Annotated in this window: 39 protein-coding genes, 3 tRNA genes and 2 riboswitches; of the genes, 18 read left to right on the top strand and 24 right to left on the bottom strand. The window is 72.1% G+C overall.

What is annotated here, in order from left to right; translation table 11 throughout:
- The first annotated feature begins 204 nt into the window (after positions 1 to 204).
- The 4 genes from IEX22_RS13645 to IEX22_RS13630 all read left to right on the top strand — a co-directional run bounded on the left by IEX22_RS13645 (position 205) and on the right by IEX22_RS13630 (position 3592).
- Positions 205 to 1740: an ATP-dependent DNA ligase gene (locus tag IEX22_RS13645; RefSeq protein WP_188668951.1), complete on the top strand. Its 1536-nt coding sequence runs from the start codon at positions 205 to 207 to the stop codon at positions 1738 to 1740.
- A gap of 111 nt (positions 1741 to 1851) precedes the next feature.
- Positions 1852 to 2835 (top strand): non-homologous end-joining DNA ligase, encoded by a 984-nt coding sequence (ligD, locus tag IEX22_RS13640; RefSeq protein ID WP_188668950.1) that lies wholly within the window; start codon positions 1852 to 1854, stop codon positions 2833 to 2835.
- Between the two features lie 41 nt (positions 2836 to 2876).
- Positions 2877 to 3374, top strand: coding sequence for a DUF2975 domain-containing protein (locus tag IEX22_RS13635; protein WP_188668949.1), 498 nt, complete (start codon positions 2877 to 2879; stop codon positions 3372 to 3374).
- Positions 3374 to 3592, top strand: a complete 219-nt coding sequence (locus IEX22_RS13630) for a helix-turn-helix domain-containing protein (protein WP_188668948.1) — start codon at positions 3374 to 3376, stop codon at positions 3590 to 3592. The genes IEX22_RS13635 and IEX22_RS13630 overlap by 1 nt, the downstream gene beginning before the upstream one ends.
- A gap of 97 nt (positions 3593 to 3689) precedes the next feature.
- On the opposite strand, the gene gcvH is transcribed toward IEX22_RS13630, so the two are convergent.
- The 8 genes from gcvH to IEX22_RS13590 all read right to left on the bottom strand — a co-directional run bounded on the left by gcvH (position 3690) and on the right by IEX22_RS13590 (position 16725).
- Positions 3690 to 4067 carry a glycine cleavage system protein GcvH gene (gcvH, locus tag IEX22_RS13625; RefSeq protein WP_188668947.1) on the bottom strand — a complete coding sequence of 126 codons (378 nt, stop codon included), beginning with the start codon at positions 4065 to 4067 and terminating at the stop codon, positions 3690 to 3692.
- Positions 4068 to 4107: 40 nt separating this feature from the next.
- The gene (gene gcvT / locus IEX22_RS13620; RefSeq protein ID WP_188668946.1) at positions 4108 to 5289 is read right to left on the bottom strand and encodes a glycine cleavage system aminomethyltransferase GcvT; all 1182 of its coding nucleotides are present in this window, start codon (positions 5287 to 5289) and stop codon (positions 4108 to 4110) included.
- Positions 5290 to 5343: 54 nt separating this feature from the next.
- Positions 5344 to 8208: an aminomethyl-transferring glycine dehydrogenase gene (gene gcvP, locus IEX22_RS13615; RefSeq protein WP_188668945.1), complete on the bottom strand. Its 2865-nt coding sequence runs from the start codon at positions 8206 to 8208 to the stop codon at positions 5344 to 5346.
- Positions 8209 to 8259: 51 nt separating this feature from the next.
- A riboswitch (glycine riboswitch) is annotated at positions 8260 to 8367 on the bottom strand.
- Positions 8368 to 8459: riboswitch (glycine riboswitch) on the bottom strand.
- A 187-nt stretch (positions 8460 to 8646) separates the two neighbouring features.
- A complete protein-coding gene (locus tag IEX22_RS13610) occupies positions 8647 to 10749 on the bottom strand; it encodes a glycosyltransferase family 39 protein (RefSeq protein WP_188668944.1) in 2103 nt (700 codons plus the stop codon).
- Between the two features lie 120 nt (positions 10750 to 10869).
- The gene (locus IEX22_RS13605; protein ID WP_188668943.1) at positions 10870 to 13047 is read right to left on the bottom strand and encodes a glycosyltransferase family 39 protein; all 2178 of its coding nucleotides are present in this window, start codon (positions 13045 to 13047) and stop codon (positions 10870 to 10872) included.
- Positions 13044 to 14378 (bottom strand): bifunctional glycosyltransferase family 2/GtrA family protein, encoded by a 1335-nt coding sequence (locus IEX22_RS13600; RefSeq protein WP_188668942.1) that lies wholly within the window; start codon positions 14376 to 14378, stop codon positions 13044 to 13046. The genes IEX22_RS13605 and IEX22_RS13600 overlap by 4 nt, the downstream gene beginning before the upstream one ends.
- A gap of 77 nt (positions 14379 to 14455) precedes the next feature.
- Positions 14456 to 15946 carry a sensor histidine kinase gene (locus IEX22_RS13595; protein ID WP_188668941.1) on the bottom strand — a complete coding sequence of 497 codons (1491 nt, stop codon included), beginning with the start codon at positions 15944 to 15946 and terminating at the stop codon, positions 14456 to 14458.
- Between the two features lie 32 nt (positions 15947 to 15978).
- Positions 15979 to 16725 carry a response regulator transcription factor gene (locus IEX22_RS13590; RefSeq protein ID WP_188668940.1) on the bottom strand — a complete coding sequence of 249 codons (747 nt, stop codon included), beginning with the start codon at positions 16723 to 16725 and terminating at the stop codon, positions 15979 to 15981.
- 300 nt (positions 16726 to 17025) lie between these two features.
- Here IEX22_RS13590 and IEX22_RS13585 point away from each other — a divergent pair, with 300 nt between their 5' ends.
- From IEX22_RS13585 to IEX22_RS13575, 3 genes are all read left to right on the top strand, one after another.
- Entirely contained in the window at positions 17026 to 18126 is a 1101-nt protein-coding gene (locus IEX22_RS13585; RefSeq protein ID WP_188668939.1) for a hypothetical protein, read from the top strand.
- A 383-nt stretch (positions 18127 to 18509) separates the two neighbouring features.
- Complete coding sequence (locus tag IEX22_RS13580; protein ID WP_188668938.1) at positions 18510 to 19313, top strand: winged helix-turn-helix domain-containing protein; 804 nt, start codon at positions 18510 to 18512, stop codon at positions 19311 to 19313.
- Positions 19314 to 19363: 50 nt separating this feature from the next.
- Positions 19364 to 19882, top strand: coding sequence for a SixA phosphatase family protein (locus IEX22_RS13575; RefSeq protein ID WP_188668937.1), 519 nt, complete (start codon positions 19364 to 19366; stop codon positions 19880 to 19882).
- Positions 19883 to 19906: 24 nt separating this feature from the next.
- On the opposite strand, the gene IEX22_RS13570 is transcribed toward IEX22_RS13575, so the two are convergent.
- The 6 genes from IEX22_RS13570 to IEX22_RS13545 all read right to left on the bottom strand — a co-directional run bounded on the left by IEX22_RS13570 (position 19907) and on the right by IEX22_RS13545 (position 26028).
- Positions 19907 to 20533, bottom strand: a complete 627-nt coding sequence (locus IEX22_RS13570) for a TetR/AcrR family transcriptional regulator (RefSeq protein WP_188668936.1) — start codon at positions 20531 to 20533, stop codon at positions 19907 to 19909.
- Positions 20530 to 23076 carry a YhgE/Pip domain-containing protein gene (locus IEX22_RS16045; protein WP_188668935.1) on the bottom strand — a complete coding sequence of 849 codons (2547 nt, stop codon included), beginning with the start codon at positions 23074 to 23076 and terminating at the stop codon, positions 20530 to 20532. The genes IEX22_RS13570 and IEX22_RS16045 overlap by 4 nt, the downstream gene beginning before the upstream one ends.
- Positions 23073 to 23807: an ABC transporter ATP-binding protein gene (locus tag IEX22_RS13560; RefSeq protein WP_188668934.1), complete on the bottom strand. Its 735-nt coding sequence runs from the start codon at positions 23805 to 23807 to the stop codon at positions 23073 to 23075. Before IEX22_RS13560 ends, IEX22_RS16045 begins: the two co-directional genes overlap by 4 nt.
- A gap of 128 nt (positions 23808 to 23935) precedes the next feature.
- On the bottom strand, positions 23936 to 25381 hold the full coding sequence (locus IEX22_RS13555) for a dihydrolipoyl dehydrogenase family protein (RefSeq protein ID WP_188668933.1): 1446 nt from the start codon (positions 25379 to 25381) through the stop codon (positions 23936 to 23938).
- A 2-nt stretch (positions 25382 to 25383) separates the two neighbouring features.
- Entirely contained in the window at positions 25384 to 25809 is a 426-nt protein-coding gene (locus IEX22_RS13550; protein WP_188668932.1) for an organic hydroperoxide resistance protein, read from the bottom strand.
- 143 nt (positions 25810 to 25952) lie between these two features.
- A tRNA-Arg gene (locus IEX22_RS13545) sits at positions 25953 to 26028 on the bottom strand.
- 312 nt (positions 26029 to 26340) lie between these two features.
- Between IEX22_RS13545 and IEX22_RS13540 the strand changes: the two genes are divergently transcribed.
- Both IEX22_RS13540 and IEX22_RS13535 read left to right on the top strand, forming a co-directional pair.
- The gene (locus tag IEX22_RS13540) at positions 26341 to 28209 is read left to right on the top strand and encodes a phosphoenolpyruvate carboxykinase (GTP) (RefSeq protein ID WP_188668931.1); all 1869 of its coding nucleotides are present in this window, start codon (positions 26341 to 26343) and stop codon (positions 28207 to 28209) included.
- Positions 28210 to 28554: 345 nt separating this feature from the next.
- Positions 28555 to 29382 carry a putative endonuclease domain-containing protein gene (locus IEX22_RS13535; RefSeq protein ID WP_188668930.1) on the top strand — a complete coding sequence of 276 codons (828 nt, stop codon included), beginning with the start codon at positions 28555 to 28557 and terminating at the stop codon, positions 29380 to 29382.
- A 156-nt stretch (positions 29383 to 29538) separates the two neighbouring features.
- Here IEX22_RS13535 and IEX22_RS13530 read toward each other — a convergent pair whose 3' ends face one another.
- Positions 29539 to 30975, bottom strand: coding sequence for a phosphomannomutase/phosphoglucomutase (locus IEX22_RS13530; RefSeq protein ID WP_438816629.1), 1437 nt, complete (start codon positions 30973 to 30975; stop codon positions 29539 to 29541).
- Positions 30976 to 31073: 98 nt separating this feature from the next.
- On the opposite strand from IEX22_RS13530, the gene IEX22_RS13525 reads away from it, so the two are divergent.
- On the top strand, positions 31074 to 32291 hold the full coding sequence (locus IEX22_RS13525; protein ID WP_188668929.1) for an MFS transporter: 1218 nt from the start codon (positions 31074 to 31076) through the stop codon (positions 32289 to 32291).
- Positions 32292 to 32352: 61 nt separating this feature from the next.
- Positions 32353 to 33807 carry an MFS transporter gene (locus tag IEX22_RS13520; RefSeq protein ID WP_188668928.1) on the top strand — a complete coding sequence of 485 codons (1455 nt, stop codon included), beginning with the start codon at positions 32353 to 32355 and terminating at the stop codon, positions 33805 to 33807.
- Positions 33808 to 33888: 81 nt separating this feature from the next.
- Here IEX22_RS13520 and IEX22_RS13515 read toward each other — a convergent pair whose 3' ends face one another.
- Positions 33889 to 34101 (bottom strand): hypothetical protein, encoded by a 213-nt coding sequence (locus IEX22_RS13515; RefSeq protein WP_188668927.1) that lies wholly within the window; start codon positions 34099 to 34101, stop codon positions 33889 to 33891.
- Positions 34098 to 34772 (bottom strand): helix-turn-helix domain-containing protein, encoded by a 675-nt coding sequence (locus IEX22_RS13510; RefSeq protein WP_188668926.1) that lies wholly within the window; start codon positions 34770 to 34772, stop codon positions 34098 to 34100. The genes IEX22_RS13515 and IEX22_RS13510 overlap by 4 nt, the downstream gene beginning before the upstream one ends.
- 128 nt (positions 34773 to 34900) lie before the next feature.
- Between IEX22_RS13510 and IEX22_RS13505 the strand changes: the two genes are divergently transcribed.
- Positions 34901 to 34989 (top strand) — tRNA-Ser (locus tag IEX22_RS13505).
- A gap of 217 nt (positions 34990 to 35206) precedes the next feature.
- Here the strand turns inward: IEX22_RS13505 and IEX22_RS13500 are convergent.
- Positions 35207 to 37366 (bottom strand): prolyl oligopeptidase family serine peptidase, encoded by a 2160-nt coding sequence (locus IEX22_RS13500; RefSeq protein ID WP_188668925.1) that lies wholly within the window; start codon positions 37364 to 37366, stop codon positions 35207 to 35209.
- 108 nt (positions 37367 to 37474) lie between these two features.
- Between IEX22_RS13500 and IEX22_RS13495 the strand changes: the two genes are divergently transcribed.
- A complete protein-coding gene (locus IEX22_RS13495) occupies positions 37475 to 39472 on the top strand; it encodes an FAD/NAD(P)-binding protein (RefSeq protein WP_188668924.1) in 1998 nt (665 codons plus the stop codon).
- A 144-nt stretch (positions 39473 to 39616) separates the two neighbouring features.
- Here the strand turns inward: IEX22_RS13495 and IEX22_RS13490 are convergent, their stop codons facing one another.
- Positions 39617 to 44233, bottom strand: a complete 4617-nt coding sequence (locus IEX22_RS13490) for an ExeM/NucH family extracellular endonuclease (RefSeq protein ID WP_188668923.1) — start codon at positions 44231 to 44233, stop codon at positions 39617 to 39619.
- Positions 44234 to 44428: 195 nt separating this feature from the next.
- On the bottom strand, positions 44429 to 45592 hold the full coding sequence (locus IEX22_RS13485; RefSeq protein ID WP_229660041.1) for an ATP-binding protein: 1164 nt from the start codon (positions 45590 to 45592) through the stop codon (positions 44429 to 44431).
- Between the two features lie 99 nt (positions 45593 to 45691).
- On the opposite strand from IEX22_RS13485, the gene IEX22_RS13480 reads away from it, so the two are divergent.
- Positions 45692 to 46144 carry a hypothetical protein gene (locus IEX22_RS13480; protein WP_188668921.1) on the top strand — a complete coding sequence of 151 codons (453 nt, stop codon included), beginning with the start codon at positions 45692 to 45694 and terminating at the stop codon, positions 46142 to 46144.
- A gap of 42 nt (positions 46145 to 46186) precedes the next feature.
- Here the strand turns inward: IEX22_RS13480 and IEX22_RS13475 are convergent.
- Positions 46187 to 46274, bottom strand: a tRNA-Ser gene (locus IEX22_RS13475).
- A gap of 73 nt (positions 46275 to 46347) precedes the next feature.
- Here IEX22_RS13475 and IEX22_RS13470 point away from each other — a divergent pair.
- From IEX22_RS13470 to IEX22_RS13455, 4 genes are all read left to right on the top strand, one after another.
- Positions 46348 to 47325, top strand: a complete 978-nt coding sequence (locus tag IEX22_RS13470; protein ID WP_188668920.1) for an NAD(P)H-quinone oxidoreductase — start codon at positions 46348 to 46350, stop codon at positions 47323 to 47325.
- A 151-nt stretch (positions 47326 to 47476) separates the two neighbouring features.
- Positions 47477 to 49873: a carbon starvation CstA family protein gene (locus IEX22_RS13465; RefSeq protein WP_188668919.1), complete on the top strand. Its 2397-nt coding sequence runs from the start codon at positions 47477 to 47479 to the stop codon at positions 49871 to 49873.
- Positions 49873 to 50127 carry a YbdD/YjiX family protein gene (locus IEX22_RS16040; RefSeq protein WP_188668918.1) on the top strand — a complete coding sequence of 85 codons (255 nt, stop codon included), beginning with the start codon at positions 49873 to 49875 and terminating at the stop codon, positions 50125 to 50127. The genes IEX22_RS13465 and IEX22_RS16040 overlap by 1 nt, the downstream gene beginning before the upstream one ends.
- Before the next feature lie 2 nt (positions 50128 to 50129).
- On the top strand, positions 50130 to 50591 hold the full coding sequence (locus tag IEX22_RS13455; protein WP_188668917.1) for a hypothetical protein: 462 nt from the start codon (positions 50130 to 50132) through the stop codon (positions 50589 to 50591).
- A 6-nt stretch (positions 50592 to 50597) separates the two neighbouring features.
- On the opposite strand, the gene IEX22_RS13450 is transcribed toward IEX22_RS13455, so the two are convergent.
- From IEX22_RS13450 to IEX22_RS13440, 3 genes are all read right to left on the bottom strand, one after another.
- Positions 50598 to 50966, bottom strand: a complete 369-nt coding sequence (locus IEX22_RS13450) for a flagellar assembly protein FliW (RefSeq protein ID WP_188668916.1) — start codon at positions 50964 to 50966, stop codon at positions 50598 to 50600.
- Positions 50963 to 51847: a flagellin N-terminal helical domain-containing protein gene (locus IEX22_RS13445; protein WP_188668915.1), complete on the bottom strand. Its 885-nt coding sequence runs from the start codon at positions 51845 to 51847 to the stop codon at positions 50963 to 50965. Before IEX22_RS13445 ends, IEX22_RS13450 begins: the two co-directional genes overlap by 4 nt.
- Positions 51844 to 52111 (bottom strand): flagellar basal body rod C-terminal domain-containing protein (locus IEX22_RS13440; protein WP_306464461.1); only part of this gene is annotated, 268 nt, incomplete at its 5' end. The genes IEX22_RS13445 and IEX22_RS13440, both read right to left, overlap by 4 nt.

Below are 52111 nucleotides of genomic sequence, written 5' to 3'. Positions count from 1 at the left end.
GCCAGGACAACGCGCCCAACACCTCGTCCACGAATTGACCGCACTGGGATACCTCGTCACCACCCCCGCCACCACCTAAGTTTCACCTCAGATGTCGACGCAAGCGCTTCCGCAGCCCCGGATCGAGCATCTACTGGCGACCTGGCGACCTGGCGACCTGGCGACCTGAGCCGGGCTGTCGGGGGCCGGTGACAGACTGAGCCCGTGCTGCTCGATGACCTCGTCGCGACGACCACCGCCGTCACCGCCACCCGCTCGCGGCTGGCCAAGGTGGACGCGCTCGCCGATCTGCTGCGCCGCCTCGAGCCCGACGACGTCGCGCACGCCGTCGGGTTCCTGATCGGCCGGCCGCGGCAGGGCCGGGTGGGCGTCGGCTACCGGAGCATCGGCGCCATCACCGGCGACCCGGCCGCCGAACCGACTCTCACCGTCGCCGACCTGGATGCCTTCCTCGATCGGCTGGCGACGACGACGGGCGCCGGGTCGGACGCCGTTCGCTCCCGCGACCTGACCGGGCTGATGGCGCAGGCCACCGCGGGGGAGCAGGACTTCATCGCCCGCGTCCTGCTCGGCGAGGTCCGCACCGGCGCGCTGGAGGGCGTGCTCACCGACGCGATCGCCGCCGCGTCCGGCCACCCGGTCGCGCTCGTCCGGCGGGCCGCGATGCTCTCCGGCGACCTCGGCGGCACCGCCCGGCTCGCGCTGACCGCGGACGAGGACGCGCTCGCCGCCGTCGGCCTCGTCGTCGGGCGGCCCGTGCTGCCGATGCTCGCCGCCACCGCCGCGACCCCCACCGATGCACTGTCCACGACCGGGACGGCGTCCGTCGAGTACAAGCTCGACGGCGCCCGCATTCAGGTGCATCGCTCCGGCGACGATGTCCGTGTCTTCACCCGCAGCCTGGCCGAGGTCACCGACCGGTTGCCCGACGTGGTCGCCGCCGTCCGCGCCCTGCCCGTGCACGACGTCATCCTCGACGGCGAGACCCTGGCCCTCGACGAGGCCGGCGCGCCCCGCCCGTTCCAGCAGACGATGTCCCGGTTCGGCACCATGACCGACTCCGCGACCGCGCGCGAGACGGTGCTGACGCCCTGGTTCTTCGACGCGCTGCACGTGGACGGCCGGGATCTGTTGGACGAGCCGCTGGCGGTGCGGCTGGCCGAACTGGAGCGCATCGCGCCCGCCCTGCGCGTCCCCGGCACGGTCACCGACGACGCCGCCACTGCGGAACGGGTCTCCGCCGAGGCGCTGGCCGCGGGGCAGGAGGGCGTCGTCGTCAAGGGCATCGACTCGCTCTATGCCGCCGGCCGACGCGGGTCGAGCTGGATCAAGGTCAAACCCGTGCACACCTACGATCTGGTCGTCCTCGCCTGCGAGTGGGGCTCCGGCCGGCGGCAGGGCTGGCTGTCCAACCTGCACCTGGGCGCCCTGGACCCGGACGGCGAGTTCGGCGAGCCGGGCGGGTACGTCATGGTCGGCAAGACGTTCAAGGGGCTCACGGACGAGTTGCTGCGCTGGCAGACCGAGCGCTTCCCGCAGATCGAGACCCGGCGCACCGCGCACACCGTGTACGTCGAGCCGGTCACCGTCGTCGAGATCGCCATCGACGGCGTCCAGTCCTCGACCCGGTATCCGGGCGGCGTCGCGTTGCGGTTCGCCCGGGTGAAGCGCTACCGCGAGGACAAGCGCCCGGAGGACGCCGACACCATCGGCACCCTGCGGTCGCTGCTGCGCGCCTGAGGCCGGCGCCCGACGCGCCAGCTCGTCAATAGATGCACCATCTCCCTCGCCGGAAGCGGTTGCGTCGACATCTATTGACGACCTGGCGGGCGGTGCCGGAGCGTAAGGGGCATGTCAACCAAGGGTGAGTTCGGGGATCCGGTCGTGCTCGACGTCGACGGGTTCGACGTGCGCCTCTCCAGCCCGAACCGCGTCTACTTCGCCGCCCGCGGCGAGACCAAGCTCGACCTGGCGGAGTACTACCGCAGCGTCGGGCCCGGCATCGTGCGCGCCTTGCGGGAGCGCCCGTGCATGCTGCACCGCTTCCCCGAGGGGGCGGCGGGCAAGAAGGTGCACCAGAAGCGGCTGCCGCACGGCGCCCCGCCGTGGGTGGAGACCGTCCGCCTGCACTTCCCGCGCTGGAACCTGCACGCCGACGAGCTGTGCGTGACGAAGCTGGCCGACGTCGTCTGGGCCGTGCAGATGAGCACCGTGGAGTTCCACCCCTGGAACAGCCGCCGCGCCGACACCGAGAAGCCCGACGAATGGCGCATCGACATCGACCCGATGCCCGCCGCCACCTGGGCCGACGTCCGAAGGACCGCGCACGTCGCCCACGAGATCCTCGACGAACTCGGCGCCACCGGCTGGCCCAAGACCAGCGGGGGCGACGGCCTGCACGTCTACGTCCGGATCGCGCCCGACCACGGATTCACCGACGTCCGCCGCGGCGCTCTCGCGTTCGCCCGCGAGGTGGAGCGGCGACTGCCGGACGACGTGACGACGACCTGGTGGCGGAAGGACCGGGACCCGGCCGCCGTCTTCGTCGACTTCAACCAGAACGCCCGCGACCACACCATCGCGTGTGCCTACTCGGTGCGCGGTAACGACGTCGGCACCGTCTCGGCGCCGCTGCGGTGGGACGAGATCGACGACGCCGAGCCGGGCGACTTCACCATCGCCACCATGCCGGCCCGATTCGCCGAGCTGGGCGACCTGCACGCGGGCATCGACGACGCCGTCTTCGACATTGCGCCGCTGCTGGAGTGGGCCGCCCGCGACGAGGCGGCCGGCAGGGAGACGCCGCCCGAGCCGGAGGAGGGCGTCAAGCCATGAAGTCGATTGACTTTCGATAGGTATACACCGACAATCGAGTCATGTTCACCCTTCGTCGCGTGGTCGTCCCGCTCCGAGCGCTCCTCGCCCTGCTCTTCCTCGGTCTGCTCGTCGGGCAGACGCTGAGCTTTCCGGGCATGTTCGCCCACCAGGCGCGCGAGAACCCTCTCGCCGCCGGCTGGCAGTGGCCCCTCACCCTCGCCGCGGTGTTCGGCTTCCTGTGCGCGGAGGTGGTCGTGGTCTGCACGTGGCGGCTCCTCGGCCTGGTGCGCGACGGCCGCATCTTCAGCGCCCGGGCGTTCGTCTGGGTGGACGTCATCGTCGGCGCGATGGTGACGGCGTGGCTGGTGCTGGCGGCGATCGGCGGTTCGCTGTCCTGGTTCATCTACGTCACCCCGCAGCTGCGTGATCCGGGCGTGCCGATGATGCTGTTCGGCATGACCGTCGTCGGGGCCGTCCTCGTCCTCACCATGGTCGTGATGCGGGCGCTGCTGCGGCAGGCCACGGTGTTGCGTACCGAACTGGACGCGGTGATCTGATGCCGATCATCGTGCGCATCGACGTCGAGCTCGCCCGCCGAAAACTGAGCGTGGGCGAGTTCGCGGACCGCGTCGGCCTGACGCCGGCGAACGTCGCCGTGCTGAAGAACGGACGTGCCAAGGCCGTCCGCTTCAGCACGCTGGAGGCGATGTGCCGCGTGCTGGACTGTCAGCCGGGCGACTTGCTCGAGTGGGTCGAGGAGGACGACCGGGCTTGACCAGTCGCTGCGCCGGGGATTCACCACCTGCTCGAACCGGCAAGCTCCAGAAGCGTACGGTGAGCCCGGTCAGCGGAGTGGGCCTGCCCGAGGAGACCTAGAGCGTGACGTTGTTCTTCTCTGCGTACTCCTCCGCGGACAGCAGCGGGCCCTCCTCGTCGACCTCCACGGTGAAGAGCCAGCCGGCGCCGTACGGGTCCTCGTTGACCAGCGCGGGGTTGTCCGCGACGTCGTCGTTGACCGCGGCGACCGTGCCGGTGACGGGCGAGTACAGGTCGGAGACGCTCTTGGTGGACTCGATCTCGCCGCAGGTCTCGCCCGCGGTGACCGCGTCGCCCACCTCCGGCAGATCGACGTAGACGACGTCGCCGAGCGCGTCGGCGGCGACCTTCGAGACGCCGATCTTCGCGGGCGACGACGTGTCGACCCACTCGTGCTCCTCGGAGTACCGGAGGCCGGTCTGGACTGAACTCATGGCGTGTTTCCTCTGTTCGTGCTGACGGGGGAGGGTGGGACTACTGCTCGCGCCGGTAGAACGGCAGGGCAACGACCTCGAACGGCTCGGCCTTGCCGCGCAGGTCCACGTCCAGGCGGGTGCCCGGCTCGGACCGGGCGACGTCGACGTAGGCCATGGCGACCGGGAAACCGAGCGTGGGGCTGGGCTGGCCGGAGGTGACCTCGCCGACCTGCGCGCCGTCGGCCAGCACCGCGTAGTGCGAGCGCGCCGAGCGCCGCCCGAGGCCCTTCAGCCCCACCAGCCGCTGCCCGCCCGTGCTGCCCTCGCCCGCGTCCTTCGCCGCCTGCAGCGCTTCGCGCCCGACGAAGTCGTTCTCCTTGCTCTTCAGCGCCACGACGCCGCCGAGGCCGGCCGCGAAGGGGGTTCGGTCGCGGGAGAGCTCGTTGCCGTAGAGCGGCATGCCCGCCTCCAGGCGCAGCGAGTCACGCGCAGCGAGCCCGCAGGGGACCAGCCCGTGCTCCTCGCCCGCGGTCCGCAGCGCGCCCCAGAGGCCTGCGGCGTCATCGTTCGCGACGAACAGCTCGAAGCCGTCCTCACCGGTGTACCCGGTGCGGGCCAGCAGCACCGGCACCCCGGCAGCGGTGACCCGGACCGCGGCGTAGTACCGCAGGCCCGTGACGGAGTCCCCCTGCTCGGCCGGGACGACGGCGCGAACGATCGCCTCGGCGTTCGGGCCCTGCACGGCGATCAGCGAGGTCTGGGCGGACACGTCGGTCAGCGTGACGCCGTCGGCGTCGGTGCCCGTGAAGCCGGCCAGCCGCGTGGCCAGCTCGGACGACACGGTCGCCGCGTTGCCCGCATTCGGCACGACCAGGTACTCCTCCTCGGCCAGCCGGTACACGATCAGGTCGTCGATGATGCCGCCGTCCTCGGCGCAGATCAGCGAGTACTTGGCCTTGCCGACGGCGATCGCCGACAGCTTGCCGACCAGGGCGTGGTCGAGGAACGCGCCGGCCTGCGGGCCGGTGACCTCGATCTCGCCCATGTGGGAGAGGTCGAACAGACCCGCGGTGGCGCGGACGGCGCGGTGCTCAGCGAGCTCGGACCCGTACTTCAGCGGCATCTGCCAGCCGCCGAAGTCGGTGAACGAGGCGCCGAGCTCGGCGTGGGTGTCGTACAGCGCGGTGAACCGCTGGGTGCTGTCGGAATCGGCGGTGTCGGGGGCGGTGGTCTCGGTCATGGTGTCTCCGTCTTCCGGAATCAGAGGTCGATGAGTCGGTGGCGGCTGGGCGCGTCAGTTCTCGAACGCGCTCAGCGGCGGGCAGGCGCAGACCAGGTTGCGGTCCCCGCCGGCGCCGTCGATGCGGCCGACCGGAGCGAAGTACTTGTCCTGCGTGGGCGTCCCGCCGGGGAAGGCGGCCTGCTCCCGGGTGTAGGGCCGCTCCCAGTTGCTGGTCACGACGGCCGCCGCGGTGTGCGGGGCGCGGCGCAGCGGGGACTCGGCGACGGACACCGAGCCCTCGGCCACCTCCTCGATCTCGGCGCGGATGGCGATCATCGCATCGATGAACCGGTCCATCTCCGCCAGGTCCTCGGACTCGGTGGGCTCCACCATCAGGGTGCCGGCCACCGGGAACGACAGGGTCGGCGCGTGGAAGCCGAAGTCGATCAGCCGCTTGGCGACGTCCTCGGCGGTGACGCCCGTGCGGGCCGTCAATTCCCGCAGGTCGAGGATGCACTCGTGCGCCACCAGGCCGGCCTCGCCCGTGTAGAGCACGGGGAAGTGCTCGTTCAGGCGGCGGGCCACGTAGTTGGCCGCGAGCAGGGCCGACGTCGTCGCCTGGGTCAGCCCCTCGCCGCCCATGAGCTTGACGTACGCCCAGGAGATCGGGAGCACGCCCGCCGACCCGAAGCGGGACGCGGACACGGGGATGCCGGTGCGGTCCGGCCCGTCGAGGCTCCACGTCGCCGCGTCGCCGGGCAGGAACGGGGCGAGGTGCTCCCGGACGGCCACCGGACCGACACCCGGACCGCCCCCGCCGTGGGGGATGCAGAAGGTCTTGTGCAGGTTCAGGTGCGAGACGTCTCCGCCGAACTGGCCCGGCTGAGCCAGCCCGACCAGGGCGTTCATGTTCGCGCCGTCGATGTACACCTGGCCGCCGGCCTCGTGCACGGAGTCGCACACCATCGTCACGTCGCCGTCGTACACGCCGTGCGTCGACGGGTAGGTGATCATGATCGCGGCCAGGGTGTCCCGGTTGGCCTCGATCTTCGCCGCCAGGTCCGCGTGGTCGATCTCGCCGTTGTCGGCGGTGGCGACGACGACGACCTTCAGGCCGGCCAGGACCGCGGAGGCGGCGTTGGTGCCGTGCGCCGACGCCGGGATGAGGCACACGGTGCGCTGGGCGTCGCCGCGGCTGACGTGGTAGTTGCGGATCGCGAGCAGGCCCGCGAGCTCGCCCTGGGACCCGGCGTTCGGCTGGATGGACACCGTGTGGTAGCCGGTGATGGCCGCCAGATCGGCCTCGAGGTCGGCGATCAGCTCGCGCCAGCCCTCGGTCTGGGAATCCGGGGCGAACGGGTGGATGCCGGCGAACTCGGGCCAGGTGATGGCCTCCATCTCGACCGTGGCGTTCAGCTTCATGGTGCAGGAGCCGAGCGGGATCATGGTGCGGTCCAGGGCCAGGTCCCGGTCGGCGAGCCGGCGCAGGTACCGCATCATCTGGGTCTCGGAGCGGTAGGTGTGGAACACCGGGTGCGTGAGGTACTCGCTGGACCGGCGGACGGCCGCCGCCAGCGCGAACGAGTCCACCGGCGCCGGCGCCTCGTCGAGGTCTGCCCCGAAGGCGCGGGCGACGACGACGACGTGCTTGGCGATGGTCAGCTCGTCGCACGAGACCCCGACGGTGTCGGCGTCGACGAGCCGCAGGTTCACGCCCTCACGCTCGGCGGCGGCGACGACCTCGGCGGCCCGGCCGGGCACCGTGGCGGTGACCGTGTCGAAGAAGCTCGTGTGCGCCACGGTCACACCGGCGGCGTCGAGCGCGGTGGCCAGCTCGCGGGCGTGGCCGTGCACGCGCTCGGCGATCGCCTTCAAACCCTCCGGGCCGTGATAGACCGCGTACATGCCGGCGGCGATGGCCAGCAGGGCCTGCGCGGTGCAGATGTTGGACGTGGCCTTCTCCCGGCGGATGTGCTGCTCGCGGGTCTGCAGCGCGAGCCGGTAGGCGGGCACCCCGGCGTCGTCCTTGGAGACCCCGACCAGCCGGCCGGGCAGCTGCCGTTCGAGGCCGGCGTGGACGGCCATGAAAGCGGCGTGCGGGCCGCCGTAGAAGAGGGGGACGCCGAAGCGCTGGGCGGAGCCGACGGCGATGTCGGCGCCCTGCTCACCGGGGGAGGTGATCAGGGTCAGCGCGAGCAGGTCGGCGGCGACGGTGACCATCGCGCCCCGCTCCTTCGCTGCGGCGATCAGCTCGGTGGCGTTCTCGACCCGGCCGGAGGCGCCGGGCTGCTGCAGCACGATGCCGTTGATCGGCCCTTCGGGCAGGCCCCGGCTGAGGTCGGTGACGACCGCCTCGAAGCCGAGCGCCTTGGCGCGGCCGGCGACGACGGCGATGGTCTGCGGGAACAGGTCGGCGTCGAGGACGGTGATGCCGTTCTTCGCGTCCTTGTTCTTGTTGGCGCGCCGCATCAGCAGCACGGCCTCGGCCACCGCGGTCGCTTCGTCGAGCAGGGACGCGTTGGCGATGGGCAGCCCGGTGAGGTCCGCGACCGCCGTCTGGAAGTTCAGCAGCGCCTCGAGCCGGCCCTGGGAGATCTCCGGCTGGTACGGGGTGTAGGCGGTGTACCAGGCGGGATTATCGACGATGTTGCGGCGGATCACCGGCGGGGTCACGGTGTCGTAGTAGCCCTGCCCGATCATCTGGACGCGCTGCACGTTCTTGCTGGCCAGCGCGCGCAGGGCCGCCAGCGCGTCGGACTCGCTCAGCGCCGGACCGAGCTCGAGCGGCCCGTCCTGCTTGATGCTGTCGGGGACGGCGATGGCGGCGAGCGCCTCGACCGAATCCAGGTCGATGGCGTTGAGCATGTGCTTGACGTGCTCGTCGCGGCGGGCGCCGATGTGGCGGTCCGTGAAGGCCGAGGGAATGGACGAGATCATGGGGAACTCCGGAGGTCGGTCGGCCGGCGCGGGCGCCGGAACGGACGGGTCCCTCCCCGCTCTGTATCGGACCTGAGAGATTCCGCCGGCTCCACGATTGTCGGTCGTGGGCCCGCTTGCACCGTCGGTGAGCCCGCGAGGGCTGCTTTCCAGAGTCGGCTCGCCGCAGCGGTACAGGTGCCTGAGAGATTCCCGGGGAGGAATTTGCTCCTTCGGCGCCCGCCAGAGCGGGACTCTCCCGCCGCGGATCACAGCCTGCGGGACGACCGCCGTTGCCGGCGAAGCGTCCTGCGTCACATCAGGATACCCGACGACACGTTTCGGCCGCATGACCGCGTGGCCCACCCACCCCCGCCAGGTCGTCAATAGATGTTCAGCGGAGCCCGTTTTCGGCCCGGATCGTGCATCTATTGACGAGCTGGCGGGGAGGACCGGGGGTCAGGGGGTGAGGTCGTAGACGGTGACGCCGTCGACCGTCGTGGCCGTGTAGTTCGCCTGCACCCACGCGTCGATCGCGCTCGCCGCGTCGGACCCGCCGTTGGACTGCATCCCGATGGTGCCGGGGATCCAGTAGTGGATCTTCCCGTCCGCGACGAGCTGCTGGAACTGCGCGAGCGTCGGCGCCGGGTCCGTGCCGTTGAAGCCGCCGACGGCCATCACGGGCAGCCCGGTCGCCAGCTGATAGCCGGCGGCGTTGTTCGAGCCGACGACGGCGGCCGCCCACGTGTAGTCCCCGGCGTCCTTGGTCAACGCCGCCACCAGGGCCGTGCCCGGCGTCGTGGCGTTGAGCAGGCCGCCCATCCCACCCGCGCCACCCATACCGCCCTGCTGACCGGTCCCGGTGGGCGGCTGACCCGTACCGTTCGCCTGCCCCGCACCGGGAGCCTGGCCCGCGCCCTGCGGAGCCGTCCCGCCCTGACCGGTGTTCTGACCGCCCATGCCGCCACGGCCACCGAAGCCCGTGCCCGTGCTCGGGCCGGCCGTGACGATGGCGCCGGTGTGGCCCGTCGAAGCGGTCTGCACGGAGTACGACGTCGGGCCCGCGAGGGCGAGCACGACGGCCGCGGCGGCCACCGTTCGGGCCACGGGCCGGGTGACGTGCGGCAGGACGACCAGCCCCACGCCGGCCAGCATCCCCCCGAAGAGGATGACCCAGCGCAGCCATGGCACGAAGGTCGGCGTGCGGGCGAGGAGGATGAAGGCCCAGAACGCGGTCATCATCATGGTCGCACCGAGCAGCAGCGCCGGTACGGATTCGCGCCGTCGCTCCCACAGCAGGCCCACGCCGATGCCGACGACAGCGGCGATCGCCGGGGCGAGGGCGACGGAGTAGTACTCGTGGATGATGCCGGCCATGAAGCTGAACACCACGCCCGTGACCACGAGCCAGCTGCCCCAGACGAGCACGGCGGCGCGAGCGGGGTCGGTGCGCGGCTGCCGCCGGGTCGCCCACAGCACCACGACGAGCAGCACGAGGGCCGCCGGCAGCAGCCAGGAGATCTGACCCCCGAAGGACGCGGAGAACATCCGGAACAGGCCCGTCGTCGACGTCGCCCCACCGCCGCCGACGCTGCCCACCTCGTCGCCGGTGAGCCGGCCGAACCCGTTGTACCCGAAGGTCAGCTCGAGGATGGAGTTGGTCTGGGACCCGCCGATGTAGGGCCGGTACCGCGCCGGGGTCAGCTCGACCAGGGCGATCCACCAGCCGGCGGAGACGACCAGGGCCGCGAGCGCCCCGAGCAGGTGCAGCAGCCGGCGGCCGATCCGGTGCGGCGCGGCGACCAGGTACACCAGGCCGAAACCGGGGACCACGAGCAGCGCCTGCATCTGCTTGGTGAGGAAGGCGAAGCCGATCAGCACGCCGCAGCCGATCAACCACCGGGCCCGTCCGCTCTCGATTGAGCGCACCGTGGCGTAGGCGGCGAGGCTGAGCAGCAGCACGAGCAGGGCGTCCGGGTTGTTGAACCGGAACATCAGGGCCGCGACCGGGGTCACCGCCAGCACGGCGCCGCCCACCAGCCCGCCGACCCGGCCGGCCACCCGGGTGACGGCGGCGTAGACGGTGCCGACGGCGGCCACGCCCATCAACGCCTGCGGGAGGAGGATGGCGAAGGAGTTGAGGCCGAACAGCGTGACCGAGATGGCCATGAACCACAGCGAGGCCGGCGGTTTGTCGACGGTGATGGCGTTGGCCGCGTCGGAGGAGCCGAACAGGAAGGCGATCAGATTCTGGGAGCCGGCCTGCGCGGCCGCCGAGTAGAACGGGTTGGCCCAGCCCGAGGCGTCCAGGCCCACCAGATAGAGGACGGCCGTCGCGGCGAGCAGCGCGTACACGGGCCAGATCTGTCGCGTCGGCCGCACGCGGTCGAGGACGCGGGCCCCGAGCCGACGCGCCCGGAAGGCGCCACCGGCGGAACGCCGGCCTCGCCGCGGGGCGTGGTCACCGGCAGAGCCGCCGTCCGGATCGTCGGTGGGGGTGGCGCCGGTGCCGTGCCCGACGCCGTCGAACGTGCCGGTCGCTCCGGCGAGGGAGGTCGTCATGGTGTCTCCTTCCAGGGCCAGCTCGTCAATAGATGCTCGATCGGGCACGGAGATCGGGCCCTGGTGAACATCTATTGACGAGCTGGCGGGAGGTGGGGGGGCTGGCGGGAGGTGAAGGGGTCAGGAGCGGAGGTCGTAGACCGTGCTGGAGCCGACCGTGGTGGCGGTGTAGTTCGCGGCCACCCAGGCGGCGATCTCGGACGAGGCCGACGAACCGCCGCCCATCCCTCCGCCGCCACCCATGCCGCCACCGGAGATGAAATAGCTGATCTTCCCGTCGCGGACCATCTGCTGGAACTGGGCCAGCGTCGGGGACGGATCCGAGCCGTTCCAACCGCCGAGCGCGATGACCGACGTGTTGGACGCCAGCTCGAGATCGGCCGCACCGGTCGCCCCCGAGATGGCCGCGGACCAGGTGGTGGTCGTCTCCTGCAGCAGGGCGGTCAGGTCGGCGTCGGCGCCGCCCGCCTCACCCGTGCCGCCGGGTGCCTGCCCCGTCTCGGACTGACCGGTGGTGCCGGACTGACCGGTGGTGCCGCCGGGCGCCTCACCCGCCGCGCCGCCGGGCGCCTGGCCCGCCGCACCGCCGGGCGCCTGGCCCGCCGTGCCGTTCTGGCCCGTCGTACCGCCGGGCGCTCCGCCCATCCGGGTGCCCATGCCGCCCATCCCGCCGCCGGCGCTCGCCGGGCCGGAGGTCGGGATCGAGCCGGAGTGCGCGGAGGACGCCGTCGCGATCGCCCAGGACCCCATCCCGAGGCCCGAGGAGAGCAGGGCGGCGATGATCACGGCCACGCCCATCCGCCGCACGGCGTCGAGGCGGAACACCAGGGCCGTCGCCGTCAGCGCGCCGAGGGCCAGCTGCACCCACTTCAGCCACGGCAGCCAGTCCGACGCGGTGGAGAGCAGGGCGAAGGACCACACGGCGGTGGCGAGGATGCTGACCGCCAGGATGATGCGGGGGGCGAGATACGCCCGGCCCCGCCACAGCTCCACCGAACCGATGCCGACGAGGGCCGCGATCGCCGGGGCCAGGGCGACCGCGTAGTACGGGTGGATCGTGCCCTCCATGAAGGAGAAGATGCCGGCGGTCACGACCATCCAGCCGCCCCACAGGATGAGTGACGCCCGGGTGAGGTCGGTGCGCGGCGCTCGCCGGGTGAACCACAGCCCGGCCACGAGCAGGATCACGGCCGCAGGCAGCAGCCAGGACACCTCGGCGCCGAACGCGGAGTTGAACATCCGCAGCACACCGGTGGAGCCGCCGAAGCCGGTGTTGCCGCCACCCATGCCGCCGCCGCCACCGCCGTTGCCCGAACCGCCGAAGATCCGGCCGAGGCCGTTGTAGCCGAAGGTGAGCTCGAGGAAGCTGTTGGTCTGCGTGCCGGCCATGTAGGGCCGCGCCTCCGCGGGCGTGAGCTGGAAGACGAGGAGGTAGCTCCCGGCCACGACGACGATGCCGGCGAGCGCGGCGAGCAGGTTGAGGATGCGCCGGCCGATGCCGGTGTTCGCGGCCCACAGGTAGGCGAGGCCGAGCGCGGGGATGGTGAGGAAGCCCTGCAGCATCTTGGTCAGGAACGCGAGTCCCAGCAGCGCGCCGGCGAGGAAGAGCCAGCGGGCTTCGTGCTTCTCGATCCCGCGGACCGTGGCGTACCCGGCCGCGACGAGGCAGAGCGTGAGCAGCGCGTCCGGGTTGTCGAACCGGAACATCAGGGTGGCGACCGGGGTCAGCGCCAGCCCCGCGCCGGCGATCAGTCCCGCGGCCGGTCCGCTGGTGCGCTTGACGGCCGCGTACAGCAGCCCGACGGCGGCCACCCCCATCAGCGCCTGGGGAGCGAGCACGGTGAACGAGTTGAACCCGAACAGCCGCCCCATCAGGGCGGGCAGCCACAGGGAGGCCGGCGGTTTGTCCACGGTGATGGCGTTGCCGGCGTCGAGCGAGCCGAACAGCAACGCCGTCCAGCTCTTCGTGCCGGCCTGGATGGCGGCGGCGTAGAAGGAGTTGCCGTAGCCGGAGCTGGTCAGGTTCCAGAAGTAGAGGAGCCCGGTGCCCAGCAGCAGGGCGAGCGCCGACGGACGGACCCAGCGGGGCTGGTCCTGCTCCGACGACCCGCGGCCGGTGAACCAGCGGGCGGCCCGCGACCCGCTCCGGCGGTCCCGCTCGTCGTCGCCGGCGGCGTGTCGGTCCGCGTGCTGCTGCGGCCGGTCGATCACGTCGGTGGCCGAGGTGGCGTCGAGGAGGTAGCGCGGCAGCGCGGGGCGTCCCGGCGTGCTGCCGGTCGCGGAGGTCGAGGTGCTCATCGGTGGGAGTCCTTCATCGAGGTGGGAGCGGGGGTGAGGGTGGTCGCCGGGCCGTCGGCCGACGCGGGGAAGCGGGGCCGGAAGACCCACAGGCGGAAGAGCAGGAAGCGGACGAGAGTGGCGAGCAGGTTGGCGCCGACGACGGCGGCCAGCTCGACGGTGCGCCCGGGGGAGCCGGCGGCGTGCACCGCCGCCAGGGCCCCGGACGTGAGGGCCAGCCCGATGCCGAAGACGATCAGGCCCTGCGCGTGGTGCCTCAGCGCGCCGGTGGAGCCGCTGACGCCGAAGGTGAAGATCCGGTTGGCGGCGGTGTTGCCGATCGCCGTCGTGAGCAGTGCGACGAGGTTGGCCGCCTGGGGGTCCATCCCCAGCCGGCAGGCGGTGAAGATCGCGAGGTAGGCGAGGGTGGAGGCGACGCCGACGACGCCGAACCGCACCACCTGGGTGAACAGGGCGGAGGTCTGCCCGGGGATGGTGCCCCGTCCGACGGCGGTGCGCAGCTGCTCGACCGGGATCCGGCCGCGGACCAGGTCGCGGCTGATCCGCACGATGCCCCTGACGTCGTCGAGCGCGGTGCGGACGATGTCGACGCTCGAGTCCGGGTCGTCGGTCCAGTCGACCGGTACCTCGGCGATCCGCAGCCCGCTGCGCTCGGCGAGGACGAGCAGCTCCGTGTCGAAGAACCAGGCGTTGTCCTCGGTGTAGGGCAGCAGCATCTGCGCCACGTCGCCGCGGATGGCCTTGAAACCGCACTGCGCGTCGGAGAAGCGGGCGCCCAGCGAGGAGCGCAGCAGCAGGTTGTAGGAGCGGGAGATGAACTCCCGCTTGGCGCCGCGCACCACGCGGGAACCGCGGGCGAGCCGGGTACCGATCGCGACGTCGGAGTGCCCGGAGATCAGCGGGGCGACGAGCGGACCGAGCGCCGCGAGGTCCGTCGAGAGGTCGACGTCCATGTAGGCCAGCACGGGCGACGGGGAGTCGGACCAGACGCGGCGCAGTGCCCGGCCGCGGCCTTTCTCCTCGAGGTGGACCACCCGCACCTCCGGCAGTTCCCGGGCCACGCGCTCCGCCACCGGCAGGGTGCCGTCCGTGCTCGCGTTGTCCGCGACGGTGATGGCGAAGCGGTGCGGGAAGTGGTCGGTCAGGTGCCGGTGCAGGCGACGGAGGGTCGCCTCGATGTCCTTCTCCTCGTTGTAGACGGGGATCGTCACGTCGAGGACGGGGACGGGTCCGGCGGTGTCCACGGGCCCGCGCCGCAGGCGGGGGGCCACCGTCGGGGGGTCCGTCGCGACACCGGCGACGAGCAGGGGTGCGGTGATCGGAGCTGTCATACCGACCACTGTCGTGACGGGAGATTTGCCGTCCGTGGGGTCCGGCTGTGCCGCTGCTGTGGAAGCGGGCGCGGGCGTCAGGCCCGCGGCGCCACCGGGGTGGCGAGCGGCAGCCGGACGGCGAACTCGGTGCGTCCCGGCCGGGAGGAGACCTCGATGCGGCCGCCGTGCGCGGCCACGATGGCCTCGACGATGGCCAGCCCCAGGCCCGTGGTGCCGTCGGTGCCGCTGCGGGCGGCGTCGGCCCGGGCGAACCGCGCGAAGATCTGCTCGAGGAAGGCCGGGTCGATGCCGGGCCCGGTGTCGACCACGGACAGGACGGCGTCGTGCCCGTCGCTCGAGCGGGACACCGTCGTCGTCACCGTGGTCCCGGCGTCCGTGTGCTTGCGCGCGTTGGACAGCAGGTTGGTCAGCACCTGGGTGAGCTGGCGCGGATCGGCCCGGACGGGCACCGGGTCCTCGGGCACCGAGATCACCCAGTGGTGATCGCGCGCGGTGACCTGGGCGTCGGTGACGATCTCGACGACGAGTTCCCCGAGGTCGACGTCGGCGAACTCGGGCTGCTGGCCCTCGTCGAGCCGGGCGAGCAGCAGCAGGTCCTCCACCAGGGCGGTCATCCGCCGGGACTGCGACTCGACGCGGCCCAGGGAGCGGGCCCCGTCGTCGCTGAGGTCCTCGGTCATGCGCACCAGGTCCGTGTAGCCGCGGATGGCGGCGAGCGGGGTGCGTAGCTCGTGGGAGGCATCGGCGACGAACTGCCGCACCCGGGTCTCGCTCCGCTGCCGGGCGTCCAGGGCCGACGAGACGTTGTCCAGCATCTGGTTCAGGGCGTGCCCGACGGAGCCGACCTCGGTGTGCGGGTCGGCCAACCGCGGCGGGACGCGCTGGGCGAGCCGCACCTCGCCGGCGTCCAGGGGCAGCCGGGCGACCTGGGTGGCCACCGCGCTGACGTCCTCCAGGGGCCGGAGGGTGCGGCGGATCACGACGACGCCGAGGACGCCGGTCAGGCCGAGACCGCCGAGGCAGACGAGGGCGAAGGTGCCGGTGATGTCGCGCAGCAGGTCGTTCCGGTCCGCCAGGGGCAGTCCGGTGATGACGACGCCGTCGGTGACGCGGGTGGCGACCAGCCGGTAGTCGCCGATGGAGAGGGAGCGCTCGGCGGGCTCCGCCGTCGGTGGCAGGTCGAGCAGGGACGCCCGGTCGGCGTCGGAGAGGGCCTGCCGGTTGCCGCTGCGGTCGATGACGCCGGAGGCGTTGACGGCTCCATCCACGATCAGCGCGTTGAGCGTGCCCGCCCCCTGGCCGCGGGCCTGCAGCGGGTCCGAGGCGTCCCGGCCGCCGTTGCCGGGGGGCGGCGCGCTGAAGTTCACGGCCCGTTCGGACGCCTCGTGCAGCCGCCCGTCCAGCTGGTTGGTGACGAACAGGTTCACCGCCGTCAGGGTCACCAGCCCCACGGTGACGCAGATGGTGGCGAGCATGAGCAGGGCCACGGCGATCACCCGGGTGCGCAGGTGCCAGCCGGCCGGTCCCCGGACGCGGGTCGCCGGCGCGCCCGCGAGCGTGCTCATGGTCTCGTGCCTCCGATCGACGGTGTCGCGGTTCAGGGGGCCGGCTTGATCACGTAGCCGGCGCCGCGGACCGTGTGGATCATGGGCTCGCGGCCGACGTCGATCTTCTTGCGCAGGTACGAGATGTACAGCTCGACGATGTTGGCCTGACCGCCGAAGTCGTAGTTCCACACCCGGTCCAGGATCTGCGCCTTGGACAGCACCCGCTTGGGATTCTCCATCAGGTAGCGCAGCAGCTCGAACTGGGTGGCGGTCAGGGCAATCAGGTCCCCGCCGCGGGTCACCTCGCGGGTGTCGATGTTCAGGCTCAGGTCGCCGACCACGAGCTCGGCGTCGTCGATCGCGGCCACCCCCGAGCGCTGGACGAGCCGGTGCAGGCGGATCATCACCTCCTCCATGCTGAACGGCTTCGTCACGTAGTCGTCACCGCCCGCGGTCAGGCCCTGGATGCGGTCCTCGACGTCGTCCTTGGCGGTGAGGAAGAGGGCGGGCACGTCCGGGGCGAACTGCCGGATCCGCTGCAGCGCCTCCACCCCGTCGAAACCGGGCAGCATCCAGTCCAGGACGAGCACGTCGGGCCGGAACGCCCGGGCCCGGGTGACGGCGTTCTCGCCGTCGTGCACGGTCTCGACGTTCCAGCCGACCATGCGCAGCCCGATGCTCACGAGCTCGGCCAGGGACGGCTCGTCGTCGACGACGAGCGCTCGGATGGGGGAGCCGTCGGGGTGCTCGAGGCGGGGCAGGCTGTCGATCAGGGCGGTGCGCTGGCGTGCGGTCATGGTCTCGAGTCTCCGGTCCGGGACTTGCTCGCTGCTGGGCCGAACCTGTGCTGGGGCTGTGAGACGCAGGTCCCGGACAGCACGGGCACAGGATCGTGCGGTCAGCGTAACCGTCGCCGAGCGCCCGTCGACTGCGCCGCGTCCGGGCCGCCGTCGCGCCGCGACCGAACCGGGACCGCGGTGGCCGGCGGTGCACAGGCCCGCCCCGGACCGGGCACAGGCCCGGCACAGGGCGCGATCGAAGACTCGAGCCATCGACGATTCCGGTGCGCCACACTGCGCCCTGACGAGAGGACCCTGATGTCCGAGCACGATCCGTACCAGCCATACCAGCCGCGCGACGCTCGGCCCGCGGACCCGCACCCGGCGGCCGCCGACCACGCCTCCGATGGCGCCCCCGATCTCCGTCCGGCCGCCGATCACGACGGCGCGTCCCACCCGGCCGGCGGCACCGCGGCGCTGCCGCAGACCCCGCCCGCCGCGAGCGAGTACCGGCAGACGAGACGGCCCGGGAGCGAGCCCGGGGGAACCGGGTACAACGCGCAGTCCGCCCCCGCGGCACAGCGCCCCGGGGACACGGACCCGCGCACGACGTGGGGCGCTCCGCCGGCGGCGACCTCGGCCCGGCCGTGGACGCTGAAGAAGTCCCTGCTCGCCGCGGGGGTCGCGGTCGGCGTCGCCCTCGGTGGCGGCGCGGCCGCGGTGGCGGCATCCTCGGCGACGTCCGGACAGACCGGCGGCCCGGGCGGCGCCGGGGAGGGGTTCGGCGGTCAGGGCCGCGGCGGGTTCTCCGGTTCGGGCCAGACCGGGCTGGGCGGCGCCGCGGCCGGCGCGTCGTCGGAGCTGGGGTCCGCCCTGCACGGCCAGTTCGTCGCCCAGCGCGACGGCAGCGCCGTGACCCTCCTGCTGCAGACCGGCACGGTCACCGCCGTGACCAGTTCCTCCCTCACCGTCAAGAGCACCGACGGGTACAGCGCGACCTACGCGATCGGCGACAGCACCCGGATCACCGGGGTCACGACGACGGGGGCGGCGGCCGACGGCCAGGACAGCCAGGACGGGGCGCAGGTGCCGGGCGGCATGCCGCCCGGAGCGCCCGCTCAACAGGACGGTGGCTCGTCGGGCCAGAGTGATCAGTCCGGGGGCACCAGCCTGTCCGCGGACGATCTCACGACCGGCGCCACGGTGACGGTGGTGGCGACCTCCGCCTCGTCCGGCGCGGCGACCGCGACGAGCATCCGGGTGACGAGCGCGACCGCGAGCAGCCAGACCCAGAGCAGCCAGAGCCAGAGCGACCAGAACCAGAGCGACCAGAGCCAGAGCGACCAGAGCCAGAGCGACGAGAGCGAAAACGGTGCGCCGGGGTCGACCAGCGACGCATCGGACGATCTGACCAGCTAGCACTTGATTTTCCTGGTGCCAAAGGAGTAGGTGACGAGGCGCCGTTCGGCCGACATCGCCCCAGATCAGGCGGGCCACGCCGGTCGGCCGAGCGGAGTTCCTCTCGGCCGACCCCGGCGAGATGAGACACCCCGTCTCATCAGGTGGACAAATCGGCCCTATGTTACTTGCACGTACGGTTGCCCCCGCGACACAATCGAGACGTGAACAACACGACCGTGATCGCTCGCACCGGCGTCGACCCGACCGGGCGACGAATGTGTTGTCGTCGAATGCCCCGCTGAACGGGCTCACCCGCCCGTCGTCGCGTCAGGCGCGCGTTCCCCTCGAACCCCGCGCCACGCATTCACCGTTGTTCGCCTTCGTCGTCATGTGAGGTCCCCATGTCTGTCGCCTCGTCCGGATACGTCCACATCTCCCAGCGGAACCGGCAGAAGGCCGTCCCGCCGCGCGGCTTCGCCAATCGCCGTGCCCTCCCGCCCACGGGTCCGATGCCCGTCGTCGGCCACTTCCCGGGCCTGCGCTCGGTGCCGACCGGCTCCGACGCCACCGCCTCCTCCCTGTCCGACGAGGTGACCGCCTCGGAGTCGGAGAGCTCGGCGCGAGGCTTCGTCATCTACGTCGGTCTGGACGAGCAGGCCGCGGCGGAGAACGGCACCAGCCTCGTCAAGCTCGTGCAGGAGCTGCGCACGCACGTCCGCTCCGTCGTCCCGGGCGCCGAGAGCTATGCCGCGGTGGCGCTGGCCCCCAACGACGCCGTCGGCAGCGATCTCGAGGTGGTGCGCAGCACGCTCGGCGATCCGACCATCACCGGTGCTCGGTCCCGGCAGCCCGAACCCGCGCCCGCCCCGACCGTCAACCGGCCGACGGGCGTGCTCATCGACCTCTCGCGCCGGGAGGTGTTCCTCGACGGGGAGCTGCTGAACCTGACGTTCAAGGAGTTCGAGCTGCTGAACTTCCTGGTGGAGAACGGCGTGCGGACCGTGAGCCGGGACGAGCTGCTCCACGGCCTGTGGCGCAACGCCGAGGAGGCGCCCAACGAGCGCACCATCGACGTGCACATCCGCCGGCTGCGGTCCAAGCTCGGGCGTCTCGCCAACACCGTGCGAACCGTGCGGGGCCAGGGCTACCGGTTCTACGACCACCCCGAGGTGGTCGTCTGGGCCGCTCCCGAGTACTCCATCTGACGCCGACCCCCGCGCGCATCGGGGCTCGTCCGGCTGGCTAGACTCGCCGGATGAGCCCCGATCTGCGTCGTCTCCTCCTGCTGCGTCACGCCAAGGCGGCCACCGCGCCGGAGGTCACCGACCACGACCGGCCGCTCGCCACGCGCGGTCACGACGAGGCGCCCGCCGCCGGGCGGTGGATGCGCGACCACGGCGTCGTCCCGGACTTCATCCTCTGCTCCAGTGCGCTGCGCACCCGGCAGACCACCACGTGGGTGTGCCAGGAACTGGGGGAGAAGGCGCCGACACCGCAGCTGCGCGACGACCTCTACAACGCGGGCACCACGGGCATGCTCACCGTGATCAACCACGTCCCGGAGACGGTGCACACCCTGCTGGTCGTCGCGCATTTCCCCGCCGTGCAGAACGTCGCGCTGCGGCTGGCCTCGGCGGAGTCGGACCAGGACGCCGTCACCGACCTCGGCACCGATTATCCGACCCTCGGGCTGACCCTCCTCGAACACGACCTCCCGTGGGCCGAGCTGGACCGGCGCGACGCCGCCGTCACCGCGTTCGCCGTCCCGCGCTGAGGGACCTCCGCGCGTCGACCGGCGTCAGTCGCGCACCCACCCGCGCACCGCCGTCATGACGACGGCCACCGCGGTGTCCCGCTCCAGCGCCGGGCCGTGGTTGTCACGGGAGAGGCCGGCGAACATCGTCGAGCCCATCAGCGTGACCGCCAGCTGCTCCACCGGCACGGCCGGGTCGACGTCGTGGACGCGCGCCACGGCCTGCAGGCCCTCCCGGATCAGACTCAGCAGCCGGTCGCGCAGGGCGCTCAGTTCGGTCTGCCACTGGCTCGCCGGCCGCCACATCTCACTCATCCACAAGCGGGTGAAGGACGGGTACTCGGCGAGGAACTCGAGGGCGCGACCCACCATGTCGGCGACCCGATCGACGGGATCGGATCCGTCCGGGATGCTGCGCAGCCGCTCCTCCATCAGGTCGACCCCCGACTCGAGCACCTTCGCCACCAGGTCGGCCTTGCTGGAGAAGTTGTAGTAGACGGTGCCCTTGGACACCCCGGCGGCGGCCGCGATCTCGTCGATCGACACGTGGGCCGGGCCCCGCTCGCCGAGCAGGGTGATTGCCGCATCGAACAGCTTCGCCCGGGTCCGGGCGGTCCGAGCGGGGCGGCGGACGGGCTCTCGCGGGCCCGACGCGCCGGTCGGAGCACTCACAGGGCGATCTCCGGCTGGAGTCGGGACAGGGTCCAGTACTTGCGGCGTCGGGCGGCCAGGGTCGACAGGCATACGCCGATCATGACGTACATAAGCAGGCTCGCGAACACCGCGGGCAGGGCCGAGAGGTCGGCGCCGTAGATCAGGGTGCGCATCTCGTCGATGACCCGGCCCATCGGCAGCACCACGTGGACGAACTGCAGCGGGACCGGGACGGTCTGCCAGGGGAAGGTGCCGCCCGAGCCGACCAGCTGGAGCACCAGCAGGATGAGGACGGCGAACTTGCCGACGGCGCCGAGCAGGGCGATCAGTCCCTGGATGAGGGCGCTGAACGCCAGGGCCGCGGCCAGCATCAGCAACCAGGTGAGCACGGGGTGGGCCACGTCCAGGCCGAGGGCGAGGAGCACGACCAGGTACAGGGCGGTGGCCTGCACGAGAGCGACGGCGACGAAGGGCAGCCAGCCGCCGACGGCGATCTTCCACGCCGCCCCGTTGGAGGCCAGGGCGCGCTCGGAGATCGGCCGCATCGTCTGGGCCAGCATGAACAGGCCGATCCAGAGGGCGAGCACCATGAAGAACGGGGCGAGCCCGGCGCCGTAGGAGTTCGCCTTCGCCTGGTTCACGGCGTTGACGGCCACCGGATCACCGATGACGTCGGAGTAGTTCTGCTTCTGCTTCGCGTCCGGGTCCGGCACCTGGCCGGCGCCGCGCGCGAGCTGGTCGTGCAGCCGTCCGGAGCCGCCGTCCAGTTCCGCTGCCCCGTCCTTCAGACTCTGCGCCCCGGAATCGAGCTGCTGGGTGCCGGTGGCGAGCTTCTCGGCGCCCGTGAGCGCATCACGCTGACCCGCGGCGAGGGTCGAGGCTCCCGCGGCGAGCTTCCCGGCACCGGTGTGGGCGGTGGCGATGCCGTCGGTCAGCGCCGGGGTGGCGTCGGCGAGGGCGGTCGTGCCGGTGGCGAGCTTCCCCGCACCGGTGTGGGCGGCGGCGATGCCGTCGGTCAGCGCCGGCGTGGCGTCGGCCAGTGCCTTCGTGCCGGCGGCGAGCTGACCGGCGCCGGCGCGGGCGGAGGCGATGCCGGTGCCCAGCGCGGCGGTCCCGTCGGCCAGCCGCGCGGTGCCGTCGGCGAGCTGCCCGGCGCCGGTGTGGGCGGCGGCGATGCCGGTGGTCAGGGCCGGGGTGGCGTCGGCGAGCTTCGCGGCACCGGCGGAGACCTGGTTCGCGCCGGTCGAGAGGGCCTGGACCTGGCCGGCGGCCTGGGTGACGCGCTGGCGCGCCGCCTCCAGCTCCGCGGACTGCTGGGTGGCGTCGTAGCGGGCGAGGATCTGCTTCGCGGCCGCGTCGTCGATGACGCCCTCCGCGCGCAGCTGCTCGGTCGATGTCACCACGCGCTGCCATGCGGCGTCGGGCACGGCGTCGAGCTCGGCGACCATGCCCTGGACCGCCGTGTTCAGTGCCGCGTTGCCGGCCGCGACCTGCGCGGCGCCGTCGGCGAGTTGCCGGGTCTGAGCGGGAAGGCCGGCGGTGCTGCTCTCGAGGGTGCCGAGGCCGGTGTTCAGCTGGGCGGCGCCGTCGGCGAGTTGCCGGGTCTGGGCCGGGAGACCGGCCAGCCCGGCGTCGATCGTGCCGATCCCGGTGTTCAGCCGGGCGGCGCCGTCGGCCAGCCGGCGGGTCTGGGCGGGCAGGTCCGTGGTCTGGTCCGCGAGGGTGCCGAGGCCGGTGTCCAGCCGCGCGGCCCCGTCGGCGAGCTGCCGGGTCTGGGCCGGCAGGTCCGTGGTCTTGTCGGCCAGGGTGCCGAGGCCGGTGTTCAGCTGGGTGGCGCCGGAGTTCAGCTGGTCGGTCCCCGCGACCAGCTTCTTCTCCCCGTCGACCAGGGAGGCGGTGCCGCTGACCCCCTGCGCGGTGCCGTCCTTCAGCTTCGAGGCGCCATCGGCGAGCTGGTGGGCGCCGGTGCGCAGCTGACCGGCTCCGTCGGCCGCCTTGCCGAGCTGGTCGTGGATCGTTCCGATGGAGGTCAGCAGCGCGTCGGCGGTCTTCGTGCTCACCTGCTTGGCGACCGCGTCGTGAATCTGCGTCGTCACCTTCCCGGCGATGGTGCCGAGCAGGTAGTTATTGGCGTCGTTCGTCGTGATGTTCAACGCCGCCTGCTGGGCCGGCTTGCCGGTGGACAGGGTGGTCGGGGAGGCCAGCCGGGCGCTGAAGTCCGCGGGGATCGTCACGGCGAAGGCGTAGTCGCCCGATTCCACGCCGGCGTTCGCCTGCTCGGTGGACGTCACGGGCACCCAGTCGAACGTCCTCGAGTCCGTCAGGTTCTTCGCGACCTCGTCACCGACGTTCTGCTGTCTGCCGCCGATCTGCGCTCCCGTGTCGTCGACGACGAGGGCGGCGCGGATGCTGCCGAGATTGCCGTACGGATTCCAGTTCGCATAGAGATACATGGCGCCGTAGAGCAGCGGCACCAGGAGCATGGCGACGAGGGCGAGGACGGGCAGGCGCCCGCTGGTCATCCGCTTCAGCTCGGACAGGGCAAGTCTCAGGGTGGTCATCGGTCGTCCTTCGCCGGGTCGGCGGTCGGTTGGTGGGTCGTGGTGTCGGCGTCGATCTCGGCGAATCCGGGGATAAATCCGGGGACGGTGTCGCCGTCCTCGCCGTTCTCGCCCGTCCCGTCGTCGGCGCCGATGACGGTGAGCGGGCCGTCCCAGGTCGGCGGGACCGCCGTGACGACGGCGACCACCACGAGCCCATGCGACGCGTAGTCGGACAGGACGTCCAGCCACGCCGCGTCGTCGAAGGTCAACCGGTCGGGGCCGTCGAACACCAGCGCCGTCATCCGGTCGTCGGCCAGGGCCAGATCGGCCAGCAGACGCAGGCGGCTTGCGGCGTCGAGCTGCTCGGGCCAGCGATCGAGGGCGTCCCGGTGACCGTGCTCGATCGCCCACGACCGGACGGCGGGCCGCTGCCGGATCGGCTTCGGCAGCAGCGAGAGGTCCTCGGCGATCACGTCGCGCATCCGCTGGTGGCGCTCCGGCTCGTTGACGCCGGGGGAGTCCACCAGCCCGACGCGGGCGCGCAGCTTGCCGATGGCGTCGTCGTGCCCCCACATGACCGCGCCGCCGTCCGGGCGCATGCGGCCGCTCAGGGTCAGGGCGAGCGCGGTGCGCTCCTCGGTGGTCCGGCCGACGGCCAGATGGAGGACGCCCTCCTCGGCGGTCAGGGAAGTGGGCGGCAGGAGCGGACCATGGCGTCCGGCGACGGACAGGTGACGAGCGGTGAGCACCGATTCAGTCTAATTAGACTGACCGGTCAGTTCAAATAGCTTGTTCCTCACACCCCGCGGAACACAGCACCGCCCGGCTCGTGGAGAACCGGGCGGTGCGGGTGGGGGTGTCGTTCATGGCCGGGGCCTCAGCGGCCGGCTTTCTCCAGCAGCCGCAGCCATACCTCGCTGATGGTCGGGTAGGCCGGAACAGCGTGCCACAGGCGGTCCAGCGGTACCTGACCCGCGATCGCGACCGTCGCCGAGTGCAGCAGTTCGGAGACGTCCGGACCGGCGAACGTGACGCCGGCGAGGGTGTCGTCGGACGTGTCGATCACCAGCTGCGCCCAGCCGGTGTAGCCGTCGGCGTGCAGGGAGGAGCCGGCGACCGCGATCGGCAGCTCGACCGTCCGCACGTCCAACCCGGCGTCGCGCGCCTGCTCGACGGTGCGGCCGACCATGGCCAGTTCGGGGTCGGTGAACACCACCTGCGGCACCGCCACCTCGTCCGCCGTGGCGGCGTACCGGCTGAAGGGGCCGGCGTCGGGCGTGCTCCCGTCCGCACGGGCGGCGATGAAGTCGCCCGTCGCGCGGGCCTCGTACTTGCCCTGGTGGGTCAGCAGCACCTTGCCGGCGACGTCGCCGACGGCGAAGAGCCAGTCCGTGCCCGCGACCTGGCCGGTCGGGGCCACCTCGGGCAGCCCGCCCTTCTCGGTCAGCCGCACCCCGGCGTGCTCGAGGCCGAGGCCGTCCGTGGCGGGCCGGCGGCCCGTGGAGACGAGCAGGCGGTCGGCGACGACCGGATCGGCGCCGTCGAGCGTGATCGTCACCGTGCCGTCGTTCGCGGCGTCGACGCGGGTGGTCGCCGTGTTCTCGTGGATGGTGATGCCCTCGTCGCGCAGGGCGTCGAGGACGGTCTTGACGGCGGGCCGCGGGAACGTGGCCAGCACCCCGGAGCGGGCGATGACGGTGACGGTCGAGCCGAGCCGGGCGAACGCCTGGGCGAGTTCCATCCCGGCGACGCCGCCGCCGAGCACGGCGAGCCGGTCCGGCGCCTCGTGCGCCGAGGTGGCCTCGCGGGTCCCCCAGAAGGCGACGTCCTCGAGCCCCTCGATCGGCGGCGTGACCGGCGTGGACCCGGTGGCCAGGACGACGGCGTGCGTCGCGGTGATCACCGTGGTGGCGCCGTCGGCGCCCATGACCGTGACCTCGCGCTCGCCGCTGATCCGGCCGCGACCGCGCAGGAACGTCGCGCCGATGCCCTCGATCCACTCGACCTGGCCGGCGTCGTCCCAGTGGGAGGTGAACTCGTCACGACGCGCGAAGACGCGCTCGACGTCGACCGTGCCGGTCACCGCCTGGGCGGCACCGTCGACGGCCCGGGCGGCGTGCACCGCCGTCAGGGGCCGGATCAGCGCCTTCGACGGCATGCACGCCCAGTAGGAGCACTCGCCGCCGGCGAGGTCGGCCTCGACCACCACGGCCGTCAAGCCGCCGGCGATGAGGCGGTCGGCCACGTTCTCCCCGACCGGCCCGGCGCCGATGACGACGACGTCGGTGGTCAGGGCGCGGGCCTCGCCCGTTCCGTCACTCATGGTCAGTCGTCCGTGACGGTGACGGTGACGGGGATGTTGCCGCGCGTGGCATTGGAGTAGGGGCACACCCGGTGGGCGGCGTCCGCGAGTTCCTGCGCCTGCTCGTGCGGCAGGTCGGGGATGGTCACCTCCAGCTCGACAGCGAGGCCGAAACCCTCACCGTCGTCGTTGCGTCCGATGGAGACGCGGGCACCGACCGAGGAGTCGCCGAGGTCCACCTTGGCCCTGCGGGCCACGCCCTGCAGCGCACTGTGAAAGCAGGCCGCGTAACCGGCGGCGAAGAGCTGCTCGGGATTCGCGCCGTTGCCGTCCCCGCCCATGCTCGTCGGCGTGGCCAGCTGCAGGTCGAGGGTGCCGTCGGCGGTGCGGGTGCGGCCGTTGCGGCCGGCCCCGGTCGAGAGCGCTTCGGCGGTGTACAGGGAATCCATGGGTGACGCGCCTTCCGTGTCGCGGCGGGCGGGCCGGCCGGCCCGCCCTCACCGGTGCCAAGCGGGGCGCGTGCGCAGACATTCCCGGATCGCTCCCGGAAACGACAGCAGCCCCGGTCCACGAGGACCGGGGCTGCTGTCAGTGGTGCGCCCGAAGGGATTCGAACCCCCAACCTTCTGATCCGTAGTCAGATGCTCTATCCGTTGAGCTACGGGCGCCTGGCCGTCACTCGCACGTCGTCACTCGGGAGTGGGAAACGGCGAACGGGCCGGGTAAAACCATACACCGGGGCCGACGAGCGCCCAAATCCGCGGGCGACCGGCGACGTCGGCGGAGGACGACCGGAGACGCGATCCGTGTCACACGACTATACCGGTCTACGTGACCTGGATCACCGGCCCGTACGCTCGCCCTAGCGACGGCGCGTCGGCACGCCGGTGACGGTCCCGCCGCGATGTCGCGACCGGGGGACGCGATGCAGGGCTCCCCCTACGATGAGGTCACCCCAGATCCCAACGAAGGGAAACGCCATGGCCGGTACGGTTCAGGACACGAGCACGACGAGTCCGAGCGGTGCGAACTCCGCCGTGAGGAACGCGCTCGAGAACGCGCCGACCACTCACGCCCGGCTGCTCGCCTGGGTGCGTGAGGTCGCCGACCTGACGGAGCCGGACCAGCTGGTGTGGGTCGACGGCAGCGAGGCGGAATGGACCCGGCTGACCGACGAGATGGTCGAGGCCGGCACCCTGGTGCGGCTCGCCGAGGACAAGTTCCCCAACTCCTTCGCCGCGTTCTCCGACCCCGAGGACGTCGCGCGCGTCGAGGAGCAGACCTTCATCTGCTCGCAGGAGGAGCGCGGCGCCGGGCCCACCAACAACTGGATGGACCCCCAGGAGATGAAGGCGACCCTGCGTGACCTCTACCGGGGCAGCATGCATGGCCGCACCATGCACGTCATCCCCTTCGTGATGGGCAGCCTCGAGGCGACCGACCCGAAGTTCGGCGTCGAGGTCACCGACAGCCCCTACGTCGTGTGCTCGATGCGCATCATGGCGACCATCGGCTCCGCGGTGCTCGAGAAGATGACCGCGACCGACGCGTTCTTCGTGGAGGCGCTGCACTCGCTCGGCTTCCCGCTGGACGACGGCCAGGCCGACGTCCCGTGGCCCTGCAACGAGACCAAGTACATCGTCCAGTTCCCCGAGGACCGGGCCATCTGGTCGTACGGATCCGGCTACGGCGGCAACGCCCTGCTGGGCAAGAAGTGCTACGCGCTGCGCATCGCCTCGGCCATCGCCCACGACGAGGGCTGGCTGGCCGAACACATGCTCGTCCTGAAGATCACCGACCCGCAGGACCGCGCGCACTACGTGGCCGGCGCCTTCCCGTCGGCGTGCGGCAAGACGAACTTCGCGATGATCGAGCCGACCATCGAGGGCTGGAAGGCCGAGATGGTGGGCGACGACATCGCCTGGATGCGCTTCGACGACGCGGGCACCCTGCGGGTCGTCAACCCGGAGGCCGGCCTCTTCGGCGTCGCCCCGGGCACCGGCTGGTCCACCAACCCGAACGCGATGCGCGCCGTGGCGAAGGGCAACACCATCTTCACCAACGTCGCGCTGACCGACGACGGCGGCGTGTGGTGGGAGGGCATGACGGACGAGGTTCCCGCCCACCTGACCGACTGGCGTGGCCGCTCGTGGACCCCGGCGTCGAAAAACCCCGCCGCGCACCCGAACTCGCGGTTCTGCACGCCGATCAAGCAGGTCGACATCCTCGCCCCCGAGTACGACGATCCGGACGGCGTGCCGCTGTCGGCCATCATCTTCGGCGGCCGGCGCAAGACGACGGTGCCGCTGGTGCACGAGTCGTTCGACTGGGAGCACGGCGTGTTCGAGGGCGCGACGCTGTCCTCGGAGACGACCGCGGCGGCATCGGGAGCCGTCGGCGTCGTCCGCCGCGACCCGATGGCGATGCTGCCGTTCATCGGCTACAACGCCGGCGACTACCTGGCGCACTGGGTCAAGCTCGGCAAGGCCCACGCCGGGCACATGCCGACGATCTTCTACGTCAACTGGTTCCGACGGGACCGCGACGGCGCGTTCGCCTGGCCCGGCTTCGGGGAGAACTCGCGGGTGCTCAAGTGGATCGTCGGCCGACTCGAGGGCGAGGCCCAGGGCGAGCAGACGCCGATCGGCATCGTGCCCCGCCCGGAGGATCTCGACCTCACCGGCCTGGACATCTCCGACCAGCAGCTCGGCGACGCCCTGAAGGTGGACGTCGAGGAGTGGCGGCGCGAGCTGCCGGGCATCCACCAGTGGTTCAACGTGCTGCACGACTCGCTGCCGCCGGAGATGGTGCGCCAGTACCACCGGCTGGAGGTCCGCCTGGAGGTCTGACGGCACCGGCTCCGTGTGTGGCGGCGGCCCCGTTGCTCCCCGTTCGGGAGCTGCTCTTGACCGCGATCGGGACCGTTGTTGCCGTTGGCGCGGGTAGTTCGCGGCGCAGTAGCAAGAACGGTCCCGACGGCGGCACGTCGCATGGTGGCGGTGCCGCGTCAGTGCGCCCGGCCGGAACTCGTGGTTGTCCACAGGCAGCGCTCGGGCCTGTCCACGCGCTCGCCGGACTGCGACAGTAGCGGCATGCGAGAACGTCGGCCGGTCCCTTCGGCAACCGATCTGGGACTGCGGTCGCTGAGGTCACTCGAGTTGGCGGGGTGTTCTCCGGGCCGTGTGGGGAGGCTGGTGGAGAGCGGGGTCCTGCGCCGAGTGCGGCGTGGCTGGTACATCGCCGACGAGCGGTGGCAACGGCTGAGCCCTGAGCACCGCTACCTCGTCCGTGTCTACGCCGTCGGGCTGCCCCTGCCAGCATCGACGACGGTCAGCCACCAGTCGGCCGCCGTCCTGTCGGGCCTCGACCTCCTGGCGATCCCGGCGGACGTGCATCTCCGGCCGGCTACCCAACACGGCGGACGTGGGCCGCGCAGCGGCATCGTCCACCACCGGAGCCCGGTCCGACTGAGCGACGCGCGAACGATCCAGGGCGTTCGGGTCACCGGACCGGAAGACCTGGTGCGCGACACCGCGGCCACGCTCACCCATCGCGGCGCGCTCGTCATCGCCGATCAGGTGGCGGCGCAGGGCCTGGACACGGACGCGCTCCGGTCCTGGATCGCCGAGAACCCCGGCCGCCCCGGCGTGCGACGTCTGGCCCGAGTGCTCGATCGGCTGGACCCGGCATCCGAGTCCGCGGGTGAGACCCTGACCCGGGTGCTCCTGCACGAGTGGGCGGTGCCCCTGCCGATCAGCCAGTACTGGATCACGACCGCCATCGGCGATCACCGGGTCGACTTCGCGTGGCCGGACCGCCGCCTCGTCCTCGAGTTCGACGGCCGCGGGAAGTACTTCGACTACCGGCCCACCGCGGAGGCCCTCTACGAGGAACGACGGCGGGAGAAAGCCCTGGTCAACGCCGGGTGGCGGGTCATCCGCATCGGCTGGCCCGACGTCACCGGTCGATCCGATGCGCTGCGCCGGCTGCTGCTGACCGCTCTGGCGGCCGCAGCGGCCTGACGGATCGGGTCGACCGGCGTGATCGGGACCGTTGTTGCTGTTGCGCCGGGAAGAAACCGCGCCGACGTCAAGAACGGTCCCACTCGCGGTCACGCGGGACGCCGGTGCCCGGACGGTCCCCGGACAGCCCCGGTGCCCGGCGAGCCCCGGGCGGCGCTACGCCCGGACGAGGGCCAGCACCCGGTCCCGGATCCGCTCCATCAGCGCCCGGTCGGCGGCCTCCCCGTTGTACCGCAGGAAGGGCTCCGTGTTGGACGGGCGCAGGTTGAACCACCAGGAGCCGTCGGCCGCGCTGAAGGTGGTGCCGTCGAGTTCGTCGATGACGACGTCGTCGCCGGCGACGTCCGCCCGGACCCGGTCCACGGCCCCGGCCTTGTCCTCGACCGTCGAGTTGATCTCCCCGGAGGAGACGTAGGGCTCGTACTCGGCGCCGAGCTCCGAGAGCGGGCGGTCCTGCTCGCCGAGCGCCGCGAGGACGTGCATGGCCGCGAGCATGCCGGTGTCGGCGTTGAAGAAGTCGCGGAAGTAGTAGTGCGCCGAGTGCTCGCCGCCGAAGACGGCCCCCTCGGTCGCCATCACGGCCTTGATGAACGAATGCCCCACCCGGGTGCGCACCGGCCGGCCGCCCTCGCGTTCGACCAGCTCCGGCACCGCGCGCGAGGTGATCAGGTTGTGGATGATGACGGGGTGCTCCTCGCCGGCGGCCTGCGCCCGGGCGATCTCACGCTTGGCGACCAGACCGGTGACCGCCGACGGCGAGACGGGCTCACCCTTCTCGTCGATGACGAAGCAGCGGTCGGCGTCGCCGTCGAACGCCAGGCCCAGGTCGGCGCCGTGCTCGACGACGGCGGCCTGCAGGTCCCGCAGGTTCTCCGGCTCGAGCGGGTTGGCCGGGTGGTTCGGGAAGCTGCCGTCGAGCTCGAAGTAGAGCGGCACGATGGTCAGCGGCAGGGCCGGCAGGATCGCGTCCCCGAGCACGGCCGGCGTCGTCATCCCCGCCATGCCGTTGCCCGCGTCGACGACGACCTTCAGCGGCCGGATGCCGGTCAGGTCGACGAGGGAGCGCAGGTAGGCGGCGTAGTCGGCGAGGACGTCCGTGACTCCGATGGTGCCGCGTCGAGCGGCCGGCTCGACATCGCCGGCCGCCAGGTACCGCTCCGCCGCCTCGCGGATCTCGTTCAGACCCGACTCCGAGGACACCGGGACCGCGCCGGCCCGGGACATCTTGATGCCGTTGTACTCGGCGGGGTTGTGCGAGGCGGTGAACGTGACCCCGGCGGCGTCCTTCGTCCCGCAGGCGAAGTACAGCTCGTCGGTGGAGATCAGGTCGAGCAGCTGCACGTCGGCGCCACGGGCGGCCGCTCCCGCGGCGAACGCCTTCGCGAAGGCGGGGGAGGAGGGGCGCATGTCGCCGCCGACCAGGACGGTCTGCCCGGCCAGGTCGAGGACGTCGACGAAGGCGGCGCCCGTGGCCCGCACCGTCTGCTCCGTGATGGTCTCGCCGACGATGCCGCGCACGTCGTAGGCCTTGAACGACGCGGTCAGGTCGATGGTCTCGGACGGCTGCTGATTCACGGGAGTCTGGTGGGTCACGCGACAAGGGTAACCAACGCCGCGGCTGCGGCCGGACGTGACGGCGTCGGCCGGTCCCGGTGGGCCGCCGGGCTACCGTGAACGCGTGAGCAGGACCGATGACCGCTGAGTTCGCCGGCTACCGACGAGGCAGCCCCGGCTACCGGCGCGTCATCGCCGCCCTGGCCTGCGCGGGCGTGGTCACCTTCGCGCAGCTCTACTCCCCGCAGGGCGTGCTCCCGCTGATCGCCGCGGACCTGCGGATCGGCGCCTCCGACGCCGGATTGACGATCTCGGCCGCCACCGCGGGGCTGGCCCTCTCCGTCGTCGTGTGGTCGTTCGTGGCCGACCGCTTCGGCCGGGTGCAGACGATGCGCGTCGCCATCGTGCTCGCCACCGCGCTCGGTCTCGCCGTCGCGGTCACTCCCGACTACGGGGTGCTGCTGACCCTGCGCGTGCTCGAGGGCGTCGCGCTCGGCGGGGTGCCGGCGCTCGCCATCGCCTATCTGAGCGAGGAGATCCACCCGTTCCACGCGGCGCTCGCGGCGGGGACCTACGTCGCGGGCACCACGGTCGGCGGTCTGCTCGGCCGGATCGTCGCCGGTCCCCTGGGTGAGTGGCTCGGCTGGCGGGCGGGGATGCTGACGGTGTCCGTGCTGGCCGCCGTCGCCGCCGTCGGATTCGTCCTGCTCGCCCCGACGCCGCGGGGCTTCGTCCCGTCCCGTCGGGCGGACCGGGACGAGGGCGGCCTCGCCCTGCTGCTGATGCACCTGCGCAACCCCCGGATGCTCGCGGTCTTCGCGCAGGGCATGCTGCTGATGGGCGGGTTCGTCGCCGTCTACAACTATCTCGGCTTCCGGCTCGAGGGGCCGCCGTGGCACCTGCCGCACGCCGTGATCAGCGCGATCTTCGTCGCCTACCTCGCCGGCACCGTCTCCTCGCCCCTGGCCGGACGGCTGGCTGCCTCGCGCGGGCGCCGACCCGTCCTGCTCGGCGCGACCGGGGTGCTGATCGCCGGCGTGCTGATGACGGCGACGCCGTGGCTGCCGGTCATCCTCACCGGGGTGCTCGTGCTCACGGCGGGTTTCTTCGGCGCCCACGCGGTCGCGTCCGGCTGGGCTGGTGCCCGGGCACGAACCGGGCGGGCGCAGGCCACGTCCCTGTACAACCTGGCGTACTACGTCGGGTCGAGCGTGTTCGGCTGGCTGGGCGGTGTGCTGTTCGGTTGGTGGGGCTGGTCCGGGACGGCCGCGCTCGTCGTCGGGCTCGCGGGCGTCGCGATGGCCCTCGCGCTGCTCGTGCTGCCGAAGGACCCGACGCGCGCGACGGGCCGCTGACCTGCCCCGCAGCGGGGGTCTATGCTGCCGGACAGGACGGCAATCGCAAGGGAGCTTACCGATGGCGCAGCAGCTGGAGACGATCGACACCCGCATTCCCGGCCGCCTGGATCGGCTGCCGTGGGCGGGCTGGCACTGGATGATCGTCGTCGGCCTGGGGACGGTGTGGATCCTCGACGGGCTCGAGGTCACCATCATCGGCTCCATCAGCGACCGGCTGACCGAGGGCGCCTCCGGTCTCGGCCTCACACCGGCGGAGATCGGCCTGGCGGCGGCCATCTACGTGACGGGCGCGTGCGTCGGTTCCCTCGTGTTCGGCTACCTGACCGACCGGTGGGGCCGCAAGCGCCTCTTCATGATCACCCTGTTGCTGTATCTGGCCGCCACGGTGGCCACGGCCTTCTCGTTCAACCCGATCTTCTTCTTCATCTGCCGGTTCTTCACGGGTGCCGGCATCGGCGGCGAGTACGCGGCGATCAACTCCGCCATCGACGAGCTGATCCCGGCCCGCCACCGTGGTGTCGTCGACCTGGCCATCAACGGGTCCTACTGGCTGGGCGCCGCCGCCGGTGCGGTGCTCTCCGTGGTCCTGCTCAACGAGAGCTTCTTCGCCGCGGACATCGGCTGGCGACTCGCCTTCGGCCTCGGTGCGGTGCTCGGCCTCGTGATCCTGCTGGTGCGGCGGCACGTCCCGGAGTCGCCCCGCTGGATGTTCATCCACGGCCACAACGACGAGGCGGAGGAACTCGTCGACGGCATCGAGGAACGGGTGCAGCGCGAGACCGGCAAGGATCTCGAGCCGGTCGAGAACACGCTCACCATCCACCAGCGCCACTCGACCGGCTTCGGGACGATCATCAAGGTCGCCTTCGGCCAGTACCCCAAGCGCTCGGTGCTGGGGCTGAGCCTCTTCGTCGGCCAGGCGTTCCTCTACAACGCGGTCTTCTTCACCTACGCGCTCGTGCTGACCAAGCTGCTCGGCGTGCCCGGCGACGCGGCCCCGTGGTACCTGGTGCCGATCGCGCTGGGCAACTTCGCCGGTCCGCTCGTCCTCGGCCGGCTGTTCGACACCCTCGGGCGCCGCGCCATGATCTCCGGCACCTACATCGGCTCGGGGCTGCTGCTGGTGGTGACCGGGCTGCTGTTCCAGGCCAAGGTCCTCGACGCCGTCGCCCTGACCGTGTGCTGGTGCATTGTCTTCTTCTTCGCCTCGGCCGGCTCCAGCTCCGCCTACCTCACGGTCAGCGAGATCTTCCCGATGGAGACCCGGGCGATGGCCATCGCGTTCTTCTACGCGGTGGGCACCGGCCTGGGCGGCATCATCGGGCCGCTGCTGTTCGGCCAGTTCGTCGAACAGGGGATCGGTGCGGTCGCGGTCGGTTACTTCATCGGGGCCGGCCTGATGATCGCGGCGGGCGTCGTGGAGATCGTCCTCGGCGTGGACGCGGAGCGGAAGTCGCTCGAGGACATCGCCGCGCCGGTCTCGGCGCAGCAGCCGGCGGTCGACTCACGCTGACGCCGGTCCCCGGGCAGACGAGGACGGCGGCCCGCCCCGTGAGGTGCGGGCCGCCGTCGTCAGGGAAGACCGTGGTCGCGGTCAGTCGAACTCGGGCCAGGCGCTGCCGCCGGTGACGAGGACGTCGCCCCGGTGGGTGGTGCGGAAGTCCTGGACGTCCTGGAGGTAGCGCTCGCGGCGGGCGGCGCTGGCGCTCATGGGCATGGGCCGACGGAGCCGGGCGAGCAGGGACAGCCGCGTGCGAGGCTCGGCGGGACGGACGGTCATCAGGGCGGCGGTGTTCAGGGCGCTCATCGTTCTTCTCCTGGCGTGTCGTGGTGAGGGTGCGGTGATGGTGGGACGGGTCCGGTGGACTGGCCGTCGAGAATCGGGAACAGGCTGAACTGGAGCTGGACGGCTCGCCGGTCCTCGGCCGGTTCCCGGTTGCGATAGGGGGCGACGGCGGTCTCGACGGCGCGCGTGATCGCCCGGTTGATCTCCTCGAGCTCCTCGAGGCCGACCTGCAGGTTCACGGCCTCGACGATGCTGGCGTCGAACCAGCGGCGAGGCAGCTCCCGGTGGCCGCGTTCCTCGAAGTCGGCGACGAGCTCGGCGCGGTTGCGCCCCCACTCGCGCACGATCACGCGGGCGGCCTCCAGCCCGGCGGGGTTGTCGGCCACCGCCAGCGGGTTCACCGAGACGCCGCCGGGCGTGCGCTGCCACCAGCGATCGCGCGCGTTGCCCCGGTCGGGGAGCTCCCGGATGAAGTCGTGCCTGGCCAGCTGGCGGAGGTGGTAGCTGAACGACCCGCTGGTGCCGCCGAGCCGGTGAGCCAGCGAACTCGACGTCTGCGGTCCGAACTGGCTGAGCACGTTGAGGATCTGCACGCGGATCGGGTGGCCGAGGGCCTTGAGCGATTCGACGCTGACGTCCCGGTCCGGGCTGCCCAGCACGGGCAGGGAATCGGTGGGAGGGAGCTCGGACATGTCTCCAGTCTAGAACCGCAAAGAGGCGTTTGCAAACGGTTCTTTGTGATCTGTGCCATGCCGACGGCGCGCGGTTTTGTGTCCCTCGGGCGGCGTTCGGTACGCTGGGGGACGCTGGTGACAGCGATGGAGACGTGCCAGAGCGGCCGAATGGACTTCACTGCTAATGAAGGGTCGGGCCAAAACTCGACCGGGGGTTCAAATCCCCCCGTCTCCGCCGAACGGCGCCACCCGGCGTCGGCAGCACCACCGGGAGCAGCCCGGGTCCGTCAGGACCCGGGCTGTTGTCGTTCCCGGCGGTCTCAGCGCGCCGGGAACGACGTCGCTGTCGGCCACGTCCGCGGCGCAGGCGGTGCGGCGCCGTTCCACGGCCTCGACCTGCAGGGCGAGCGCCTCGACGTCGCGGGCGTGCTGGTCCGTCAGTGGTCGCCGACTCAGTCGGCGAGGTGCTGCCAGAGGAACTGCGAGCTCAGCGCCGCCATCTGCGCGGCCTGCCGGTTGTCCGATGCCGCGGCGTGGCCGCCCTCGAGCGCCTCGTAGAACCACACGTCGTCCACGCCCATCGCCTCCATCCGGGCGGCCATCTTGCGGGCCTGCACGGGCCCGACCCGATCGTCGGAGGTGGCCGTGTAGATCAGCGTGGCCGGGTAGTCGGTGCCCGGAACGAGGTTGTGGTACGGCGAGAACGTGCGGATGAACGCCCACTGCTCGGGGTCGTCCGGGTCGCCGTACTCGGCGATCCAGGAGTAGCCGGCGGACAGCTTCGTGTAGCGGCGCATGTCCAGCAGCGGCACCCCGCACGAGATGGCGCCGAACAGGTGCGGGTAGGTGGTGAGCATGTTGCCGACCAGTAGCCCGCCGTTGGAGCCGCCCGAGCAGCCCAGGTGCGCCCGCGAGGTGACGCCGCGGTCGATCAGGTCCTGCGCGACGGCGGCGAAGTCCTCGTACGCGCGCGGCCGGTTCGCCTGCAACGCCGCGCGGTGCCACCCCGGCCCGTACTCGCCGCCGCCGCGGATGTTCGCGATGACGTAGACGCCGCTGCGGCCTTGCGCGGTGCGCCGGGTCAGCCAGCTGCGGCCGATCGCGCCGCTGTAGGCGGGGGTGCGGGAGATCTCGAAGCCGCCGTAGCCGTTGAGCAGGGTCGGGTTGGCGCCGTCGAGGACGAGGTCCTTCGGCCCGATCTGGAAGTAGGGCACCCGGGTGCCGTCGGCGGAGGTGACGAAGTGCTGCTCCACCCGCAGGCCCTCCCCTTCGAAGAACGACGGGGACGTCTTGACGGTGCGCGCGGGTTCCCCTTCGCTGCCGGCACCGCCGAGCCGGCCGCGCTGCAGCGTCGTCGGGGTGAGGAACCCGGAGACGGTGAGCCAGTAGTCGTCGCCCTCCTCCGGGTCCTCGTCGTCGACCGCTGACGCGCTCACCGTGCTCAGCTCCGGGGCGTCCGGCAGCTCCGTGCCGGTGAACCCGGCCTCGGGGTCGAGGACCAGTACCCGGGAGGCGACGTCGGTGAGCAGGGTGAGGAGGAGGTGGTTCGCCGTCCAGCTCCAGCCCTGCAGGGAGGTCCGCTCGTCCGGGGCGAAGACGACGGTCAGCTCCCGCCGGCCGGCCAGGAAGTCCTCCAGCGGGGCGACCGCGAGTGTGCCGGCGGGCACGGTGGTCCCGTCGTGGTCCCAGTCGGTCTGCGGGCGGAACAGCACCCACTGCCGGTGCAGGTCGACGTTGACGTCGTCGGGCACGTCGATGTGCCGCCAGGTGAGGTCGGCGGTGCCCTCGGCAGCGTCGGCGACGTGGGTGCGGGTGCGGAAGAAGTCGATGACGTCGACGGCGACGTCCCGCTCGAAGCCCGGCGTGCGGTCGTGCGCGAGGACGGCCATCAGGTGCTCCTCGGGCACCTCCCACAGCACGGGCGCGTCGGCGAGGTCCTGGCCGCGGGTGAGGCGGCGCCCGGTGCGCGGGTAGGACGACGTCGTCATCGAACCCGGGCCGGTGTCGGTGCCGACGAAGATCGTGTCGGCGTCCACCCAGCTGACCTGGGTCTTGGCGGTCGGCAGGTCGAAGCCGTCGGCGACGAACTGCCTGGTCTCGACATCGAACTCCCGCACGCGCACCGCGTCGCCGCCGTCGGGGGAGAGCTTGACCAGCCCGCGCCGCCAGGGTTGGCCGGGCTCGGGACGGAGCAGGCTCGCGCCGGCGAACACCCACGGGGTGCCGTCGGTCGTGGCGAGGGCGTCGACGTCCAGCAGCACCTCCCACTCCGGCTGCTGCCGCTGGTAGGACGCCCAGGTGGTGCGCCGCCACAGGCCGCGCGGGTTCGTCTCGTCGCGCCAGAAGTTGTAGTAGTACGGGCCGCGCTTGGTGACGTCGGGGATCTTCGCGGTGTCGTCCAGGACGGCGAGGATCTGCTCGCGCAGGCGGTCGTACGCGCCGGTGCCCAGCGCGGCCAGGGTACGGCCGTTCTGCTGCTCGGCCCACGCCAGCGGCTCGCTGCCGTGGATGTCCTCGAGCCAGAGGAACTCGTCGGCGGGTTCGACGACGCCCGCGGGCGCGTCCGTGGGAGGGGTACCGGGGGTGGCGGTGTTGGCCCGCTGGTCGCTCATGGTGCCATCGTAGGGTTGCTCCGCGCACCGCCTCGTGGCGGCCCCGGGCGCCGGCGGGCGGGAATGGGGCCGGACGGCCCGGCCGGCGCTGCCCGTTAGGCTGGCCGGATGGGTCAGTCGCGGGAGGTCACGGTCGCCGTCGTGGGCGCCGGACCCCGCGGTACCTCGGTCCTGGAGCGTCTACTCGCCCACGCCCGGGTTCACGACGACGTCCGCCTGACCGTCCACCTGATCGACCCGCACCCGGCCGGGCCGGGCCGGGTGTGGCGGTCCGACCAGTCACGGTTGCCCCTGATGAACACGCCCTCCCTGTTCCCGACCGTCGTGCCCGACGGCGTGCTGGAGGTCCCCGGCGTGGCCGGTTCCACGTTCGACGGCTGGCGGCAGCGGCTGACCGGCCCGGGCGGCCGGGCCGCGGCGGACGGCCGCGGTGACCGCGGCGACGCCGCCGGCCTCGACGCGGGGGAGTGGGCCGAACTGTGCGCGCTCACCGCCGGCGACTTCCCGACGCGCCGCCTCTACGGCCGCTACCTGGCCGCGACCCTGGCCGAGCTGCGGGCCGCGGCCCCGGCCGGCGTCACGGTCACCGAGCACCGGGCCACCGTCACGGCGCTGACCCGGCGCACCGATGCCACCTCCGTGGCGGCGCACCGTTTCGTTCTCAGCCTGGACGACGGGGGCGGGTTGACCGCCGACGCGGTCGTCCTCGCCTACGGCCACCAGGAGAGCCGGCTCCGGCCGGACCAGCGGCTGCTGCGCGACGCGGCCGCGACCCACGGGCTGCACTACCAACCGCCCGCGATCCCGGCCGATGTCGACCTCACCGACGTGCGCGCCGGTGAACCGGTGCTGATTCGGGGCCTGGGGCTGAACTTCTTCGACCTGATGGCCGAACTGACCGAGGGCCGGGGCGGCGTGTTCGCGCCGTGGCGGGACGGGCCCCGCACCCGCTACCGGTACCGGCCCTCCGGCGCCGAACCGGTCCTGTACGCCGCCTCGCGCCGCGGCGTCCCCTACCGGGCCAAGGCGGTGCTCGAGACCTACATCCCGCGCCGGGTGCGGCTGCGGTTCTTCACCGACGACGCCGCCCGCGCGCTGCGCCGCGAGGGTGCCACCCTGACGTTCCGGCACGACCTGTGGCCGCTGCTGCGGCGGGACGCCCTGTGGGCGTACTACACGACGATGGCCGAGACCACACCGGCCGATCTGCTCGACGAGGGCTCGCGCTTCCTGACCGAGCTGGACGCCCTGCTCACCGAGCCGGCCCGCGGCGACGATCCGGCCTGGGACGAGCGGCTCGGCGCGCTCACCGGCCGGTACGTGCACGAGCACGCCCGGATCAACCCGGACAAGCTCGCCCAGCCCCTTGGGCGTCGCCCCTTCGACGGCGCGGAGGACTTCGACGCCGCGGTGCTCGGCTACCTGCACGCCGACGCGGCGGGGTCCGCGCGCGGGGAGGACGATCCCTTGAAGGTGGCGATCGGGGCGCTGAACGCGGGGCGGTACCTGCTCAAGATGGTGGTCGCCGACGGCGGTATCAGCGACGAGTCCTGGTTGCGGGAGCTGCGAGGCTGGTTCGAGCCGTTCGTCGAGGGACTGGCCAGCGGTCCGCCGGTGCAGCGGATCGAACAACTGATCGCCCTCGCCGAGGCCGGCGTCGCGCACTTCGTGGGGCCGGACCCGCAGTTCGGCGTCGCCGAGTCCGGCGAGACATTCGTCGCCTCCTCGCCGTGGGTCGCCCGCCCCCCGCTGGCGGCGCGGGTGATGATCGAGGCGACGGCCCCCGCCAACGCGGTTGCGCGGGCGCAGTCGCCGCTGCTCACCGGCATGCTCGCCGACGGGCTGGTCCGGCCCCGATCGATGATGGGCGTCACCGGCACCCCGGAGGTGACCGCCGGGATGGACGTGACGCTGCCGCCGTACCGGGCGATCGACGCCGCCGGCCGCACCGTCGAGGGCCTCTACGTGATCGGCCTGCCGCTCGCGTCCGTCCAGCTCGGGACGGCGATCGCCGCGGAAGCGCACAGCTCGGCCCGGTCCGGGGGGCGCACCCTGTGGGATGCGGACCGCATCGCCGCCGACATCGTCGAGGGCGCCGCGTCCTGACGACGCGCGACGGGGGTGTGGGCCCGGCGGACGCTGCGAGCCCCGGGTCGCACGTCCGGGTACACCCGGAACGCCGCAGGGGCACCCCGGCGTGAACCGGGATGCCCCTGCGGTCGGTGGTGGCCGTCGATCAGCCGGGGACGATCATCCGCGCACGCGGCAGATCCCGTAGCGGATCAGATCCGCGAGGTACCGCAGCCAGGCTCCGATGCCGCCCGACGTCGGCGGTGTCGGGGCGACGCACTGCGGCCCCGGCGGCGGGGTGGCTGCCGTGACCGTGACCGGCACCGAGACCGTGGTGGACGTCGGCGCCGCGACCAGCCGCACCGTGCCCGCACCGGCGGCCGCCTTCGCCGGGACGGTGACCGTGACGGTGGCCGACCCGTTCGACACCGGGGTGGTGCCGAGCGTCGTGGTGGTGCCCTTCGCGTCCGTGAACGTCGCCGCCACGGACGTGTTCGCGGGGCTGCCGAGCGAGGTCAGGTCGAGTCCGGAGAGCCCGACGCTGACGGAGGAACCCGCGGCGACCGGACCGGTCGGCAGGCCGGTGGCCTGCACGCCGCGCCGGGCGAAGTCCGGCGAGACCGGGCTGTTGGCCTTGAGGTAGGCGATCCAGGCGTCCCGGTCGATCAGCCCCGAGTCACGCGTGTTCGTGCCCTTCGTGAAGGCAGTGAAGTTGTCGCCGCCCTGCGCGAGGAAGCTGAACGTGCCCACCCGGTAGGACCGGGCCGCGTCGATCGGCTGCCCGTTGATCCGGACCGAGGTGACGCGCGACCCCGCCGGCTGGGCCGGGTCGACGGTGAACGCCACGTTCTTCGAGACGCTCAGGGCCAGGAACGGCCGGGAGTTGCCCGCCGGCTGCCACTGCTGTTCGAGCAGCTCCTTGACCTGTGCGCCGGTGAGCGACGTGGTCCACAGGTTGTTCACGAACGGCAGCACGGCGTTGGCCTCGGCGTAGGTGATGGTGCCATTCTGATCCAGCGGATTGTTCGGGTCGGCCGACGCGTAGTAGAGCTCGTTGCGCAGGCCGCCGGGGTTGACGACGCTGATCTCCGCACCGCCGACCGTCGGGTCCTTGAGCCGATCCAGCAGGGCGTCCGCGACCAGGTGACCGAGGGTGGACTCGCTGGCACGGTCGTCCCGCTGGCCGGGACTGGTCGCGGTGCCGCCGGTGAACGCGGTCGTGATGTCCGCCGTCACCTTGCCGACCGGCTGGTTGCCCACCTCGGTGGCCTTCGCCAGCGCGGCGTCGGTGATCTGCTTGACCTTCGCGACGGCCGGGTAGGTCGCCACCAGCTGGTCCGCCGGCGTCGTCGTGCGCGGCACGTTCCGCACGGTGTAGCCGCTGACGGCGGAGGCGGTCGGATCCCACGTCAGGACGATCTGGCCGATGTTCTCCCCGTAGCTGCCGGTCTGCAGGATCGGGCGGGTCTTACCGGCCTGCCCGGGCACCGGGCCGTCCCACGCGTACTGCTTGTGCGTGTGGCCGGTGAAGATCGCGTTCACCCACGGGCTGGTGTCGGTGACGATCGTCGCGAACGCGCCGCCGCCGGCGATCTCCTGCTCCAGGGTCGCCTTCTCCGGCGTACCGGCGCCCGCGCCCTCGTGGTACTCGGCGACGATGACGTCGGCGAGCTTCTGGTCGTGCAGCCGGGTGGCCACGCGGTTGACGGCCTCGACCGGGTCCCCGAAGTCGAGGTCGGCGATGCCGCCGGGGCTCACGAGGCTCGGCGTCTCCTGCGTGACGGTGCCGATCACGGCCACCTTCACACCCTTGACGTCGACGATCCGGTACTCGTCCAGCACCGGGTTCTTCGTGCCCTTGGCGTAGACGTTGGCGCCGAGGTACTTCCAGTTCGCGGCGGCCCGGACGCGGTCCCGCAGGTCGGCCCAGCCCTGGTCGAACTCGTGGTTGCCGACCGCGGACGCGCTGAGCCCGAGGGCGTTGAGCACGTCGATGGTCGGCTGGTCCTGCGCCAGGGAGGAGGCGAACAGGGAGGCGCCGATGTTGTCACCGGCGGAGAGGAACACCGTCTGACCCGCGGGAGCGGCGGCCTTGAGCTGCTCCACGGTGCCGGCGAAGGCGACGGTGTTGCCGTCGATCCGCCCGTGGAAGTCGTTGATGTTCAGCAGGTTGATCTCGGTGGTGGCCGGCGCCGGCGGAGCCGGGTTCAGGCCGACCACGATGGGGTCGTGGTCGCTGGACCGGAAGGCGTCGGGCCGGTAGAAGTTCGTCGCGTTGTCGTTGAAGCGGCTGTACTCCAGCGCCACCGACTCGTCCGCGTTGATGTCCCACACGTCCGCACCGGTCACCGTGGCGTCCGCCTCGGGAGAGGCGAACACGTGGTCGAGGGAGCCGACGGCCCCGCCGAAGGCGTAGGTGTGCTTGCCGGTCTTCGCCTCCTGGCTGACATACCCGGCGCCGAGGATGTGCTGGACCGGGTCCTCCTTCGCATAGGAGTTGAAGTCGCCGACGAGGAACAGCCGGTCGACACCGGTGTCCTTCTTCCGCGCGTCCGCAAAGGCGAGCAGGGCGTCGGCCTGCTTCACGCGGGCGGCGTTGTAGGCGCCCTGCCCGTCGCCGGAGTCGACGTCCGCCCCGGTCGCGCCGGAGGCGCCCTTGGACTTGAAGTGGTTGCCGATCACCATGAACCGGGACGCGTCAGGCGCACCGACCGGCTTGAACACCTGCGAGAGCGGCTCGCGGGCGTTGCTGAACGCGGCCGAGCCGATCAGCATCACCGAGTCGCCGACGGGCTGCACGACGGCCTTCTTGTAGATGAAGGCGGACCGGATGACGTCCTCGTCCGCGAGCGGCGGGACGGCGGCGGGCGAGGGCACGAAGGCCCAGGTGTCCGCCCCGGTGCCGGCGTTCAGTGCGGCGACCAGGTTCTTCAGCGCGTCGTCCCGGTTCTTGCCGAACTTCGCCGAGTTCTCGATCTCCTCGAGGGCGACGACGTCGGCCGTCAGCCCGTTGATCGCGGCGACGTGCTTGTCCTGCTGCCGCTTGAGGTTGGCCGCGTCCCAGGCGCCGCGGGCGTCGCAGCCGCCGTTGACCGTGACGGGCTTGCCGTCCCGGTCGGTGTAGGGCGTGCACCCGGTGAGCGAGTCGCCCGTGGTGGTGAAGTAGTTGAGCACGTTGAAGGTCGCGATCTTCACCCCGCCGCCGACGTTCTTCGGGGCGGCCTGCCGGGTGTCGCTGAAGGTGGCCGGCTGCACGGTGGCGGCGTTGCCGGCGGTCAGCGCGGTGAGCGGCTGGTACTTCCAGGCGCTGTTCCGGTAGTCGAGGACGACGTCGGTGGTGAAGATGGCCTTCGCCCCGACTCGGATCGGCTTCTCCGGCGTCAGGTACGGCAGCGGGATCGCCTTGTTCGCGGCGGCGCCGAGGAAGTTCGTGGTCGCGCCGTCGTCCAGCTTGACCGTCTTCGCCGTGTTGTCGGCGGCGGCGGTCTGCGCGGGTGCCCCCGGGGCGACGGCCGCGGTCGGGTTCAGCAGCGGGCTGGTGCCCGGAGTCAGTCCGATCTCGCCGTACTGGTTGAGGCTGTAGTTGTCGGTGACGGTGAAGTCGCCGGCCGGGGCGATGAGCATGCCCTCCAGCGACTCCTTCTGCGCCTCGCCCGTGGGCAGGCCGACGGTCGCGGCCTTCACCTCCGGCGCGGCTTCGGTCAGGGCGGTCAGCCCGCCGACCGGCACGGAGAGCTGAGTGAGGCCGAAGTATTCGCCGACCGTGCCCGTGACCTGCACGTCGTCGCCGACCTTGACGTCACCCACGGTCGCGGGGGAGTACACGAAGATCGCGTCCGATGCCCGGTGGGTGGCCAGGTCGACGTCCCCGCCGGTGCCGGCGGTCTGCAGGTAGTAGCCGTTGAATCCGCCCGTCGGGTAGGCGGCGGTGACGCGGCCCCGCGTGGTGACGGTCTGGTTGATCAGTCCGCTGCTCGCTCCGGTGCCCTGGATCGTCGCGATCGGCGTGACGTCGGCCGGAGCGGTGGGAGACGCCGTCGGGGAGGCGGTCGGGCTCGCGGTCGGGGACGCCGTGGGCGTCGTCGGCTGCGGAGTCGGCTCACTCGGGGAGGCCGCGGTGTTCTGCGGCGTCACGTCGCCGGTGAGCGCGAAGTCCGTGCTGTTGTCGTCGGTGTCCGTTCCGGACCGGGTGATCGACTTCGGATCGGTGTTCGCGGCGGGTGCCGTCGCAGCCTTCGTCTCGAAGGTGTTGGAGGTGCCGTAGCCGAGGACGTCGACGACCCCGGGCACACGCTGGGCACCGTCGATCGACCCGGTGGGCAGGGCGGTGATCGCGGTCGCCTGGTTCGCGAGGACGAGGGTGCCGGCGGTGCCGGCGAAGGAGGTGCCACCGGTGACGTCGGCGGTCGGAAGGGCGGCGCCGGTCGCCCCGTTGGAGGCGGCGGCGACCAGGTAGTGGCCCTTCGCCGGGATGCTGCCGCGCAGCGGGATCACGCCGGACGGGGCGGCCGTGCCCGTGGCCGAGCGGTACTGCACGGACCACCCGTCCACGCTCACCGGGACGTCCGAGCCGTTGTAGAGCTCGACGAACTTGTTCTTGTACGGGGCGTTGGCGCTGCCGCCGTTGGTGTACGCCTCGCTGATGACGACCCCGGAGTCCGAGGAGGCGGGGGCCGCCGGAACCGCCGCCGCCGGGAAGGCGAGCAGCGGGGACGCGATCAGGGCGGTGGCGAGGGCGGCGCCGACCGCGCCTCGCCGGAGGTTTCTGACAGCTGGTGTTCTCAGGACTGGTCTCATGGTGCTCCCGTTCCGGGCCCGGCCGCGGATGGGGGCGGCCGGTGTGAGTGATGGTGGTACCGATGCGAGGAGGCTATCGGTGACCTCCGACACAACCGGCCGGGAGTATCAGATCAGGCGTGCGTGAACGGGAGGTGGCGGTCGTGCGTCGGCGGGGTGTGTCCGGCGACGGGGCGGAGCGTCACGCGGGCGAGGTCAGGAACGGCGCCGCGGTCGGCGGACGTCGTCGTCCGCATTCGCCAGCGGGCCGCCGGACTGGCGGTCGAGCAGGGCCTCGCGGAGGTAGGGCAGCGCGAACTCGACCAGTCCCGTCCCGGCGGGCCGGACGAGTTCGTCCTCGATCAGACGGGCACGGTAGACGGACTGGTACTTCACCGTCACGCCCATCCGCTCCGCGATGTCGGCGACGCGTGACGGGCCGGCGTCGGTCACCATGGCGAGCAGGTAGTCCGTCTTCCGCCGGGTGAGGCCGCGCAGCGCCGGGCCGTGCACGTTGCGGATCATCTCGGCGATGACCTCGATCCGGATCCGGGAGACGTCCTCCCGTTCGATCGTGTCCGCGTCTCCACTGCTCTCCCAGGCGCGTGCACCGACGAGTTGGATGAGGTACGGGTAGCCGCGCGAGATGTCACCGGCGAGCACCGCGGCGTCGGGAGTGATCGACCGGGTGGTGTCGGCCACCGTCTGCCGGATCGTCTCGATCGCGGCGCTGACCGGGACGCTGCCGAGCTCCACGCGGTGCGCGCGCCGCAGGAAGGTCGTCTTGTCGTGATCGAGGAGATCGTCGACGCCGGTACGGACACCGGCCGCGACGAACCCGATCGGAAGCCCGTGGCGCACCAGATCCTGGACGTGCTGGGTGATCTCGTGCAACTGCTCGGGGTCGACCGACTGGATCTCGTCGAGCATCAGCAGCAGGCCGCCGCCGGCGTCCCGGCAGAGGGCCGCGAGGCGATCGAGGAGCGCGCCGAGCGGGCGGCGTTCGCCCGCGTAGTGGTCAACCACCTCCCGGCTGGCGGTGAATCCGGAGGCGCCGCCTCCCACCAAGCGGGACGTCTCGGCGTCCGGATCGTTGGCACGAAGACGGTCGACGATCGACTCCCGCAACTCTTCCGTCAGGGAGGAGGCTCCGGTGTGCAGGATCATCGTCGTCCAACCGTTGTCGGCGGCGATGCTCTCGAACTCCGTGAGCAGGACCGTCTTGCCGGTACCTCGAGCGCCGGAGATCAGGACGTTCCGGGCACGGGAGCCGGCGGTCGCCAGGGCACGTTCGAAGTCGTCGACCACGGCGCCGCGACCGGCCAGGATGGCGGGAGTCTGACCGAAGCCCGGTCGGAAGGGGTTCGCCTCGATGTCCACCTCCGCAGTCTTGTTAGTACGTGTTAGAAAGTGCAGCACTGTTAGTCGATGTTAGAAGCGGTCGGCCGCGCTGACAACGATCTCGGTCATCATGGAGGAATGACTCCGCGTCGACCGAGCGGGCAGGACCCGACCGGGACGGGCGAGACGGCCTGGCTGCTGCCGATCGACCCGGCGGCCCACGCCGAGCACCAACCTCGCGACTGGCGTGAGCGGAAGGAGGCCACGGCGGTCTGGGAGGCGATCGGCCGGTCCCAGCCGATCGACCGGTGGTGCCTGCGCACGGGATTCCGCACCATGCGGCCCGGGGACGCGATCTGGGCCTACCTGTCCCGCCGGCAGGAGCTGTGCGCCGTCGGTGTCGTGCGCGAGCTCAGCGAGGTGGACGGCAGCTGGTTCGTCCACGTCGACTGGGACGACGCGCGCACCGCCCGCCTGTGCCGGGATCCGCTGCCGCGCGAACACTTCGGTCAGGTGCCGATGTCGGTGTGCCGGGCGAACCCGAGGACCGCCGCCGTGCTCGCCACGCGGTACGAGCAGCTGGCACGGTGATGCCGTCGGTGGCCACCTCGAGATCGGGACGGGCTCACAGTGCGGAAGGTGAGGGATTCGAACCCTCGGTACGGGGTCACCGCACACTGGTTTTCAAGACCAGCTCCATCGGCCGCTCGGACAACCTTCCTGGGTCTGCCAGTCTGGCACGGTCAGCTGTGCGGTCACAAAGTCGGGGGGTGGAAGCGGGCACAATGGGCCGGGTGAAGGCCATCGAGATCCAGTCCCCGGGCGGCCCCGAGTCGCTCGTCCTCACCGACCAGCCCGACCCGCAGCCCGTGCCGGGTGATGTCGTCATCGACGTCGTCGCGGCCGGCATCAACCGGGCCGACGTCAACCAGCGCAAGGGGCACTACCCGCCGCCGCCGGGGGAGTCGGAACTGCCGGGCCTGGAGGTGTCCGGCACGATCAGCGCGCTCGGTGCCGGCGTGGACGGGTTCGCCGTCGGGGACGAGGTGTGCGCCCTGCTCGCCGGTGGGGGGTACGCCGAGAAGGTGGCGGTCCCCGCCGGGCAGGTGCTGCCGGTCCCGGACGGCGTCGACGTCGCCGACGCGGCCGCCCTGCCCGAGACGGTGGCGACCGTCTGGTCCAACCTCTATCTGCACGCGGGCCTGAAGCCGGGGGAGACCGTGCTCGTGCACGGCGGCGCCGGGGGGATCGGGACGACGGCGATCCAGCTGGCCACCGCGCTCGGCTCACCCGTGTACGTGACGGCCGGCTCGGCCGAGAAGATCGCGGCCTCGATCCGGCTCGGGGCGATCGCCGGCATCGACCACACCGGCGAGGACTTCGTCGAGCGGATCGGCGAGCTGACCGACGGCAGGGGCGTGGACGTGATTCTCGACGTCGTCGGCGGCGCCTACCTGGACCGCAACCTGCAGGCGATCGCCCCGAACGGCCGGCTCGTCATCATCGCCACGCAGCAGGGCAGCCGCGCGGAACTGAACATCGGGCGGCTGATGGGCAAGCGGGCCTCCGTCATCGGCACGACGCTGCGGGCGCGGCCCCGGGCGGAAAAGGCCGGCATCATCGACTCCGTGCGCGAGCGGGTGTGGCCGCTGGTCGCCGCGGGTGCGGTGCGGCCGCTGATCGACCGGCGGTTCCCGCTCGCCGAGGCCGCGGCCGCGCACGAGTACTTCGATTCCGGCAGCCACATCGGCAAGGTCCTGCTGACCACCTGACGCGGGCGGAGCGTCCCGTGATCACCGCCACGTTCCGTCGGTGGCCGGGGGTAACCTCGACGAAGGAGCGACGCCGCGGGCCGGGCAGCCCGCGGCGTCATGCGCTCGCCATCATCACGAGGACACCCACGAGAACACCGAGGAGCAGGTCATGGGCTCACACCGCAGTGACGACGACCGCCGAACCGACGACCAGGCCGGAGGCAGCCACCGGGACGGCGACCACCGAGTCGACGGCCACCGGGACGGCGACCACGACCACGACCAGCGGCATGCCGCGGGCGCCGCGTCCCCGGCGGCCACCCTGGCGCCGGACGCCCCCGACGCCGACCTGCCGCCCGCGGCGGTCGACGCCGACGCCCTGGAGGCCGAGCACCGGCGCTGGACGCCGGCGAAGATCGCGCTGTGGGTCGCCATCGCGCTGCTCGGCGGTGTCGCCTGGGTGATGCTCGCCCTCGTGCGCGGCGAGACGGTCAACGCGATCTGGTTCGTGTTCGCCGCCGTCGCGACCTACCTGATCGCGTACCGCTTCTACTCCCGGTACATCGAGCGCTGGATCACCCGGCCCGACGACCGGCGCGCCACCCCGGCCGAGTACAAGGCCAACGGGCGAGACTACATGCCGACCGACCGGCGGGTGCTCTACGGGCACCACTTCGCCGCCATCGCCGGCGCCGGGCCGCTGGTGGGTCCCGTCCTCGCGGCGCAGATGGGCTACCTGCCCGGCACCATCTGGATCATCGTCGGCGTCGTGCTCGCGGGCGCCGTGCAGGACTACCTCGTCCTCTTCTTCTCCATGCGCCGCGGCGGCCGCTCGCTCGGGCAGATGGCCCGCGACGAGCTCGGCGTGATCGGCGGCATCGCCGCCCAGCTGGCCACCCTCGTCATCATGGTCATCATCGTGGCGATCCTCGCCCTCGTCGTGGTCAACGCCCTCGGCGAGAGCACCTGGGGCGTCTTCTCCGTCGGGATGACCATCCCGATCGCCCTGTTCATGGGCGTGTACCTGAGGTTCATCCGTCCCGGCCGGGTCACCGAGGTGTCCCTGATCGGTTTCGTGCTGCTGATCCTCGCGATCGTCGCCGGTCGCTGGGTCGGGGAGAGCGAGTGGGGCAACGCCCTCTTCCACCTGGACAAGGTGACCCTGGCCTGGATGATCATCATCTACGGGTTCATCGCCGCGGTGCTGCCGGTGTGGCTGCTGCTGGCGCCGCGCGACTACCTGTCCACGTTCATGAAGATCGGCACCATCGCGCTGCTGGCGATCGCGATCATCGTCGTCCGGCCCGAGGTCTCCGTGCCGGCGTTCAGCGAGTTCGCCGGCAAGGAGAACGGGCCCGTGGTGCCCGGCTCCCTGTTCCCGTTCCTCTTCGTCACCATCGCCTGCGGCGCCCTCTCCGGCTTCCACGCCCTGATCGCCTCCGGCACCACGCCGAAGCTGATCGAGAAGGAGCGGCAGACCCGCCTGATCGGGTACGGCGGCATGCTGATGGAGTCCTTCGTCGCGATCATGGCGCTGGTGGCCGCGATCTCGATCGACCGGGGCATCTACTTCGCGATGAACTCCTCGGCCGCGGCGACCGGCGGCACCGTCGAGGGCGCCGTCGCCTTCGTCAACAGCCTCGGCCTGCAGAACGTCAACCTGACGCCGGACATGCTCACCCAGACCGCGAACGACGTCGGGGAGCAGAGCATCGTCTCCCGCACCGGTGGCGCCCCGACCCTGGCCGTGGGCATGGCGCACATCATGCAGCAGTGGTTCGGCGGCGGCGGGATGATGAGCTTCTGGTACCACTTCGCCATCATGTTCGAGGCGCTGTTCATCCTCACCGCGGTCGACGCCGGTACCCGCGTCGCCCGGTTCATGCTGCAGGACTCGCTCGGCAACGTGATCCCGCGGTTCCGGGACGCCTCCTGGACCGTGGGCTCGTGGATCACGACGGCGATCATGGTCGCCGCGTGGGGGGCGATCCTCATCATGGGCGTCACGGACCCGCTCGGCGGCATCAACACCCTCTTCCCGCTGTTCGGCATCGCCAATCAGCTGCTGGCCGCGATCGCCCTGGCGGTGTGCATGGCGATCATCGCCCGCCGTGGCGTGGTCGGGAAGCTGTGGGTGGTCGTCGTCCCGCTGGCGTTCGCCGCCGTCGTGACCATCACCGCGTCGATGTTCAAGATCTTCTCGCCGGTGCCGGCGGTCGGGTACTGGGCGCAGAACGCCTCCTTCCGGGACGCCCTGGCGGCGGGGAAGACGAGCTTCGGCACCGCGAAGACCACCGAGGCGATGGACGCCGTCGTCCGCAACACGGTCATCCAGGGCACCCTGTCCATCATCTTCGTGACCCTGGCGATCATCGTCATCATCGCCGCGATCGTGACCACGCTGCGGGCCCTGCGCCACGGCGGCGGCCCGGACAGCGAGGATCCGCCGGTCGCGTCCCGGATCTACGCCCCGGCCGGTTTCGTGCCGAACCGGGTGGAGAAGGAGCTGGAGCAGCGGTGGGCAGCGGTGCCGGCCGAGGCGCAGCCGCAGCGCGTGGGTCACTGATGTCGTTCCCGCCCGTTCCGTACTCGTCCACCGGCGGGGCCGCCGGACGGCCCGCCGGGTCCACCCGGCGGCCCCGCGGGTGGTGGGCCAGCGTGCGCTGGTACGTGCGGGGCGTGCTGGGAGAGGACGCCTACGACGCGTACGTGGCGCACCGGCGGGCGACCCACCCGGGGCAGCCGGTGCTGACCGAGCGGGAGTACTGGCGGGCGCGCACCGACTGGCAGGAGAAGAATCCGCAGGGGCGCTGCTGCTGACCATGGCCGGGTTCTTCTCCGGGGCGCGCGCCGCCCGTCGCGACGATGCCCGGCTGGGTCGCGGCGTGTGGCGCCGCGCGCACGACCGGTTCCGGCGTGGCCTGGACCGGTACCACCAGGTGATCGAGGAGATCGACGACGACGCCGTCGCCAACGCCCTGGTGCTCGTCGCGGACGACCTCGCCGGTCTGCTGCCCCGGGTGCGCGCCGTGTGCGAGGCCGCCCACCGGGCCGCGCCCAGCGAGGGCAGCGACATCCCGGCTTCGGCGCACGGGTGGCTCAGCGACGTGCACCGGGCCCTGACCCGCAGCGGCAACGCGCTGGCCGCGACCGCCGAGGCGGCCGCGATGGTCCGGCTCGGTGCGGGCGGCCTGGACGCCGTCCAGCGGCGCGCCACCGGGGTCGAGGAGTTCGTCCGCGCGGCCGAGGAGGTGATCGCGGCCGGTCCCGGCGGCGACGGGTGACGGCCGTCAGCGGGCCAGCGGTGCCTGCAGTGGGTAGTCCTGGTCGGTGAGGATGACCTGGGTGCCGGTGCCGGTGCGCTCGTTGAGGACGACGGGGGCGAGCAGATTGACGGTGGTGGTGTCCCGTCCGGGCGTGGCGACGACGAGGACCCGGGCCGCCTCCCCGGCGACCAGTCCCAGGCCGGCGGCGGCGGCGCCCAGATCCGGCGCGTACTGCGGCACGTACACGGACGCGTCGAGGAGGAAGAGGCGCAGATCGGCGTTCTCCGCCGGGCGCAGGCTGAACAAGCCGGGGGCCCCGGCCACCGCCTCGAGCGTGTAGTCGGTCCAGGGGTCCAGCCCGGGCATCGGCTCGGTGAGGGTGAGAGCGGTCATCGCAGAAAATCCATCAACGTCGGTTGCAGCGTCTTCGCGGTCACGGCGAGGGCCGCCTGGTAGCTGGTCTGCTGGACCTGCAGGTCCAGGACCGCGGTGCCGAGGTCGACGTCCTCGAGGGCCGCTCGGTCCGCCTCCAGCGCGACCTTCGCCGCCTGGTTGGCGTCCTTCGCGGCCTCCAGGGTGGTCAGCCGGGCGCCGGCGTCGGCCCGTGCGGTCCGCAGGGTCGCGCGGGCGGAGTCCAGGTCGTCCAGACGGGACGCCGTGATGCCGCCGGCTCGCAGTTCCGCGGAGATGGCGTCGAGCGTCGCGAACACCGAGGTCGGGCCGGTGCCGAAGATCGCGGCCCCGTCGGCGTCCACCCGCACGCTCTGGTTCTCCCCGAACCGCCGATGCACCGCGTCGCCGGTGACGCCCGTGAAGGTCGGGGGATTGCCGTCCACGAACGCGGGCTGGTCCGAGGTGCCGGCGAAGAGACTCCGGCCGAGATAGGTGGCGTTCGCCCTGCCGAGCAGGTCCGCCCGGAGCCCGTCGATGACGTCGGCGAGGGCGATCCGGTCGGCCGGGGTACGCGCGGCGTTGAGGCCCTGCTGCACCGCGTCCCGGGCGGAGTCGAGGAAGCGGGTCGCGTCGCCGAGAGCGGCGTCGACGCCGGTCAGCCACGCGGTGCCGTTGTCGATGTTGCGGCCGTACTGGGCGTTCGCGGCCACCTCGGCCCGCACCCGCAGCGCCTGCGCGGCGCCGGCCGGGTCGTCCGAGGGACGGGTGATCCGGCGCAGGGACGTGGCCGTGTCCTGGGCGTCGGCAAGCCTGGCCTGGGCGGCGGCGAGCTGCCGGGTCGCGGAGGCGGCCATGGTCTGGGTGGTGATGCGGAAGGTCATCGCAGTCCTACGGTACCGGTGCGGTTGATCAGGATGTCGAGCATGTCGTCGATGGTCGTCAGCACTCGCGCCGCCGCCTGATAGGCGTGCTGCGCGGCGAGCAGGGAGACGTTCTCCTCGTCGAGGCTGACGGAGCCCGACGCGGTCTGGGCGGCGCGCGCGGCGCCGGCGGCCGCGGCGGTGATGGTCTGCTGCCCGGTCGCGGAGCGGGCAGCGGTCCCGAGCGTCGCGACGGCGGCGGCCCAGCGGCGGTCGGGGGAGCCC

Source organism: Tersicoccus solisilvae, assembly GCF_014643255.1.
GTDB classification, from domain to species: domain Bacteria; phylum Actinomycetota; class Actinomycetes; order Actinomycetales; family Micrococcaceae; genus Tersicoccus; species Tersicoccus solisilvae.
This window is presented reverse-complemented; position numbering and strand designations above follow the sequence as displayed.

Coding starts and splice junctions, on each gene's coding strand:
- ligD (WP_188668950.1), top strand. CDS start 1,852: ATGTCAACCAAGGGTGAGTTCGGGGATCCGGTCGTGCTCGACGTCGAC.
- IEX22_RS13635 (WP_188668949.1), top strand. CDS start 2,877: ATGTTCACCCTTCGTCGCGTGGTCGTCCCGCTCCGAGCGCTCCTCGCC.
- IEX22_RS13630 (WP_188668948.1), top strand. CDS start 3,374: ATGCCGATCATCGTGCGCATCGACGTCGAGCTCGCCCGCCGAAAACTG.
- gcvH (WP_188668947.1), bottom strand. CDS start 4,067: ATGAGTTCAGTCCAGACCGGCCTCCGGTACTCCGAGGAGCACGAGTGG.
- gcvT (WP_188668946.1), bottom strand. CDS start 5,289: ATGACCGAGACCACCGCCCCCGACACCGCCGATTCCGACAGCACCCAG.
- gcvP (WP_188668945.1), bottom strand. CDS start 8,208: ATGATCTCGTCCATTCCCTCGGCCTTCACGGACCGCCACATCGGCGCC.
- IEX22_RS13610 (WP_188668944.1), bottom strand. CDS start 10,749: ATGACGACCTCCCTCGCCGGAGCGACCGGCACGTTCGACGGCGTCGGG.
- IEX22_RS13605 (WP_188668943.1), bottom strand. CDS start 13,047: ATGAGCACCTCGACCTCCGCGACCGGCAGCACGCCGGGACGCCCCGCG.
- IEX22_RS13600 (WP_188668942.1), bottom strand. CDS start 14,378: ATGACAGCTCCGATCACCGCACCCCTGCTCGTCGCCGGTGTCGCGACG.
- IEX22_RS13595 (WP_188668941.1), bottom strand. CDS start 15,946: ATGAGCACGCTCGCGGGCGCGCCGGCGACCCGCGTCCGGGGACCGGCC.
- IEX22_RS13590 (WP_188668940.1), bottom strand. CDS start 16,725: ATGACCGCACGCCAGCGCACCGCCCTGATCGACAGCCTGCCCCGCCTC.
- IEX22_RS13585 (WP_188668939.1), top strand. CDS start 17,026: ATGTCCGAGCACGATCCGTACCAGCCATACCAGCCGCGCGACGCTCGG.
- IEX22_RS13580 (WP_188668938.1), top strand. CDS start 18,510: ATGTCTGTCGCCTCGTCCGGATACGTCCACATCTCCCAGCGGAACCGG.
- IEX22_RS13575 (WP_188668937.1), top strand. CDS start 19,364: ATGAGCCCCGATCTGCGTCGTCTCCTCCTGCTGCGTCACGCCAAGGCG.
- IEX22_RS16045 (WP_188668935.1), bottom strand. CDS start 23,076: ATGACCACCCTGAGACTTGCCCTGTCCGAGCTGAAGCGGATGACCAGC.
- IEX22_RS13555 (WP_188668933.1), bottom strand. CDS start 25,381: ATGAGTGACGGAACGGGCGAGGCCCGCGCCCTGACCACCGACGTCGTC.
- IEX22_RS13550 (WP_188668932.1), bottom strand. CDS start 25,809: ATGGATTCCCTGTACACCGCCGAAGCGCTCTCGACCGGGGCCGGCCGC.
- IEX22_RS13540 (WP_188668931.1), top strand. CDS start 26,341: ATGGCCGGTACGGTTCAGGACACGAGCACGACGAGTCCGAGCGGTGCG.
- IEX22_RS13525 (WP_188668929.1), top strand. CDS start 31,074: ATGACCGCTGAGTTCGCCGGCTACCGACGAGGCAGCCCCGGCTACCGG.
- IEX22_RS13520 (WP_188668928.1), top strand. CDS start 32,353: ATGGCGCAGCAGCTGGAGACGATCGACACCCGCATTCCCGGCCGCCTG.
- IEX22_RS13515 (WP_188668927.1), bottom strand. CDS start 34,101: ATGAGCGCCCTGAACACCGCCGCCCTGATGACCGTCCGTCCCGCCGAG.
- IEX22_RS13510 (WP_188668926.1), bottom strand. CDS start 34,772: ATGTCCGAGCTCCCTCCCACCGATTCCCTGCCCGTGCTGGGCAGCCCG.
- IEX22_RS13500 (WP_188668925.1), bottom strand. CDS start 37,366: ATGAGCGACCAGCGGGCCAACACCGCCACCCCCGGTACCCCTCCCACG.
- IEX22_RS13495 (WP_188668924.1), top strand. CDS start 37,475: ATGGGTCAGTCGCGGGAGGTCACGGTCGCCGTCGTGGGCGCCGGACCC.
- IEX22_RS13490 (WP_188668923.1), bottom strand. CDS start 44,233: ATGAGACCAGTCCTGAGAACACCAGCTGTCAGAAACCTCCGGCGAGGC.
- IEX22_RS13480 (WP_188668921.1), top strand. CDS start 45,692: ATGACTCCGCGTCGACCGAGCGGGCAGGACCCGACCGGGACGGGCGAG.
- IEX22_RS13465 (WP_188668919.1), top strand. CDS start 47,477: ATGGGCTCACACCGCAGTGACGACGACCGCCGAACCGACGACCAGGCC.
- IEX22_RS16040 (WP_188668918.1), top strand. CDS start 49,873: ATGTCGTTCCCGCCCGTTCCGTACTCGTCCACCGGCGGGGCCGCCGGA.
- IEX22_RS13455 (WP_188668917.1), top strand. CDS start 50,130: ATGGCCGGGTTCTTCTCCGGGGCGCGCGCCGCCCGTCGCGACGATGCC.
- IEX22_RS13450 (WP_188668916.1), bottom strand. CDS start 50,966: ATGACCGCTCTCACCCTCACCGAGCCGATGCCCGGGCTGGACCCCTGG.
- IEX22_RS13445 (WP_188668915.1), bottom strand. CDS start 51,847: ATGACCTTCCGCATCACCACCCAGACCATGGCCGCCTCCGCGACCCGG.